This window comes from Lutibacter holmesii (genome assembly GCF_042679665.1).
Taxonomy (GTDB): Bacteria; Bacteroidota; Bacteroidia; order Flavobacteriales; family Flavobacteriaceae; genus Lutibacter; species Lutibacter holmesii.
In genome coordinates, this window is the sequence record NZ_JBHTMV010000001.1 from 57,672 (window position 1) to 115,342 (window position 57,671).

At 31.2% G+C, this 57,671-nt stretch carries 48 protein-coding genes, 3 tRNA genes and 1 riboswitch (2 of these 52 cut by a window edge); of the genes, 32 read left to right on the plus strand and 19 right to left on the minus strand.

Annotation, left to right across the window (positions count from 1 at the left end):
- From ACFQ5N_RS00240 to cobA, 8 genes are all read right to left on the minus strand, one after another.
- Nucleotides 1-909 carry the 5' portion of an alginate export family protein gene (locus ACFQ5N_RS00240; RefSeq protein ID WP_386806760.1) on the minus strand. Its footprint begins 357 nt before the window's first position, so the window shows 909 of its 1,266 coding nt (coding positions 1-909); its start codon is at nt 907-909; its stop codon lies beyond the left edge, outside the window.
- A gap of 30 nt (nt 910-939) precedes the next feature.
- A complete protein-coding gene (locus ACFQ5N_RS00245) occupies nt 940-1,770 on the minus strand; it encodes an ABC transporter ATP-binding protein (RefSeq protein ID WP_386806762.1) in 831 nt (276 codons plus the stop codon).
- 32 nt (nt 1,771-1,802) lie between these two features.
- Nucleotides 1,803-2,639: an ABC transporter ATP-binding protein gene (locus ACFQ5N_RS00250; protein ID WP_386806764.1), complete on the minus strand. Its 837-nt coding sequence runs from the start codon at nt 2,637-2,639 to the stop codon at nt 1,803-1,805.
- An 18-nt stretch (nt 2,640-2,657) separates the two neighbouring features.
- Nucleotides 2,658-3,749: an ABC transporter permease gene (locus ACFQ5N_RS00255; protein ID WP_386806766.1), complete on the minus strand. Its 1,092-nt coding sequence runs from the start codon at nt 3,747-3,749 to the stop codon at nt 2,658-2,660.
- Nucleotides 3,750-3,831: 82 nt separating this feature from the next.
- The gene (locus ACFQ5N_RS00260; RefSeq protein ID WP_386806769.1) at nt 3,832-5,208 is read right to left on the minus strand and encodes a CmpA/NrtA family ABC transporter substrate-binding protein; all 1,377 of its coding nucleotides are present in this window, start codon (nt 5,206-5,208) and stop codon (nt 3,832-3,834) included.
- A 240-nt stretch (nt 5,209-5,448) separates the two neighbouring features.
- Complete coding sequence (locus ACFQ5N_RS00265; protein ID WP_386806771.1) at nt 5,449-6,087, minus strand: Crp/Fnr family transcriptional regulator; 639 nt, start codon at nt 6,085-6,087, stop codon at nt 5,449-5,451.
- 87 nt (nt 6,088-6,174) lie between these two features.
- On the minus strand, nt 6,175-7,593 hold the full coding sequence (locus tag ACFQ5N_RS00270; RefSeq protein ID WP_386806773.1) for an MFS transporter: 1,419 nt from the start codon (nt 7,591-7,593) through the stop codon (nt 6,175-6,177).
- 167 nt (nt 7,594-7,760) lie between these two features.
- Complete coding sequence (gene cobA, locus ACFQ5N_RS00275; RefSeq protein WP_386806775.1) at nt 7,761-8,537, minus strand: uroporphyrinogen-III C-methyltransferase; 777 nt, start codon at nt 8,535-8,537, stop codon at nt 7,761-7,763.
- A 123-nt stretch (nt 8,538-8,660) separates the two neighbouring features.
- Here cobA and nirB point away from each other — a divergent pair, with 123 nt between their 5' ends.
- The 10 genes from nirB (at nt 8,661) to ACFQ5N_RS00325 (ending at nt 20,676) form a co-directional block, all read left to right on the plus strand.
- A complete protein-coding gene (nirB, locus tag ACFQ5N_RS00280) occupies nt 8,661-11,171 on the plus strand; it encodes a nitrite reductase large subunit NirB (RefSeq protein ID WP_386806776.1) in 2,511 nt (836 codons plus the stop codon).
- Between the two features lie 21 nt (nt 11,172-11,192).
- Nucleotides 11,193-11,570 (plus strand): nitrite reductase small subunit NirD, encoded by a 378-nt coding sequence (nirD, locus tag ACFQ5N_RS00285; RefSeq protein ID WP_386806777.1) that lies wholly within the window; start codon nt 11,193-11,195, stop codon nt 11,568-11,570.
- A gap of 24 nt (nt 11,571-11,594) precedes the next feature.
- A complete protein-coding gene (locus tag ACFQ5N_RS00290) occupies nt 11,595-12,179 on the plus strand; it encodes a DUF4202 domain-containing protein (protein ID WP_386806779.1) in 585 nt (194 codons plus the stop codon).
- A gap of 20 nt (nt 12,180-12,199) precedes the next feature.
- Nucleotides 12,200-14,011, plus strand: coding sequence for a sensor histidine kinase (locus tag ACFQ5N_RS00295; RefSeq protein WP_386806780.1), 1,812 nt, complete (start codon nt 12,200-12,202; stop codon nt 14,009-14,011).
- An 83-nt stretch (nt 14,012-14,094) separates the two neighbouring features.
- Nucleotides 14,095-14,197, plus strand: a riboswitch (SAM riboswitch).
- Nucleotides 14,198-14,254: 57 nt separating this feature from the next.
- Nucleotides 14,255-15,256, plus strand: a complete 1,002-nt coding sequence (locus ACFQ5N_RS00300) for a homocysteine S-methyltransferase family protein (RefSeq protein WP_386806782.1) — start codon at nt 14,255-14,257, stop codon at nt 15,254-15,256.
- 45 nt (nt 15,257-15,301) lie between these two features.
- Nucleotides 15,302-17,980: a methionine synthase gene (metH, locus tag ACFQ5N_RS00305; protein ID WP_386806784.1), complete on the plus strand. Its 2,679-nt coding sequence runs from the start codon at nt 15,302-15,304 to the stop codon at nt 17,978-17,980.
- Between the two features lie 143 nt (nt 17,981-18,123).
- Nucleotides 18,124-19,080 carry a methylenetetrahydrofolate reductase [NAD(P)H] gene (gene metF / locus ACFQ5N_RS00310; RefSeq protein ID WP_386806785.1) on the plus strand — a complete coding sequence of 319 codons (957 nt, stop codon included), beginning with the start codon at nt 18,124-18,126 and terminating at the stop codon, nt 19,078-19,080.
- 126 nt (nt 19,081-19,206) lie between these two features.
- Complete coding sequence (gene trxA, locus ACFQ5N_RS00315) at nt 19,207-19,524, plus strand: thioredoxin (protein WP_386806787.1); 318 nt, start codon at nt 19,207-19,209, stop codon at nt 19,522-19,524.
- 91 nt (nt 19,525-19,615) lie between these two features.
- On the plus strand, nt 19,616-20,539 hold the full coding sequence (locus tag ACFQ5N_RS00320; protein WP_386806788.1) for a DUF58 domain-containing protein: 924 nt from the start codon (nt 19,616-19,618) through the stop codon (nt 20,537-20,539).
- A gap of 63 nt (nt 20,540-20,602) precedes the next feature.
- Nucleotides 20,603-20,676: transfer RNA gene (locus ACFQ5N_RS00325), tRNA-Asp, on the plus strand.
- A gap of 203 nt (nt 20,677-20,879) precedes the next feature.
- Here ACFQ5N_RS00325 and ACFQ5N_RS00330 read toward each other — a convergent pair.
- A complete protein-coding gene (locus ACFQ5N_RS00330) occupies nt 20,880-23,708 on the minus strand; it encodes a T9SS type A sorting domain-containing protein (protein WP_386806789.1) in 2,829 nt (942 codons plus the stop codon).
- A 278-nt stretch (nt 23,709-23,986) separates the two neighbouring features.
- On the opposite strand from ACFQ5N_RS00330, the gene ACFQ5N_RS00335 reads away from it, so the two are divergent.
- Nucleotides 23,987-24,060 (plus strand) — tRNA-Asp (locus ACFQ5N_RS00335).
- Nucleotides 24,061-24,218: 158 nt separating this feature from the next.
- Here the strand turns inward: ACFQ5N_RS00335 and ACFQ5N_RS00340 are convergent.
- The 3 genes from ACFQ5N_RS00340 to ACFQ5N_RS00350 form a co-directional block, all read right to left on the minus strand.
- Nucleotides 24,219-25,220, minus strand: coding sequence for a DUF6515 family protein (locus ACFQ5N_RS00340; protein ID WP_386806790.1), 1,002 nt, complete (start codon nt 25,218-25,220; stop codon nt 24,219-24,221).
- 28 nt (nt 25,221-25,248) lie between these two features.
- Entirely contained in the window at nt 25,249-25,974 is a 726-nt protein-coding gene (locus tag ACFQ5N_RS00345; RefSeq protein WP_386806791.1) for a DUF2092 domain-containing protein, read from the minus strand.
- A gap of 300 nt (nt 25,975-26,274) precedes the next feature.
- Nucleotides 26,275-26,424, minus strand: a complete 150-nt coding sequence (locus tag ACFQ5N_RS00350; protein ID WP_386806792.1) for a hypothetical protein — start codon at nt 26,422-26,424, stop codon at nt 26,275-26,277.
- 299 nt (nt 26,425-26,723) lie between these two features.
- Here ACFQ5N_RS00350 and rfbA point away from each other — a divergent pair, with 299 nt between their 5' ends.
- From rfbA to ACFQ5N_RS00385, 7 genes are read left to right on the plus strand one after another with little or no spacing between them, the layout of a single operon-like run.
- Nucleotides 26,724-27,602 carry a glucose-1-phosphate thymidylyltransferase RfbA gene (rfbA, locus tag ACFQ5N_RS00355; RefSeq protein ID WP_386806793.1) on the plus strand — a complete coding sequence of 293 codons (879 nt, stop codon included), beginning with the start codon at nt 26,724-26,726 and terminating at the stop codon, nt 27,600-27,602.
- Between the two features lie 5 nt (nt 27,603-27,607).
- Entirely contained in the window at nt 27,608-28,159 is a 552-nt protein-coding gene (rfbC, locus tag ACFQ5N_RS00360) for a dTDP-4-dehydrorhamnose 3,5-epimerase (RefSeq protein WP_386806795.1), read from the plus strand.
- 15 nt (nt 28,160-28,174) lie between these two features.
- A complete protein-coding gene (gene rfbD / locus ACFQ5N_RS00365; protein WP_386806796.1) occupies nt 28,175-29,035 on the plus strand; it encodes a dTDP-4-dehydrorhamnose reductase in 861 nt (286 codons plus the stop codon).
- A gap of 11 nt (nt 29,036-29,046) precedes the next feature.
- Nucleotides 29,047-30,060 carry a dTDP-glucose 4,6-dehydratase gene (gene rfbB, locus ACFQ5N_RS00370; protein ID WP_386806797.1) on the plus strand — a complete coding sequence of 338 codons (1,014 nt, stop codon included), beginning with the start codon at nt 29,047-29,049 and terminating at the stop codon, nt 30,058-30,060.
- Nucleotides 30,061-30,087: 27 nt separating this feature from the next.
- The gene (locus tag ACFQ5N_RS00375) at nt 30,088-31,371 is read left to right on the plus strand and encodes a nucleotide sugar dehydrogenase (RefSeq protein WP_386806798.1); all 1,284 of its coding nucleotides are present in this window, start codon (nt 30,088-30,090) and stop codon (nt 31,369-31,371) included.
- Between the two features lie 28 nt (nt 31,372-31,399).
- A complete protein-coding gene (locus ACFQ5N_RS00380) occupies nt 31,400-32,368 on the plus strand; it encodes a Gfo/Idh/MocA family protein (RefSeq protein ID WP_386806799.1) in 969 nt (322 codons plus the stop codon).
- A gap of 28 nt (nt 32,369-32,396) precedes the next feature.
- Nucleotides 32,397-33,398 carry a mannose-1-phosphate guanylyltransferase gene (locus ACFQ5N_RS00385; RefSeq protein ID WP_386806800.1) on the plus strand — a complete coding sequence of 334 codons (1,002 nt, stop codon included), beginning with the start codon at nt 32,397-32,399 and terminating at the stop codon, nt 33,396-33,398.
- A gap of 29 nt (nt 33,399-33,427) precedes the next feature.
- Here the strand turns inward: ACFQ5N_RS00385 and ACFQ5N_RS00390 are convergent, their stop codons facing one another.
- On the minus strand, nt 33,428-34,198 hold the full coding sequence (locus ACFQ5N_RS00390; protein WP_386806801.1) for a M48 family metalloprotease: 771 nt from the start codon (nt 34,196-34,198) through the stop codon (nt 33,428-33,430).
- 221 nt (nt 34,199-34,419) lie between these two features.
- Here ACFQ5N_RS00390 and ACFQ5N_RS00395 point away from each other — a divergent pair, with 221 nt between their 5' ends.
- Nucleotides 34,420-34,731: a rhodanese-like domain-containing protein gene (locus ACFQ5N_RS00395; protein ID WP_386806802.1), complete on the plus strand. Its 312-nt coding sequence runs from the start codon at nt 34,420-34,422 to the stop codon at nt 34,729-34,731.
- Between the two features lie 59 nt (nt 34,732-34,790).
- Here ACFQ5N_RS00395 and ACFQ5N_RS00400 read toward each other — a convergent pair whose 3' ends face one another.
- Both ACFQ5N_RS00400 and alaS read right to left on the minus strand, forming a co-directional pair.
- Nucleotides 34,791-35,735, minus strand: a complete 945-nt coding sequence (locus ACFQ5N_RS00400; RefSeq protein WP_386806803.1) for a GSCFA domain-containing protein — start codon at nt 35,733-35,735, stop codon at nt 34,791-34,793.
- 73 nt (nt 35,736-35,808) lie between these two features.
- The gene (gene alaS / locus ACFQ5N_RS00405) at nt 35,809-38,424 is read right to left on the minus strand and encodes an alanine--tRNA ligase (RefSeq protein ID WP_386806804.1); all 2,616 of its coding nucleotides are present in this window, start codon (nt 38,422-38,424) and stop codon (nt 35,809-35,811) included.
- 133 nt (nt 38,425-38,557) lie between these two features.
- Here alaS and ACFQ5N_RS00410 point away from each other — a divergent pair, with 133 nt between their 5' ends.
- The 5 genes from ACFQ5N_RS00410 (at nt 38,558) to ACFQ5N_RS00430 (ending at nt 41,798) form a co-directional block, all read left to right on the plus strand.
- Complete coding sequence (locus ACFQ5N_RS00410; protein WP_386806805.1) at nt 38,558-39,529, plus strand: M23 family metallopeptidase; 972 nt, start codon at nt 38,558-38,560, stop codon at nt 39,527-39,529.
- Nucleotides 39,529-39,861 carry a MerR family transcriptional regulator gene (locus tag ACFQ5N_RS00415; protein WP_386806807.1) on the plus strand — a complete coding sequence of 111 codons (333 nt, stop codon included), beginning with the start codon at nt 39,529-39,531 and terminating at the stop codon, nt 39,859-39,861. The genes ACFQ5N_RS00410 and ACFQ5N_RS00415 overlap by 1 nt, the downstream gene beginning before the upstream one ends.
- A gap of 81 nt (nt 39,862-39,942) precedes the next feature.
- Nucleotides 39,943-40,536, plus strand: coding sequence for a LemA family protein (locus ACFQ5N_RS00420; protein WP_386806808.1), 594 nt, complete (start codon nt 39,943-39,945; stop codon nt 40,534-40,536).
- An 8-nt stretch (nt 40,537-40,544) separates the two neighbouring features.
- Entirely contained in the window at nt 40,545-40,982 is a 438-nt protein-coding gene (locus ACFQ5N_RS00425) for a TPM domain-containing protein (RefSeq protein ID WP_386806809.1), read from the plus strand.
- 9 nt (nt 40,983-40,991) lie between these two features.
- A complete protein-coding gene (locus ACFQ5N_RS00430; protein WP_386806810.1) occupies nt 40,992-41,798 on the plus strand; it encodes a TPM domain-containing protein in 807 nt (268 codons plus the stop codon).
- Nucleotides 41,799-41,924: 126 nt separating this feature from the next.
- On the opposite strand, the gene ACFQ5N_RS00435 is transcribed toward ACFQ5N_RS00430, so the two are convergent.
- Nucleotides 41,925-43,166, minus strand: coding sequence for an OmpP1/FadL family transporter (locus ACFQ5N_RS00435; RefSeq protein WP_386806811.1), 1,242 nt, complete (start codon nt 43,164-43,166; stop codon nt 41,925-41,927).
- Between the two features lie 3 nt (nt 43,167-43,169).
- Entirely contained in the window at nt 43,170-44,483 is a 1,314-nt protein-coding gene (locus tag ACFQ5N_RS00440) for a DUF4270 family protein (protein WP_386806812.1), read from the minus strand.
- Between the two features lie 307 nt (nt 44,484-44,790).
- Here ACFQ5N_RS00440 and ACFQ5N_RS00445 point away from each other — a divergent pair, with 307 nt between their 5' ends.
- The 4 genes from ACFQ5N_RS00445 (at nt 44,791) to ACFQ5N_RS00460 (ending at nt 47,946) form a co-directional block, all read left to right on the plus strand.
- Nucleotides 44,791-45,780 carry a Kelch repeat-containing protein gene (locus ACFQ5N_RS00445; RefSeq protein ID WP_386806813.1) on the plus strand — a complete coding sequence of 330 codons (990 nt, stop codon included), beginning with the start codon at nt 44,791-44,793 and terminating at the stop codon, nt 45,778-45,780.
- A gap of 85 nt (nt 45,781-45,865) precedes the next feature.
- The gene (locus tag ACFQ5N_RS00450) at nt 45,866-46,165 is read left to right on the plus strand and encodes a DUF4907 domain-containing protein (RefSeq protein WP_386806814.1); all 300 of its coding nucleotides are present in this window, start codon (nt 45,866-45,868) and stop codon (nt 46,163-46,165) included.
- Between the two features lie 24 nt (nt 46,166-46,189).
- Complete coding sequence (locus ACFQ5N_RS00455) at nt 46,190-47,236, plus strand: sensor histidine kinase (protein ID WP_386806815.1); 1,047 nt, start codon at nt 46,190-46,192, stop codon at nt 47,234-47,236.
- Nucleotides 47,236-47,946, plus strand: coding sequence for a LytR/AlgR family response regulator transcription factor (locus ACFQ5N_RS00460; protein WP_386806816.1), 711 nt, complete (start codon nt 47,236-47,238; stop codon nt 47,944-47,946). The genes ACFQ5N_RS00455 and ACFQ5N_RS00460 overlap by 1 nt, the downstream gene beginning before the upstream one ends.
- Before the next feature lie 2 nt (nt 47,947-47,948).
- Here the strand turns inward: ACFQ5N_RS00460 and der are convergent, their stop codons facing one another.
- On the minus strand, nt 47,949-49,250 hold the full coding sequence (gene der / locus ACFQ5N_RS00465) for a ribosome biogenesis GTPase Der (RefSeq protein ID WP_386806817.1): 1,302 nt from the start codon (nt 49,248-49,250) through the stop codon (nt 47,949-47,951).
- Nucleotides 49,251-49,367: 117 nt separating this feature from the next.
- Here der and ACFQ5N_RS00470 point away from each other — a divergent pair, with 117 nt between their 5' ends.
- Entirely contained in the window at nt 49,368-49,883 is a 516-nt protein-coding gene (locus ACFQ5N_RS00470) for a GTP-binding protein (protein WP_386806818.1), read from the plus strand.
- A gap of 39 nt (nt 49,884-49,922) precedes the next feature.
- On the opposite strand, the gene era is transcribed toward ACFQ5N_RS00470, so the two are convergent.
- Nucleotides 49,923-50,804: a GTPase Era gene (era, locus tag ACFQ5N_RS00475; protein ID WP_386806819.1), complete on the minus strand. Its 882-nt coding sequence runs from the start codon at nt 50,802-50,804 to the stop codon at nt 49,923-49,925.
- A gap of 367 nt (nt 50,805-51,171) precedes the next feature.
- Between era and ACFQ5N_RS00480 the strand changes: the two genes are divergently transcribed.
- The 3 genes from ACFQ5N_RS00480 to yccS form a co-directional block, all read left to right on the plus strand.
- A tRNA-Met gene (locus tag ACFQ5N_RS00480) sits at nt 51,172-51,244 on the plus strand.
- A 368-nt stretch (nt 51,245-51,612) separates the two neighbouring features.
- The gene (locus ACFQ5N_RS00485) at nt 51,613-55,527 is read left to right on the plus strand and encodes a sensor histidine kinase (RefSeq protein WP_386806821.1); all 3,915 of its coding nucleotides are present in this window, start codon (nt 51,613-51,615) and stop codon (nt 55,525-55,527) included.
- Nucleotides 55,528-55,648: 121 nt separating this feature from the next.
- Nucleotides 55,649-57,671, plus strand: partial view of a YccS family putative transporter gene (gene yccS, locus ACFQ5N_RS00490; protein WP_386806822.1) — the 5' portion only. It continues 116 nt past the right edge of the window; 2,023 of the gene's 2,139 nt are visible here — the first part of the coding sequence; it begins with the start codon at nt 55,649-55,651; the stop codon falls past the right edge of the window.

Below are 57,671 nucleotides of genomic sequence, written 5' to 3' on the forward strand. Positions count from 1 at the left end.
TGTTCCGTACAATGGGAAAAACGCACCCGTTTCACCTGCGCCACCATCGTTTCCGCTAATAATTTCAGCACCTAATCCAAATTTTACTGCAGATTTTGTTTTTAAAGTAAAATCTAAACTTGCTAAGTAAGCTCCTTTTACGTTTACTTCGCCTTGTCTTTCACCTGTTTGTAGGTATAAATTACTGGCTACGCTTAGTGCTTTTTTACCGTAATTTAAGTGAACTCCAAAAGTTTGTAGGTTGCTAATTCCGTCTTGGTTATTAAAAGCATCATAGTTTTGAAAACCGTTGTTTAGTAATAATAAACTTCCAGAAAAATCACCCCAAGTATTTTTTAAATATCCATATTGCATGGTTTTGTAAGAAAAGAATCCAGTTGTGTTGTACGTGTTGTTTGAAGATTGAAACCCAGTCATGTTATCATAATCTTGGTTGTATGCAAGTCCAAGGTCAAATATGAATTTGTTTTTATTGTAGTTGAAAAGAAGTGCATCGTGGTTTCTACCTTGTTGTGCCCAATCTAATCCACCCATAATTCGTTGGTCGTCATAAGATAAAACTTGTCTACCTAATTTTGTAGACATGTTTTCGCTTAGTTTAATTTTTGCCCAAGCTTGAAAAACTGCAAATGAATTGTTTAGGTCTTTTGGTAGAATTTGTCTGTTTTCTCCCCAAACCAATACATCTTGTAAGCTCATAAAAATTTCATACGCTTCAGCTTTGTATCCAAATTTTAAACGTGCTCTTGTAGAAATTCCAAATCCTGGTTCTGCATCTTTGGCTATTAATGTTCCAAATCCGTGACGGTATTCTGTTCTAGGTCTAAGTTCTCCGTTAATTGAGAATTGTGCTTTACTAGAAATTGTAAATAAAACTAGTAGTGTTAAAAGTGTTAATTTAAGTTTCATGTGATTGTATTAATTGTTAATAGTAGTTTTTTAATGTTCAAGAAAATCAATTAGATGTTTTCTGTATTTGTAATAATCGTTGTGTTCAATAATTGCTTTTCTTGATCTTGGTCTTTCAAAATCAATATCTAAAATATCGCCAATTTTTGCTCGTGGTCCACTAGTCATCATTACAACTCTGTCTGCTAAAAAAATAGCTTCATCAACATCGTGTGTAATCATTACTGCGGTAATTTTTTCTTTGTTCCAAATTTCAATTAAAACATCTTGTAATTCACCTCTGGTTAATGAGTCTAACATACCAAAAGGTTCGTCTAGTAGTAATACTTTTGGTTTTATAGCAAATGCTCTGGCAATTCCTACGCGTTGTTGCATTCCTTGTGAAAGTTCACTTGCTTTTTTATGGAATGATCCGTCAAGACCAACTTTGCTTAAGTAATATTTGCAAATATCTTCACGCTCCTTTTTTGTTGCGTGTGGAAAAACTTGTCGAACGCCAAGCATAACATTTTCTAAAGTTGATAACCAAGGCATTAAGCTTGGTGATTGAAAAATAACACCTCTGTCTGGACCAGGGCCTTTAATTGGGTTGCTTAATACCGAAATGCTTCCGGCTGAAATTGGATTTAAGCCAGCAATCATAGAAAGCATTGTTGTTTTTCCGCAGCCTGAATGACCAATAATAGTCACAAACTCTTCCTTCATAATTTGAAGATTTAAATTTTCAAGTACTACGTAGTCTCCTTTTGGAGTTGGGTATACTTTTTTTAAATCTTTTAAATCAAGCATTACTTTTGAAGTGTATTGAATACCGTTTTCAATAATTATGTCAGATCTTTTATGTTGCGTTTGTAAAGCCATAGTTTTTTGTTTTGTAGCTGAAGCTTGTTGAATTAATCAAAGTATTTTGGTTCTAAATTTGGTAAAGTATATGCTGAGGTTTCAGTTGTTGTTCTTTCTTCACCAATTTCCATTAAGTATTCAATAATTCCATTTCTGGTTTTCTTAAATTCAGGATCATCGTTTAATGATGTTTTATCTCTTGGCCTGTCAATGTTAATTTTAAATTCAGGCCCTAAAGTGGCATTTGGTCCTGGGCGAAGTGGAATAATTCTGTCTGCCATATAAATACCTTCGTCAACATCATTTGTAATTAAAAGTGCTGTTCGTTTGTCTTTATTCCAAATGTTTAAAATTTCATCTTGTAGATTACCTCTTGTAAGGGCGTCTAAAGCTCCTAAAGGTTCGTCCATAATTATCATTTCAGGATCCATAGCTAATGCTCTAGCAATAGAAACTCTTTGGCGCATTCCTCCAGATAATTCTTTAGGTCTTTTATGAATGGCAGGTGTTAAGTTTACCATATCAATATATTCCTTTACTCTGTCTTCTCTAAATTTTTTACTTTCCTTCGGAAATGTTTCTTTTACGGCTACACTTACATTTTGATACACTGTTAGCCAAGGTAGCAGCGAGTAGTTTTGGAAAATTACACCACGTTCGTGACTTGTTCCAATTATTGGTTTTCCTTTAAATAAAACTTCTCCGCTGGTAGGTTGTAAAAGTCCGTTTGTTAAATTTACTAATGTTGTTTTTCCGCTTCCTGAAAATCCTACAATTGCAACAAATTCTCCTTCTTCAATTTGAAGGTTTATGTTTGAAAGTACTTCGGTTGCATTTGCGCCTTTTCCGTAGGTTTTACTTACATTATTTAATTCTAAATAAGCCATAAATAGTTGGTTTTAGGATTAGTCTTTGTTGAAAGACACAAATTTTTGAATGGTTAGCATAATTCTGTCTAATAAAAATCCAATGATTCCAATAACAAACATGGCTACAATAATTTTTGAGTTTGAGTCATTAGCTCCGTTTTGAAATTCTTCCCAAACAAATGAACCTAAACCAGGGCTTTGTGCTAATAATTCAATGGCAATTAATACCATCCAAGCTACAGAAAGTGTTATTCTTAACCCCGTAAATATTAATGGTAATGATGAAGGTAAAATAACTTTAAATACTTTTTGAATAGGACCTAGTTTTAATACTTTTGCAACATTTAAAATATCTTTATCAACGGTAGAAACTCCCATAACTGTGTTTACTAATGTTGCCCACATGGAGCACAATCCAACACTAATAAATGAAATGATAAATGAAGTATCGCTTTCAGAATCTTTGGTTAGGGTTTTTACAATCATAAAAACTAGTAATAGCCAAACTACTGGTGAAACTGGTTTAAATATTTGAATTAACCAGTTGATAGAGCTTCTTAAAGTGTCACTTAATCCAATTACAACTCCAATTGGTACTGCAATAAAAATTGCTAGTAAAAAACCGGCAAACACTGTTTTAATACTGGTAATAATCTGATCTACAAATGATGGTCTACCGGTGTAAGTAATTGGTTTTTCTCCTGCAGCTACGCGTTGTTCGTTTATTGCTGCAGTTTTTTCTTTGAAGGCTTTTTTGTCTGCACTAATAATTTTATGATCTTCAAGTAAAGAGTAGAATGAAGCTTTTACTTGTGAAGGAGAAGGTAGTGTATTTGGTTGACAGCTAACATCACCAGATGCTATACATTCAGCCATTTTATCAGCAGCTTCTTGTCCTTGTTCGTTAAATGCTTTTTCTATTCTGTACTCAGCTTCAGTATTGTATAATGCAGTTGCTCCACCTTGCCAAAGCAAAATAAAAAGAAATATAGAAGCTAGTGGGGCGACAATTTTTTTCAATATTTCAGTTAAATTCTTTTTGGTTTCCTCTCCTCTTGAAAGTCTGATTACTGGTTCTAAAAAACCTAATCCAATAAACCGTACTATTTTTATTAATTTATCACTCATTTTTAAAGTTTTTAAACAAATAATGTTTCATTTTTGTTGTAATTCCTCTATGGTTTTGTATTGCAAGAGGAGAAGAAATTAGTTAGTTTTTGTTTCCAATTTTAAAGCTGTTAATGTAGCCAATTGGGTCTTTTGCATTGTATGATTTTCCGTCAATAAAATCTGTAGTTGCTGGTTTGTAACCGTCGGTAGTTGGAATGTCAGTTGCTGGTATTAACCCTTCAGTAACTAACAGGTCAGCTGCTTTTTTCCAAATATCAGGTCTGTAAATTTCTTTGATTTTAGTATCGTACCATTCTGCTGGTTTTTCTTCAGGAATTTGTCCCCAACGTCTCATTTGAGTTAAAAACCAAACACCATCAGAGTAGAAAGGATATGTTGCGTTGTATCTGTAAAATACGTTGAAATCTGGCATTTCTCTTTTGTCTCCTTTTTCGTATTCAAAAGTTCCTGTCATAGAGTTTGCTAAAACAACTTCATCTGCTCCAACATATTGAGACATTGATAATATTTTAACAGCTTCGTCTCTATTCCCTGGTGTGTCTAACCATTTACCAGCTCTAATTAATGCTTTAGTAACTGCCACGGCTGTATTTGGGTTTTCTTCAACAAATTTCTTTGTCATAACAAAAACTTTTTCAGGGTTGTTTTTCCAAATATCGTAGTTGGTAACAACAGGTACTCCAATTCCTTTAAATACGGCTTGTTGGTTCCAAGGTTCACCTACGCAATATCCATAAATTGTTCCTGCTTCTAACGTTGCTGGCATTTGTGGTGGAGGTGTAACAGATAATAATACTTCAGCATCAATTTGACCTTGAATATTTTCTTTAGTGTATAATCCTGGGTGAATTCCTGCAGCAGCCAACCAATATCTAATTTCATAGTTGTGTGTAGAAACTGGAAATACCATTCCCATTTTAAAGGCTTTTCCGTCTGCTTTGTATCCTTCAATTACTGGTTTTAATGCGTCTGCTTTAATTGGGTGCACTGGTTTTCCATCGTCACCTACCGGAATATTCGGTTTCATCTTACTCCAAACATCATTAGAAACTGTAATTCCATTTCCATTTAAATCCATTGAGAAAGCGGTAACTAATTCAGCTTGTCTTCCAAATCCTGCTCCTGCAGCAATTGGTTGTCCGGCTAACATATGTGAACCATCTAATTGTCCGTCAATTACACGGTCTAAAATGTTTTTCCAGTTAGATTGTGCTTCTACTGAAACAAATAAACCTTCGTCTTCAAAGAAGCCTTTTTCTTTTGCAATGGCTAATGGAGCCATATCTGTAAGTTTTATAAAACCAAAAGTTAATTGAGGTTTTTCAATAGCTAATTTGTTTGTTTTTGTAGCTGCTGCTTCTGGGGCTGCAGTTTCTTTTTTCTTTTCAGAACCACCGCAGGCACCTAACGTAAGTAGGGCAATAACTGCAAGTGTTTTAAATAAAGTTGCTTTCATAATTTTTGATTTTAATTGTTGTTTTAGGTTGTTACGTATAAATACGTAGTTACATTGCAAATATATAAGTATGATGTTTAGCGGGTTATGTTATAAAACGTGTTTTGATGTGTTTTTAAAACAGTTGAAAAACTGCCAAAAAACATATAATAGAGGTAAGTTGTTGATTTGTAGTATTCAAAAAAAATACGTAGACAAATTAATGCGCTACGTATTTTTGAAGTTTGGTTTTGTAATTGTTTAACTATTTATAAAGTAGTTGTGTTCTGAAATTTCTTTTCTTAATTTTTCTAAATCAATAATTTTGATTTTTTTGCCTTGCGTTTGTATGAGGTTGTCTTTTTTTAGAGATGAAAGGTTTCTAATAACTTGTTCTTCGGTAGTGCCAGCAAAATCTGCAATTTCTTTTCTGCTTAACTGAATGTTTATGTAGCCGCTGTTATTTTCTTTAAATTTTCGGTGTATGTAAAGTAAAGTGTCTATTACTTTTTCACGAACCGTCATTTGAGCAATAGTTTTTACTTTGGTTTCAGATTTGTTTAATTCTTCAGCATAAAATAGCATAAATTCATAGGTTAAACTTGGGATATTGCGTAGCATTTTTTGTAATGTTTCGTTTGAAAAGTTACATAAAACTGTATCTTCAATACTTGAGGCGCTAATAGAGTAGTTTTTACTTATAGCAAAACCTCTGTGTCCAATAATTTCTCCATCATTTACAAAACGTAGTATTTGTTCTTTTCCGTAAATACCTGTTTTTAAAACTTTAGCTTTTCCTTTTTGAATAAAGAATAACCCGTTTACTGGTGTACCTTCTAAAATAAAATGTTGCCCTTTTTTGCTTACTAGCGTGTTTTTTTCTTTTGCTAATTCTTGCAATGTCTTAGAAGAAAGGTTTTGTTTGATAATGCAGTTTTGGTTGCTGCATTGTTCACATGAAATTTTAGATTTAAAAACCATAAATGTTTATTCTTCAGTTAAAATTAATACTGGTTCCGTTTTAATTATTAAGGTTTCGGTTTCGTCTTTTGTTGAAAATTTAATGGCAAATGTAACTGCTGAAGCTAGTAAAATAAAGCATCCAATTATAAAATATCCGCTAGAAACGGCTGTTGATGATGCTGCAGATTGTGCAGCTTCTATTATTTCTGTGCTCATTCCTTGATTTGCAGTAATGGCTGTTTTTTCAGCGATAGCAGATTTTGATTTTAATAACATTGCAGCAAAAAAAGCACCAACATTTCCTCCAGCTCCTACAATTCCTGAAATCGAACCTATTGCTTTTTTATTAATAAATGGAACTACTGAAAATGTGGCGCCTTCGGCCATTTGAACGGTTAAACTAAATGCAATTAAAAATGCTATTCCTAAAGATAATGTTGTGATATTTGAAAAAGTTGCCAGCATTACACCTTCTAATGCAAGGATTAATGATAGGAAAATAACACGTCCTCTAAGACCGTATTTATTTCCAAATCTATCTCCAAAAAATCCGCCTAATGTTCTTGCAAAAATATTCATTAGGGCAAAGGATAATACAATGTTTCCTGCTGTTACTCTTTTTAATTGAAAGGTGTTTTGAAGGTAGTCATCCATTGTTCCGTATACGGTTAGTTCAATTCCAAAACTTGAGGCGTACACAAAAAATAGAATCCAAACTCTATAGTCTTTTAATACTTCTAAAAATCTAACTTGGTCTTTTTTTGTAGTTGGCATTTGTCCTTTCTCTTTTAATTCTTTAAAGTTTCCGTTTAAGGTATCTTGTGTGAAAAAGAAATAAACAATTCCCATTAAAAAACAAATTGTTCCTGCAATTATCATTGAATATCTCCAAGCGTCTGCTTGCTCGGCAATTCCAAAACTTACCACAGCGGCTGCAATTATTGGCATTCCTAATCTGTTGGCTCCTCCGCCTAAGTTACCCCATCCGGCTGAAGTTGCATTTGCTGTACCAACAATGCTTGGGGCAAACATAATTGATGTGTGAACTTGAGTAATTACAAAGGAAGCTCCAATAAAACCAATAAATAATCTGCAAATTAAAAATTGAAGTGGCGTTTGTACAAAACCAATTAAAATTACTGGAATTGCGCCTATAATTAAAAGCCAAGTATAGCATAATCGTGGTCCGTATTTGTCGGTTAATTTTCCAATTAATAAACGGGCAAATACTGTTCCTGAAACGGCAAGTATAATAGAGTTCCATTTTTGATCTGGTGTTAATCCTAAATCTTTTACTACATCTGGCATAAATGGTACAATTCCAAACCAAGCAAAAAAGCATAAGAAAAAAGAAATGGAAGTAATCCAAAAAGTTCTTGTAGAAATACTTTTTAGATTTAGTAATTCCATTTTTGTTGATTTTTCAATAGTGTTTGTTTTCATAATTGTTTGGTTTGACTTTACAAACATACGTATTAATACGTAGTTTTAGCGTTAAAATTACGTATTTTAATTATAATTGTGGGAGTCGTAATTATGAGGTGTGTTTTTTTAGAATTATTCTAAATAAACTATAAATTATTAAATTTTATAGTTTTTGGTGTAGTTGTTTAGAATGAAGAGTTTAACACGCGTTGTATTTCTTCATCTAAAAATGAGGTATGTTCAGCTACAACGTCACCAACAACAATAATTCCTGGTGAAGCGTAGTCAATAGTATCAATTACATTTTTGTAATTGTTGATGGTTTCAATTGTTATTTTTTCAGTAGGTAGAGATCCGTTTTGAATAATGGCAAATGGAGTGTATTTATGTCTGAATTGTTTTAGTTCTTCCATGATTAATGAAAAATTACGTAATCCCATTAAAATAACTAAGGTGGCAGAAGATTGCGCTCCTAGTTTTATATCTTTTGAAATGTTTCCGTTTGATGTTGTTCCAGTAATTACCCAAAAACTTTCATTAACGGTTCTTTTTGTTAATGGAATTCCTTGTAAGGCAGGTACGGCTAAAGCACTGCTAATACCTGGTATTATTTCGGTTGGTATGCTGTAAGATTCTATGTGGTCAATTTCTTCGCTTCCTCTTCCAAAAACAAATGAATCTCCACCTTTAAGTCGCACAACATGTCCTAGTTCTATAGCTTTTTCAACTAAAAGGTTGTTTATTTCTTGTTGAGGTAATTTGTGGTTGTTGAATCTTTTTCCTACATAAATACACGGAGTATTTGCTTTTGCGTATTTTAAAATTTCTGGATTTACCAATGCGTCATATAGTATGCAGTCTGCGTTTTTTATAGCATTCACACCTTTTATAGTAATTAAGTCTATATCTCCTGGTCCTGCGCCAACTAGCGTTACTTTTGCGTTGTTGTTTTGATTCTTCATGTGTAGACTTTTTTAAGTTTAAATAGTATAATAATGCAATAATACGTAAAAAAAATAAAAATACGTAGTTATATTACGTAAAAATACGTAGTTTTGTAAATGTAATACTTAAGACGTAAAGATATGAAATCAATTTTAGTAATAGGAAATGGGATGGTTGGTTATAAGTTTTGTGAAAAATTTGTAGCGAAAGAAGCAGCTGAAAATTTTAAAATTACGGTTTTTGGTGAAGAGCCAAGGCCTGCGTATGATAGAGTTCATTTAAGTGAATTTTTTGAAAATGGAGATGCAAAAGCATTGGAAATGGCGCCGCGTTCTTGGTACGAAGAAAATAATATTGAATTGATTACCAATGAGCGAGTTACAGATATTCACAGAACTTCAAAAACAATTACAACTATTAATGATAAAACATTTAGTTATGATTATTTAGTATTAGCCACAGGTTCTTCTGCCTTTGTGCCTCCAATTAAAGGAGTGGAAAAGAAAGGTGTATTTGTGTATCGTACTATTGAGGATTTAGAAGGAATGATGAGTTTTGCAGATGCGCTTAAAAAGAAAAATCCAAATGCAAAAGCGGCTGTTTTAGGTGGTGGTTTATTAGGATTAGAGGCTGGGAAAGCTGTAATGGATATGGGGTTAGAGCCTCATATTGTTGAGTTTGCACCTAAGTTAATGCCAAGACAGTTAGATGCTAGAAGTAGCAAAGTATTACAATTAAAATTAGAGTCTATAGGTTTAAATATTCATTTAAGTAAAGCAACCAATCAAATTTTAGGTGATGAAACTATTACAGGAATGGAGTTTGGTGAAGATGATGTGTTAGATGTAGAAATGTTAGTGGTGTCTGCAGGGATTCGTCCAAGAGATGAATTAGGAAAAACGTGTGGCTTAGAAATGGGTAACCGTGGTGGAATTGTTGTAAATAATAAAATGCAAACTTCAGATGAAGCAATTTATGCTATAGGAGAAGTTGCTTTGTATAATCAAATGATTTATGGTTTGGTGGCTCCTGGATATGATATGGCTGGTGTTGCAGTAGATCAAATTATTGGAAAATCAGAAACATTAATGCCAGTAGATATTGATATGTCTACCAAATTAAAGTTAATTGGTGTTGATGTGGCAAGTTTTGGAGAGCCTTTTATGCCTGCAACAAAAGGAAACTCAATTATTTTTGAAGATAAAACGCAGCATTTATATAAAAGAATCAATGTAAGTTTAGATGGAAAAACGTTATTAGGTGGAATTTTAGTTGGAGATGCTTCAGACTATAATATGCTACATCAAGTATATTTAAATGGAATGCCTATTCCAGAAGATTCTGCACAATTAATATTACCTGCAACAGAAGGTGGTGCTTTTGGTAGTGCTTTAGATTTACCAGACGAGGCTCAAGTTTGTTCTTGTGAAAGTGTTACAAAAGGTGCTATTTGCTCTTCAATTACAGATGGAGGTTGTAATAATTTGGCTGATGTAATTTCAGAAACCAAAGTAACAACAGGCTGCGGAGGTTGTAAGCCAATGGTAGTTGATTTGGTAAATGAAACATTAAAATCACTTGGAAAAGAAGTAAAAGAGACAATTTGTGAGCATTTTGAATATACGCGTCAGGAATTATTTGGAATAATTAAAGTAAAGAAATTAAAAACTTTTGATGAAGCTGTTGATGCTTGTGGAAAAGGTGATGGTTGCGAAATTTGTAAGCCTTTAGTTGCTTCAATTTTTGCCAGTTTGTACAATGATACAGCTAATAAAGAAGAAGTAATTCAAGATTCAAACGATAAGTTTTTAGCAAATATTCAACGTAACGGAACTTATTCTGTAGTGCCAAGAATTCCTGGTGGAGAAATTACACCAGAAAAATTAATTGTAATTGGTGAAGTTGGAAAAAAATACAATTTATATACAAAAATCACCGGAGGTCAGCGAATTGATTTATTTGGTGCGCAGTTAAAAGATTTACCTGCAATTTGGAAAGAACTAATTGATGCTGGTTTTGAAAGTGGACACGCGTATGGAAAATCATTACGAACTGTAAAAAGTTGTGTTGGTTCATCGTGGTGTAGGTATGGTATGGATGATAGTGTTGGTTTTGCCATTGAATTAGAAAGTAGGTATAAAGGTTTGCGTTCTCCGCATAAATTTAAAGGTGGAGTTTCTGCTTGTATTAGAGAATGTGCTGAGGCTCGTGGAAAAGACTTTGGAATTATAGCTGTTGAAGGTGGTTGGAATTTATATGTTGGTGGAAACGGTGGAGCAACTCCTCGTCACGCACAATTATTAGCTGAACAAATAGATAATGAAACGGTTATAAAATATTTAGATAGATTTTTTATGTATTATATAAGAACCGCTGCGCCGTTAATGCGAACTTCAACGTGGTTAGATAAGTTAGAAGGTGGAATTGAGCAGTTGAAAAAAATAGTAATTGATGATAGCTTAAATATTGTAAAAGAATTAGAAACTGAAATGCAAGATTTAGTAGATGCTTACCAATGTGAGTGGAAACAAGCTATTGAAAATGACGATATGGTTTCAAGATTTCAACATTTTGTAAATTCTGAAGCAACAGATGATAATATTGTGTTTGTTCCAATGAGAGAGCAAAAACAACCTTCAGCTTGGAATTAATTTAAACAAAACTAAAAAAAAATGGATACAATTTTAAATAAATATAGCACAGTTAAAGAAAGTGACGTTAAGGTTTGGTTTAAGGCTGCAGAGGTTGATAAATTTGCTAAAAATGGCGGCGCTTGTGTAAAATATAAAGATTTGCAAATTGCAGTTTTTAATTTTGAAAGAAGAAATAAATGGTACGCGTGTCAAAATTTATCTCCTGAGAAAAAAGAAAATGTATTGTCACGTGGTATGATTGGTGATGCTTCCGGAATTCCCAAAGTTGCTTGTCCGTTGCATAAAAAAACATTTTCATTAGAAACGGGTGAAAATTTAAACGGAGATTTGGCTCCAATTGCAACTTATCCTGTGAAAATAGAAGACAACTTTGTGTATATCGGATTTTCTGAATAGATTTGGTTTTTTAATAAACCACTTATGCAGTTAGAAAAATTCAAAAAAGCGATTAAATTATTTAATGAAGCAAATTCATTAGATCCAAACAAGGAATTGTATAATGGAATAGAATTTCCGAAGGAATTACTGTATGCGGTAAGAATGTCTGAGAAATTAAATAAGTTCGCTCCAAATTCATCTGAAGCATTGCAATTAGCGGTTTGTTGTCAGCATATTTGTAGATGGGAAATACCTAGAGATTCTTATGAAATGAACAGAGTTGGGTATTTAACTTGGCGAAAAGATTTGAAAGATTTTCACGCAAAAAAAGCTGGAGATATTTTAAAAGAATGCGGGTATTCTCAAGAAATTATTGATGAGGTTGCATTTTTATTGTTAAAAAAACAATTAAAAAAGAATGCAGATACGCAAACATTAGAAGATGTGGTGTGTTTAGTGTTTTTAGAATTTTATTTTGCTAAATTTTCTGAAAAATATGCCGAAGAAAAGTTGATTGATATTATTCAAAAAACATGGAAAAAAATGTCTGAAAAAGGACATAAAGCAGCTCTGGAATTAGAGCTTTCAGAACCTACTTTAGCTTTAATTACAAAAGCACTTAGTTAAATTAGTGGTCAACTTTTTTTATGAGTGAATCAAATAATGTATCATTAGATAATTCAACCTTTTATAAATTTAGAAGGTTATATTTAATGGCATTTTTGTTAATTGCGGCATCAATATTTGTAGCTCAAATTTTAATTCAAAGGCATTTAAATTCTCAGTTAAACGATTCTCGAATTATCAATATTGCTGGGCGTCAACGTATGTTAAGTCAAAAGTTGGTGAAGGAATCGTTGTTCTTATTAGGCGCTACTAAAAGTGAGCATCTAAAAATAGTTGAGGTTATAAAAAAAAGTAACCAAACGTTTTTAGTGTCGCATCAAAATTTACAAAATGAATTAAGCGAATTGGCTGAGCTAACTAAAAGTAGCCCTGAATTAATAACATTGTTTAAAGAAATTGATTCAGATCATCAGCAAATTGTAAATTCTTGCAAAGCCATTGTTTATTTAATTACTGAAAGTCCTGGTACTGCACCTAAATCACTTCAAAAATACATTTCAAGTTTAAAAGAATCCGAAGGGCCTTTTTTAAATAAAATGAATGAAATTGTATTTAAATACGATGAAATTAGTCAGCAAAAAGTTAGAGAGTTAAAACAGAAAGAATATATTTTACTGGTTATTTCTCTTCTAATTTTATTGTTTGAAATGCTGTTTTTGTTTAAGCCAATTTCAATTCACATAAAAAATGTAATTAGAGATTTAATAGCTACAAGAAAAGAAGCGCAAGATAAAGCTCAAAAAATTGAAGAATTGTATATTGCAAAGGAAGCTTCATTACAAGAATTAAAAGGGCTTAATTATGCATTAGATAATGCAGCGTTGTTTGTAAGTGTTGCTCAAGACGGATCAATAGTTTATATGAGTAAAAAGTTTCAAACGCTATTGGGAATTGATACCGTTAAAGATGAAAAAGCTTATTTAGAAGAATTATTGTTGTTAGATGGAGAAGAGCAGCAAGCTGTAAAAGAGTTGTTAAAAGGTAAAAGAAGATCTATTTGGGTTGGTGAGTTAGAAATGGCAACCAAGAAAAATCAAAGTTTGTGGTTGGAAATGTCTATAATTCCAATGAATCAATTGAGAAATAACCAGCAGGTTTTAATTTTATGTACAGACATAACAAAACGAAAAGAGTCACAAAGTGAAATTGATATTTTAAATGAAGAGCGTTTTACAGAGCAAGTAAATCGTCAAAAAACACAAGCAAGTCAAATTGTTGAGGCGCAAGAAGAGGAGAGAAAGCGAATTGCAAAAGATATTCACGACGGCATTGGGCAAATGTTAACGGCTTTAAAATTTAATATAGAATCTATTAATGCTAAAAATGTTGAAGGAACAGCTGTTAAAGTAAGTAAACTAAAAGAATTGTTAGGGAATTTAATTAAAGAAGTGCGTGCAGTTACGTTTAATTTAACACCTCCTGAGTTGGTTGACTATGGTATTGTGCCTACAATTCAAAAACTAACAGAGCGTTTGGCTAGCTTTACTGGAAAAGAAATTTTCTTTGAAAATAAAACCGATTTTAAAGGTAGGTTTGACTCTTTGGTAGAAACCAATTTATATAGAGTTGTTCAAGAAGCTGTAAATAATTCATTAAAATATGCCGAAGCCAATTATATTTTGGTTTCAATTAGTCATTCCAATCAAGTTTTAAGCATTGTAATTGATGATGATGGGAAAGGTTTTGATGCAGAAAAATTATTAGCCGAAAAGAGTGAAGCCGGAATGGGATTGTTTTTTATGAAAGAACGAATAAGTTATGTGAATGGGCGAATTTTTATCAATTCTTCAAAAAATAATGGAACGCGTATTACAATTAATATAAACTTGTGAAATTCTTGAATATTATAGAACAGTTGTTTGTAATTCAAAAGAATATGCCGTTTATTTGCACAAAGTTCATAAACATACTTAATTAGTTATTAAGAAAGGCTGAGGGAATAGACCTGTTGAAGCCTTAGCAACCCTTTAAAGCTAAAGAAGGTGCTACGTTCTACCATTAAAATGGACAGATAACACCTACTTTTATAGTAATGCCACTTAATAACTTCCGACTGTTTATGTAAAAACAACAAAATGGAAGATATCCGAAATACATTAAAAAATAAAATCCTTGTTCTTGACGGAGCTATGGGAACTATGATTCAACAGTATAAATTTACTGAAGAAGATTATAGAGGTGAAAAATTTAAAGATTTCAATGTTTCAGTAAAAGGAAATAATGATATGCTTTCAATTACCCAACCTGAAGCTATTAAAACCATTCACGGGAAATATTTAGAAGCGGGAGCTGATATTATTGAAACCAATACATTTTCAAGTACAACCATTGCAATGGCTGATTATGAAATGGAAGATTATGTATATGAATTGAATTTTGAATCAGCTAAAATTGCCAAAGAAGTAGCTGATGAATACACGGCCAAAAATCCAAATAAACCTCGTTTTGTTGCTGGTTCAATTGGACCAACAAACCGTACGGCAAGTATGTCTCCAGATGTAAATGACCCAGGTTTTAGAGCGGTAACTTTTGACGATTTAAGAGTTGCATACAAACAGCAAGTTGAAGCGTTAATTGATGGTGGTGTTGATATATTGTTGGTTGAAACTGTTTTTGATACGTTAAATGCAAAAGCAGCCTTATTTGCTATTGAAGAAGTGAAATCTGAAAGAAATATAGATATTCCAATAATGTTAAGTGGAACAATTACAGATGCAAGTGGAAGAACCTTATCTGGTCAAACTGCAGAAGCATTTTTAATTTCAGTTTCACACATTCCTTTATTAACAGTTGGATTTAATTGTGCTTTAGGAGCAAAACAATTAACACCACATTTAGAAGTGTTATCTCAAAAAGCGGAGTTTGGAGTGTCTGCACATCCAAATGCAGGATTACCAAATGCTTTTGGTGAATACGATGAAACTCCAGATCAAATGGCTGGCCAAATAAAAGAATACTTAGAAAAAGGGTTGATAAATATTATTGGTGGATGTTGCGGAACAACTCCAGCACATATAAAAGCAATTGCAGAGGTGGCTGAAGATTTTGAGCCTCGTAAAGTTGATTCAAAAAATTAAATTTTCGTCATTCTGAACTTGATTCAGAATCTCATACTTATTAGAATGAATTCAGAAAAAAAATATTTAAAACTATCAGGACTTGAGCCTTTAGTAATTACTCCAGAAAGTAATTTTATAAATGTTGGAGAACGTACCAATGTTGCCGGTTCTCGTAAGTTTTTACGATTGATAAAAGAAGAGAAATTTGATGAAGCGCTAGCAATTGCTCGTCATCAAGTAGATGGTGGTGCGCAAATTATTGACATAAATATGGACGATGGTTTGCTAGATGGAAAAGAAGCAATGGTTCGTTTTATGAATTTAATTGCTGCTGAACCAGATATTGCTCGTGTGCCTATTATGGTAGATAGCTCTAAGTGGGATATTATTGAAGCTGGTTTACAAGTTGCGCAAGGTAAATGTGTAGTGAATTCTATTAGTTTAAAAGAAGGAGAAGCGCAGTTTATTGAGCATGCCAAAAAAATAAAAATGTACGGTGCAGCTGTTATTGTAATGGCTTTTGATGAAGTTGGGCAAGCTGATAACTATGATAGAAGAATAGAAATAGCAAAACGGTCGTACGATGTTTTGGTTGATAAAGTAGGTTTCCCTTCGGAAGATATAATTTTTGACTTAAATATATTTCCTGTTGCAACCGGAATGGAAGAGCACAGAAGAAATGCGATAGATTTTATTGAAGCTACTCGTTGGGTTCGCGAGAATTTGCCAAACGTTAATGTTAGTGGAGGTGTAAGTAATGTATCTTTTTCTTTTAGAGGAAACAATGCAGTACGTGAGGCAATGCATTCGGTATTTTTATATTATGCAATTAAAGCAGGTATGAATATTGGAATTGTAAATCCTGCCATGTTGGAAGTTTATGATGATATTCCAAAGGATTTATTAGAACATGTTGAAGATGTTATTTTAGATAGAAGAGAAGATGCTACCGAACGTTTATTAGATTTTGCCGAAAGTGTAGTAAGCACATCAAAAGAGCGTAAAGTTGATTTAAGTTGGAGGCAAAAACCATTGCAAGAGCGTATTACACATGCTTTAGTAAAAGGTTTAGATGAATATATTGTTGAAGATGTAGAAGAAGCAAGATTAGAAGCTTCAAAGCCAATAGAAGTTATTGAAGGTAACTTAATGATTGGGATGAATGTTGTTGGAGATTTATTTGGTTCAGGTAAAATGTTTTTACCACAGGTAGTGAAATCTGCTCGTGTTATGAAAAAAGCTGTTGCTTACTTGTTGCCTTTTATTGAATTAGACAAAGGAGGTGATAGTCAGTCAAACGGAAAAATTTTATTGGCAACTGTAAAAGGAGATGTGCACGATATTGGTAAAAATATTGTAGGTGTTGTGTTGGGTTGTAATAATTATGATGTAGTAGATTTAGGAGTAATGGTAGCTCCAGAAAAAATTATTCAAGCAGCAAAAGATGAAAATGTTGATGCTATTGGTTTAAGTGGTTTAATTACACCTAGTTTAGATGAAATGGTGTATTTAGCTAAGGAAATGGAGCGTCAAAATTTTGAAGTCCCTTTATTAATTGGAGGTGCAACAACTTCAAAAGCTCATACCGCCGTTAAAATAGATACGCAATATAAAAATGCTGTAGTTCACGTGCACGATGCATCAAGAGCTGTAACTGTGGTTGGAGATTTATTAAATAAAAGAACCAACCAAAAATATGTTGGCGATATTAAAGCTGATTATGTAAAAGTTCGTGAAGGTTTTGCAAACAGATCAAGTAAAAAAGAATATGTTTCTTTAGCTGATGCTCGTAAAAATAAATTCAACATAGATTGGGAAACGTCAATTATTACAAAACCTAATTTTGAAGGAATTCAGGTTTTTGAAGATTTTGATTTAACTAAATTAGTTGATTATATTGATTGGACACCATTTTTTAGAACTTGGGAATTGGCAGGAAGATATCCTGCAATTTTAAAAGATAAGGTTGTAGGTGAAGAAGCCACTAATTTGTTTAGTGATGCTAAACTGTTATTAGCTCAAATTTTAAATGAAAAACTGTTAACAGCAAAAGCTGTTTTTGGAATTTTCCCTGCAAATGCTATAAATGATGATATTGAAGTTTATGGTGATGCAAGTAGAGATGAGGTAACGGCAAAGTTTGTAACTTTACGTCAGCAATCTAAAAAGAAAGAAGGTATTGCAAATATTGCATTGGCTGATTTTGTTGCGCCAAAAGAAACAGGTGTTGAAGATTATGTGGGCGCTTTTTGTGTATCTACCGGTTTTGGTACAGCTGAATTAGCTGCTGAATATGAAAAAGATCACGATGATTATAATTCCATTATGATTAAAGCATTGGCAGATAGGTTGGCTGAGGCTTTTGCTGAATATTTACATGAAAAAGTACGTAAAGAATATTGGGGATATGCAGCTGAAGAGTTATTTACAAATCAAGATTTAATAAAAGAAGCGTACAAAGGTATTCGTCCGGCGCCAGGTTATCCTGCGTGTCCTGATCATACTGAGAAATTAACTATTTGGGAATTGTTAAGTGTAAAAGAGACTATTGGTGTTGAATTAACAGATAGTTTGGCAATGTGGCCAGCAGCATCGGTTTCTGGGTATTATTTTGGTAATGAAAATTCTAAATATTTTGGTTTAGGAAAAATTACTGAAGAGCAAGTGAAAGACTTTGCAATTAGAAAAAATATGGATTTAGAAACGGCTAAAAAGTGGTTAAATCCTAATTTAGCTGATTAATTAAAATTGGTCACTAAGCAAAATTGAAGCGAAAAAGCCAAAAGTTGCGTTAGCGATAGGAGTGACATCCTTTTTTGAAGCGAAGCGTAGAAAAAGATATAACGGATAGCGCGACCTGAAAGGGAACGCCCAAAGAAATAGAAATGAAAGTAACAGATCATATTAAGCAGGCAAACGGTAAAACATTATTTTCGTTTGAAATTGTACCGCCTCAAAAAGGACAAAATATTCAGGATTTATATAATAATGTAGATCCGTTAATGGAGTTTAAACCACCTTTTATAGATGTTACAACTTCTAGAGAAGAATATGTGTATATTAAGAAAGAGAACGGGTTGTTGGAGCAAAAAATGACACGTATGCGTCCTGGTACCGTAGGTATTTGTGCTGCTTTAAAATATAAATATGATGTAGATGCTATTCCGCATGTATTGTGTGGTGGTTTTACAAAAGAAGAAACAGAGTACGTATTGGTTGATTGTCATTATTTAGGTTTAGACAATATTGTGGCTTTGCGTGGAGATTCTATGAAACATGAACCTTATTTTAAGGCTACTGAAGGAGGGCACAATTTTGCATCAGAATTGGTTACCCAAATTAAAGAGTTGAATGAAGGTAAATATTTGCATAATATTATTGAAACAAATAATAAACCTGATTTTTGTATTGGTGTAGCAGGATACCCAGAAAAGCATTTAGAAGCACCTAGTTTAGAGGCAGATTTACGCAGGTTAAAACAAAAAGTTGATGCGGGTGCAGATTATGTGGTAACGCAAATGTTTTTTGACAACGCAAAATATTTTGAATTTGTAGAAAAGGCAAGAAGTATTGGAATTACAGTGCCAATTATACCAGGTATAAAACCGGTAGCAGTAAAAAGACATCAACAAATTTTGCCTCAAGTTTTTAGGTTAGATATGCCAGAAGCTTTAATTTCATCTATTGAAAGTTGTTCAAATAATAAGCAAGTTCGTCAGGTTGGAATAGAATGGGCAATTCAACAATCAAAAGAATTGATTGAAAAAGGTGCGCCGGTTGTACATTTTTATTCAATGGGAAAATCAGATAATATTAAAGCAATTGCAAAAGAAGTTTTTTAATTTCTGATAAAAATCAGTTTTTTTAATAGTTTTATAAAGAAAAGTAATAAATGTTGAATTGTATTGGTGAAATAATTATGTATTTTTGCCAAGAATAAATTGAGTAATTAATTAAAAAAATATATTATGGCATTAGAAGTAACAGATGCAACTTTTGAAGAGATAGTTTTAAAATCTGATAAGCCAGTAATGGTTGATTTTTGGGCAGCTTGGTGTGGACCTTGTAGAATGGTTGCTCCTATAATGGATCAATTAACTGAAGAGTTTGAAGGAAAAGCAGTTATAGCAAAAGTAGACGTTGATGCAAATCAAGAATTTGCAGCTAAATACGGAGTTAGAAATATTCCAACAGTATTAGTGTTTAAAGATGGAGAGCAAGTTGAAAAACAAGTAGGTGTAGCTCCAAAAGCAACTTATGCACAAAAAATTGAAGCACATTTATAAAATGTAATTCAAAATAATTATAGAAGGCTCGACAATTTTGTCGAGCCTTTTCTATTTATACACTATATTTACTTTTGAAAAGAAAATAGTTATGGAGAATTTAAACGTAAAACATCTTTCAGAACTAAACAGCCTTGAATTGTTAGCGAATCAAGTTGTTGAAGGATTTATTACGGGTATGCATAAAAGTCCGTTTCACGGCTTTTCAGTTGAATTTGCTGAACATAGATTATATAATGAAGGTGAAAGTACTAGGCATATTGATTGGAAGTTATTTGCTAAAACAAAGAAGTTATTTGTTAAGAATTATGAAGAAGAAACAAATTTACGTTGTTATTTGATAGTAGATAATTCAGCATCAATGCATTATCCAATTATAAAAAACTCCACATTAGATAATTTGTCAAAAATTGATTTTTCGGTGGTTGCATCGGCAGCACTAATGGAAATACTAAAACGACAGCGAGATGCTGTAGGGTTGAGTATTTATAGCAATGCTGTTGATTATTATGCGCCTGCAAAAGGAAGCGATAGACACAGAAGAATGTTATTGGCTAAATTAGAAGAACTGTTAAAAACAAACTCAAAGGAAGTTACAGGAACTTATAAGGTATTGCACGAAATATCAGAAAAGGTGCATAAAAGATCTCTTATTTTTTTATTTACAGATATGTTTCAGGCTGATAAAAATGAAGCTGAATTGTTTGAAGCCCTGCAACACTTAAAATATAACAATCATGAGGTAGTTTTGTTTCATACTTTTGATGGAAAACTTGAATATAATTTTGATTTTGAAAATACACCAAAGAAATTTGTAGATGTTGAAACTGGAGATGAAATTAATCTATACGCCTCTTCTGTCCAGGAAAAGTATACGGCTGAAGTTCAAAAATATTTTAATGAGTTGAAATTGAAGTGTATGCAATACAAAATTGATTATGTACCAGTAGATATTCATAAAGGATTTGATCAAGTACTAACTTCATATTTAACAAGTAGAAAAAAAAGATTGTAATTTTTTTTAAAAAGCTTTGTAGTTATAAAAAACCCGCTTATATTTGCATCCGCTAAGAGCAACGGTCTGGTAGTTCAGCTGGTTAGAATACCTGCCTGTCACGCAGGGGGTCGCGGGTTCGAGTCCCGTCCAGACCGCAAAAAGCATCTCATTTGAGATGCTTTTTTTATTTTATATAACTCTTGGATTTCAATTTTAAAGCAGTCAATAAGATTAATGTGTTGGTTTAGTTTAACATTTGAAATTAATACTACATCTAGAATAAAATAAGAATTTTATAACTTATGAACCCAATACTTTTAACAAGGTATGGGAGTTACTGAAGTTTGGAATGAGATACTTATATTTTTAGAAATTTTAAGGTTTTATAATTTCCAGATTCATGCATTATTAATATTATATAAATTCCATTTTCTTTTGGTAGTTGGTTACTTGTTAATTCTGTAATATAAGTGGTTTCTGAAATTAAAATATTTTCAGAATGAATAATTCTTCCAAGTAAATCTGTAATAGTTAGTTTATTTTTTCCTACCATTTTTGATGGAAATACAATGTTTAATTTTTTGTTGACAGGGTTTGGGAATAAATTAAGAGTCTCAATATTTAATATTGGGTCGTCCACATTTACGTAGTTAGTTTTATTTTTTGAGGTCTTTGCTAAAGAATTGCTTGGTTCACCATAAATAAATATTTCATTTATGGAAGCAAAAACATTATCGTACATAGAAAAGCGCAAATATCGGGTTGAAAGAGCTACATTATGTATGTTCCAGGTATTGAAATTATTGCAAGGGTCAACAAAAAGAGTTGTCCAATTTGTTCCATCTCTATATGCTACGTTAAAGTTGTATGAGTTATGCATATCATGTAAATTTATTTTTGATATGTTGTAAGTCTCTTGTAAATCTACAATTACGTGATAAGCAGTATCGCTCATAGTATAATTTGGTTTCCATGATATACTTGTTGGTTGTTCTAAAGATTCTGTATATAAATGTTGCTCATCAAATAAAAATGACGGAGAATTTACACTGCCGCCTTCAACAAGATCTGTAATCATATTTGAAGTTATTATTAAATGTTCTTTACCAACAATTTCTTCTATTTCAAAAGCATTAAAAATTGGAGAACCATATATAATTATTTCATTTACTGCTGCATATGGGCTCTTTATCATAGCTAAGCGCAAGTAGCGTGTTGTAATATTTGTAATATGTTTTGTCCAGGAATTATAGGTGTCTAAGGGATCAACAAATAGTGTAGTCCAGTTTAGTGGTTCGCCGTATTCAACTATAAAATCTTGTGTATTGTTCATGTCATGAAGGTTAATTTCAGAAATAGAATATTCTTTACCTAAATCTATGATGGTATAATATGGGGCATTTTCATTGGTGTAATACGGTTTCCAAGAGTTGCTAGTTGCCTCTTTACCTGTTTCAATATCAATATTTTGTTCATCAAAAAGTAGTAATGGAGAATTTATACTGCCTCCTTTAACCAAATCAGAAACCATATCAGGACTTATTATAATTTGATTATCTGTAGTTATTTCAGCTAGGTGTCCGTAAATAAATATTTCATTTACAGCAGCATATACATTGTCATACATAGAAAATCGAAGATATCTTGTTGTGATATCTGTTTCATTTTTACTCCAGGTGTTATAAGTGTCACAGGGATCAATAAATAACTTGAACCAATTTGAATCTTTTACATATTCAATAGTAAAATTAAAGGCTGCTTCCATATCATGTAAATCTATCTCAGAAATATAATATTCAGCACCTAAATCTAAAACTGCATGGTAGGATGTATTATTCATTTTTGTAGCTGGCTTCCACGAAGAACTAGTTGGGTGAGCATTAGTTTCAATGTCTGTTTCTTGTTCATCGAATAAAAATAACGGTGAATTAATACTTCCTTCGCTAACTAAATCGGTAATCATATCAGCGGTAATTGTAATTTGTTTTGAAGCTGTTTCAAAATACTCTGGACCGCCAGGTGCACCCATATTTTGATAGGTAATTGGGTTGGAGCTAGTAAGCGAATAGTCATTATTATTGGGGTCTGTAAATTCTATTTCCTGGATGTTTTCTAGGTTGTTGTTTGTTACTGTGATATTATTAGAATTACCAGATTCATTTAGGAAAAAAGTAATATCAGTGTCATAGCTATTGTTTTTAGCAGTTATATAATTATTTTGATTGTAATTTTTAATAATTTGATTTCCGCTAATATTTTTAAAATAATTTTGATTGAAATTAAGTGGTGTTAATGTGTCACTTACTGTGCGGTCATCAATAAAAATCCCTGTTGTGGAAGCAATGTAGTTGTTGGTAAACGTAGAATTACCTCTTCCAAGTGCTATAATACCATTAGATGGGGCATTTATAAGTATATTATTATAAGCATTTACAACACTATTATCTCCTATTTGAAGTATGTTAGTGTGAGCATAAAGATTTTCTAAACCAGCATTTAAAAGTGTATTATTAAAAATTTCTACGTCTTCTACCATATTTGCAATTTGTATAGATTCTCTTAGAGTATTCCGTACAATATTGTTGTAAATTTTCACATGTTTAAATATCATACCAGGTGTTTTAGTTTCACCTAAATACATTCCTTCAGAAACATTTTCAATAAAGCAATCGTGAATTACTAGGTTCTCAAATATTGGGTATGGATATGGAGGGTTACCGTTAAAATCTTTTTTAGCATAAATACCAAAAAAGCCATCGTGGCTTATTTTTATAAATTCGGCTTCACAATTAGAACTTAATTCAGTAAAAGCTAGTCCGCATTCATCTGCAGCTAATTTAAAACCATATTTGTAATTAGAGTGACCAGCACCACTAATTTTAATATAGTTACAGTTTTCAAAAACTATTGCTCCCCAGCTATAGTTATTTAGGTTTTCAATTTTAACTTGTCCACCTTTATTGATAATTACAATTGGTTCATTTTCATTTCCATTTATTAATTCAAATTTTATGGGTTTTGTTCTGGCTGATGAAATAAAGATGGTGTCTCCGCCATTAATTGCGTTACCAAGTATTTCTTCATTTATTTTATAAGGATCGTTGTCATTAATTATGAAGTTTTGATTTTGTGAATTTGCCAATAGACAAATTAATAGGGTGAAAATAAATAAGTAGTTCTTTTTCATAATAGGGGTTATTATAAATATTAAGAATTAGTAATTTAATAATTTTTTATAAATAATACGTATTTATCTTATAATTAAGTTTTAGTAAAAGGTCTGTGGTAGTTTCACATAAAATGTAAAGCTATATTAATAATGGTTAGTTAGTTATTCAAAGTTTGTTGCAATAGTTTTTCTTAATTTTAATATTATAAGTTTTAGGGATAATGGTTTAAATTTATTTTGAAAATAATAGTGTTAGTTTCATTGAATTTTATATATTTGCATCCGCTAAGAGCAACGGTCTGGTAGTTCAGCTGGTTAGAATACCTGCCTGTCACGCAGGGGGTCGCGGGTTCGAGTCCCGTCCAGACCGCAAAAAGCATCTCAATTGAGATGCTTTTTTTATTTATAACATTAAATGTTGTGTTTTGGAGCTTTTTTATTTGTAGGTCTACCAAAACTTTAATAAAAAGAAAAGCCAGAGAATAAAATTCTCTGGCTTTTTTAAAATTGTTAGTGTTATATAGAAGTTTATTTATCTTCTGTTACTTCAACTATTTCATACATATTCTTTCCATCTACTTCAATAGGTTGGTAATAAGTGTCACCAAATTGAACATAAGTAATATCTCCAATTTTTACTTCTTCACCTCCTTCAGGTAAATTTGGAACAATTGTACCGGCTGTTGCAGGAACTACTGTATAGCCTTCATCAGATTTTGAATAAAATGCACCTGCGTAATAATAGTTATTGGTTGTTTCATTTACGGCGACCTTCTCGGTTTCCTTAGGTAGTGTTTGTACCGTTGCGCCAACTGGAGCTTGCACTACGGTATAGCCTCCATTTGATGAAACATAGTAAACACCTGAGTCGTAATGGTATTTTTGATTTTCAATACTTATAATAATTGCTGTAGTTGCTAAAGTAGCTACAAAGTAACCCCACGGGTGCCAAACAGGTCCCCAATAGAAAGGACGGTAAGGGTGGTAATAATAAGGTCTATGACAGTAATAACGGTGTCCACCATACACATGCGGTGGTCTTGTATAGCGTCTTGGGCTAGCATTTACTCTTGTGTTATTTCTGTTTATGTTTATATTTTTACTATTGTCAATATTTATATTTCGTTTGCTATTGTCAATTTTGTTACCGCTATTTTTAATATTATTGGTCTTTTTATTTGTATTGCGGTTGTTGGTAATTTTATTATTATTTGTGGTTCTATTTGTAGTTCTGTTAGTTGTACCTCTATTTACAGTTTTTTTACTTGTAGAAGGGCGAGAAATTGTTTTATTGTGCCCACCGTTTATAGATCTGTTATTTGAAATTCTAGATGTTGATTGTCTAGATGTTGTAGGTCTAGAAGTTGTAGGTCTATGCGTAGTTGTTGGTCTAGACATTGTTCTTCCACCTCCTCCTCGAGAAACGGAATGCCCCATTCTTTGGGCGTTAACTCCAAAAGGAATTACTACCATTAATGAGAACAAAAAGATGATTGACTTTATATTTGTTAAGATATTATTTGGTATCATAATTATATAATTGAATTTTCAAGTTAGTTTATTTTTTCTTAGCAAGTATTTTTATTTCTTTGGCGCTTTCTGGTGGTGTAAATTCAAAAATAGATTCAGGAATTTTTGGGTTTGCCTGCCAATTGTTAAAGGTGCCTTGGTATTGTAAATTATTATTGTTTTTATAAATAATTAAATATCTTTTTGGTAATCTATAAGCATTATTTGAAATCCAATACTGCACAATCATTTTATCATTTTCAGCTTTAATATGGAAGCAGTCTTCATTTTCAATTTTATTTTGTCCTATGTACTGAATGCTATCAAAGTCACTTAATAAGTCATCTGTAAATGCTGGGTAGAAAAAATCTGCTGCAGGAAATTGAATACCATAATCAAAATGAAGAGTATCAATAGCAGCAATTGTATTGTCTGGTGCATCAATTATACCGTAGTTGTTTTCAGTATATGAATAGTAAGCAATTTGTTCTCCATTGTACCAAAATCCTTTTTTACCTTTGCTTCCTTCAATACGTGATAACATTTTATTAGGTCCTGAAAAAATAACTGTAGCTTTTAAGTTATTTGTTACTAAGCCAAAATCTGGATCTTCTTTATCATAAGAGCTAGATAGTTCAAAAGAACAAGATTCTAATTCTCCAATAACATCATTCATATGATCTAAAATAAGAATGGCAGTTGGGTCAATTTTTTTTGTTTGAGCAGTAATACATACAGAAAATATCAATGCAAAAAATAAAGAGTAATTTTTCATTTAATTTTATATTTATTAATTTAATTAGAGTTCAATTTTTTTGAATTGGAATCACTTTTATAAAGCTTATAAAAATCGAGTAGCAATTTAAAAGTGTCACAATAACAAATTTACTAAAAAACTATGAATTAATTACTTTTAATTAATGGATTGCGCGTTATTAGTAGTTAAAAGTAAAATTGATTAAAATTTGTGTATTTTAATTAGTTGCAAAAATGCAAAAAGCACCATTTTAACTTTCGTTAAAAATAGTGCTTCATAGCTATGTTATTGGGGTAAATGTAATTTAAATATTGTTTTTTAATTACTATAGTTTTTTACAAATTCATCAAATGGCATAGGCTTTAAATTTCTAGCTTCGTAATGAGCTAAATATGTTTGGTAATTTCTTTTAGCAAATTTTATAATTGCATCTGAGGAGCAATACTCATAAATAGATCTTGATTTCATAATGGGAAAATTTGGGGTTAAGTATTATTTATAGTAATAAATGCGTTTTAAATTCACTTTAAAATTATCAAATAGTAGCCATATTAAAAAATTAAACTACCTTTTACATTGCTTATTTAGTTATTTGTATGGTAAACACTTTTATTTTGAGGGATAAACCCTACCGGTAAGTGTTTAGGCTGTTTTTTTGTCTTAAAAGAATGTTATATTATTTAAGAAAAGATAGAATCAGTAAGTATAAAAATAGAAAATAGATATTAATTGGTTATTTTCGCGTAGCGTTTTAAATGAAACATTATATGAAAGGAATCATTTTAGCTGGTGGATCTGGATCACGGTTGTATCCAATCACCAAAGGAACTTCAAAGCAATTGTTAGCTGTGTATGATAAGCCTATGATTTATTATCCTCTTTCAGTTTTAATGTTGTCTGGAATAACAGAGATTTTAATAATTTCTACTCCTGAAGATTTGCCAAATTTTAAAAAATTATTGGGAACAGGAAAAGAAATTGGAATGCAATTTTCTTATAAAGAACAACCTTCACCTGATGGTTTAGCACAAGCTTTTATTTTAGGTGAAGATTTTATAGGAGATGATGATGTTTGTTTGATTTTAGGAGATAATATTTTTTACGGAGCAGGTATTGAAACTTTATTAAGTGATGCCGTGAAAACCGTTTGTGAAGATAAAAAAGCTGCTATTTTTGGATATTATGTTCAAGATCCAAAAAGATATGGAGTGGTTGAATTTGATGAAAATAGAAATGTATTGAGTATTGAAGAAAAACCTAAATCTCCAAAAAGTAATTATGCTGTTGTAGGTTTATATTTTTACCCAAATAATGTAATTAATCTAGCCAAAACAATTGAGCCAAGTGATAGAGGTGAATTAGAAATTACAACGGTAAATCAAACGTATCTTTCAAAAAATCTTTTAAAAACAAAACTAATGGGGCGCGGTTACGCTTGGTTAGATACGGGTACGCAAGACTCTTTGTTAGAGGCTTCCAATTTTATCCAAACTATTGAAAAAAGGCAAGGATTAAAAGTTGCTTGTATTGAAGAAATTGCTTTTGAAAAAGGATATATTTCAAAAAGTGAATTGTCAAAATTAGCTAAAGAGTATCAAAATAATGAATATGGTGCTTATTTAAATAGAATAGTAAACTCAAAATAAAAGTATTGAAATTTATAAAAACTAGTATACCAGATATTATTTTATGTAAACCAACTGTATTAAATGATGCACGCGGTTATTTTTTTGAAACATTTAGAAAAGATGAATTAGAACACTTTTTGGCCGAAAAAATAGATTTTTGTCAGGATAATGAATCAAAATCTGTAAAAGGTGTTTTACGCGGATTACATTATCAATTACCTCCTTTTGCTCAAACAAAAATGGTACGTGTAATTAAAGGTTCTGTGTTAGATATTGCCGTTGATATTCGAAAAAGTTCTCCAACATTTGGCAAGTATGTTGCAATTGAATTAAGTGAAGAAAATAAGTATCAATTATTTATTCCGCCTGGTTTTGCACACGGTTATGTAGTATTGTCTGAGGAAGCTATTTTTAGTTATAAAGTTGATAATTATTATGATAAAGCTTCTGAAAGAGGTATTTTGTTTTCTGATGATTTTTTGCAAATAGATTGGGAATTTCCATTAAATGAAATAATTATTTCAGAAAAAGATAAGGTTCAACCTACTATTCAAAATGCAGATTTGTTCCAATAATTTTAATTGAAGAAAATGAATGTTTTAGTTACAGGTGCAAATGGTCAATTGGGTTTAGAGATTTCTAATCTAAGAAATCAGTTTTCACAGTATCAGTTTTTTTTAACAGATGTAGCCGAATTAAACATTACTAATTTTAAGGCTATTGAAAATTATGTTGTTGAGCATAAAATTAATGTGCTTATAAATTGTGCGGCTTTTACAAACGTTGATGGAGCTGAAGATGCAACTGAGATAGCTGATGAAATTAATAATATTGCTGTAAGAAATTTAGGTAAAATAGCTAAAAAACATCATTTAAAACTTGTTCATATTTCAACAGATTATGTTTTTGATGGGATTTCTGAAAATTCATATACCGAAACTGATGACACAAATCCACAGAATGTTTACGGAATTACAAAATTAAAAGGTGAACAAGCACTAAGAGATTTGCAATTAGAGAACTCTATAATTATTAGAACTTCTTGGTTGTATTCAGCTTTTGGAACTAATTTTGTAAAAACAATTTTAAAATTAAGTGGGGAGAAAGAAGAAATAAAAGTTGTTAATGATCAAGTAGGTTCGCCTACCTATGCAAAAGATTTAGCAATTGCAATTTTACAAATAGTGCCTAAAATTAAGAGCAATGTTATTGAAACCTTTCATTATTCAAATAACGGAAGTTGTAGTTGGTTTGGGTTTGCACAAGCAATAGTTGAACTATCAAAACACAATTGTAAGGTGCATCCTGTTTCGTCATCACAATTTAAAACAAAAGCAAAAAGGCCTAATTATAGTTTGTTAAATACATCAAAAATTCAACAAAAATTTGCTGTTGAAATTCCAAACTGGAAAGATTCTTTAAAAGAATGTATGAATAGTGTTCAAGTATAAAACAGAAGATTATGAAATCAATATTAGTTACAGGAGGAGCAGGTTTTATAGGAGCAAACCTAGTGGAGCATTTAATAAAAACTCATGAGAATTGTAAAATTGTTGTAATTGATGCTTTAACTTATGCTGGTGATGTCCATAATTTAAATGCAGTTAAAAACACAAAAAATTTCACATTTGTACACGGAAACATTTGCGATAGAGGTTTAATAGAACGTGTTTTTCAACATTATTTAATTACAGATGTTGTCCATTTAGCAGCCGAGTCGCATGTTGATAATTCTATAAGTCACCCAGATGTTTTTATAGAAACTAATGTTAAAGGCACATTTACATTACTAGATGTAGCATATAAATATTGGATGGAAAAACCGTTTGTTTTTAAATCAGGTTTTGAATCTAGTCGTTTTTTACACGTTTCAACCGACGAGGTTTACGGTACTTTGGGTGAAACAGGTTTATTTATTGAAGAAACTCCATACGCTCCAAATTCACCTTATAGCGCTTCAAAAGCTAGTAGTGATTTAATTGTTAGAAGCTACCATCATACTTATGGAATGAACACTGTTATTACAAATTGTTCTAATAATTATGGTCCAATGCAACATGACGAGAAATTAATTCCAACTGTAATACGAAAAGCTTTAGCCGGAGAACATATTCCAATTTACGGTGATGGAAAAAATATAAGAGATTGGTTGTTTGTATTAGATCATTGCAAAGGAATTGAAGCTGCCTTTTTTAAAGGGAAAAGTGGTGAAGTTTATAATGTTGGTGGGGGAAATGAGCGAAATAATAACTATATTGCAAACAAAATTTGTGAAATTTTAGACACTTTAGCGCCTTTAGAAAATAAAAGCTATAAAAGCCTAATAAGTTATGTTGAAGATAGGGCAGGACATGATTTTAGATATGCTATTGATGCCACTAAAATTGAAACTAATTTAGGATGGAAAGCGGATGAGAATTTTGAATCAGGTATTTTAAAAACAATACAATGGTATTTGAAAAAATATCAAAAGTAGCGCCTAATTAACTAGGCTAATATTTTAATGAAAGAGAACATAAAAATAGCAATTATAGGATTAGGTTATGTAGGTTTACCTTTGGCAAGATTATTTGCTACAAAATACCCTGTAATTGGATTTGATATAAATACAACTAGAGTTGTAGAATTAAAAAATGGAATTGATAGCACGTTAGAAGTTGAAAATGAAACTCTTCAAAAAGTGTTAGTTGAGCGTTCTAGTACTAAAAACGGATTGTATTGTACAACTAAAGTTGAAGAAATTACAAGTTGTAATTATTATATTGTTACCGTTCCTACGCCAGTTGATAAAAATAACAAACCAGATTTAACACCATTGTTAAAAGCAAGTGAAACTGTAGCCAATGTTCTTAAAAAGGGTGATATTGTTGTTTTTGAATCTACGGTATTTCCGGGTGCTACAGAAGAAGTTTGTGTGCCAATTCTAGAGAAATTATCGGGTTTAACATTTAATGTTGATTTTTTTGTAGGATATTCACCAGAGCGTATCAATCCAGGAGATAAAGAACATACAGTTGAGAAAATTTTAAAAATTACATCGGGTTCAACTATTGAAACAGGTGAAAAAGTAAATAGCTTATATGCTTCTGTAATTTTGGCGGGCACGCATTTGGCACCTACAATTAAAGTAGCAGAAGCTGCAAAAGTTATTGAAAATTCACAAAGAGATATAAATATTGCTTTTGTGAATGAACTTGCTAAAATTTTTAATTTGTTAGATATTAACACGCAAGATGTTTTGGCTGCGGCTGCCACAAAATGGAATTTCTTACCATTTAAACCAGGGTTAGTAGGCGGACATTGTATTGGTGTTGATCCGTATTATTTAGCTCAAAAAGCACAAGAGGTTGGGTATACACCTGAAATTATTTTAGCAGGTAGAAGAATGAATGATAGTATGGGAGCTTATGTAGCTTCTGCAGTGGTGAAACTTTTAATTAAGAATGATTTTCAAATTAAAAATGCCAAAGTTTTGGTGTTAGGAATTACATTTAAAGAAAATTGCCCTGATGTTAGAAATACGCGTGTTGTTGATGTAATTCAAAACCTAAAAGAATTTGAAACAGAAGTAACAGTTTTTGATCCTTGGGCAAATCCTTCTGAAGTAAAAAGAACGTATAAAACTGAAATTTTTAACGAAATTCCTAATGAAAAATTTGATGCTATTGTACTAGCAGTAGCACATCGTGAATTTTTAACAATTGATTTTAGGTCATATTTAAATACGAACGGAATTATTTATGATGTAAAAGGAGTTTTAGATTGTGAAGTTCAAGGTAAATTGTAACTGATTGAAAAAAATATTAAAATAGAAAATGAAAAATTTCGCATTAATTGGAGCTTCAGGTTACATTGCTCCCCGACATATGAAAGCGATCAAAGAAACCAATAATAATTTATTGGCGGCTCTAGATAAGTTTGATAGTGTTGGTATTATTGATAGTTATTTTCCAAATGCCGATTTTTTTACAGAGTTTGAACGTTTTGATCGCCATATTTCAAAATTAAATTTTGAGAAAAGTCAACAACTAGATTATGTAAGTATTTGTACTCCAAACTATTTACATGATGCACATATTAGATTTGCATTACGACAAGGTGCAGACGCTATATGCGAAAAACCGTTAGTGCTAAATCCGTGGAATATTGATGCGCTTTCTAAAATAGAACAAGAAACAGGCAATAAAATTTTTAATATTTTGCAATTAAGAGTACATCCAAGTATAATTGCATTAAAACAAAAAATTGAAAACGGGCCAAAAGATAAAGTTTATGATGTAGATTTAACTTATCTAACATCTCGTGGTCACTGGTATTATACATCTTGGAAAGGAGATGTTTCAAAATCTGGTGGAATTGCTACCAATATTGGAGTTCACTTTTTTGATATGCTTTCTTGGATTTTTGGAGACTTAAAAAAGAATGATGTGCATATAAACACACACGATCGGTCTGCCGGATATTTAGAATTTGAAAGAGCAAGAGTGCGTTGGTTTTTATCAATTAACTATGACGTTTTACCTGAAGAAATTAAATTGAAAGGACAGCGTACATTTAGATCAATTACTATTGAAGGTGAAGAATTAGAGTTTAGTGGTGGTTTTACAGATTTGCACACTATTTCTTATAGTGAAATATTAAAAGGGAATGGCTATGGTATTGAAGCGCCAAGGCAAGCAATTGAAATAGTGCACCAAGTAAGGCATGCTGAGCCTTTAGGAGCAAAAGGAAATTACCATCCGTTTGTAAAAAAGCCTTTGGCAAAGCATCCTTTTGAAAAATAAAATGAAGTTAAATTAAAAAGAATAAGATATGAGCAAAGTTATAAATGTTATTTTAACAGGTGGCGTAGGAAGTAGATTATGGCCACTTTCAAGAAAAAGTCAACCAAAACAGTATTTAGAAATTTTTGAAGACAAATCATTGTTTCAAATGACGGTTGAACGAAATAGCATATTAACTGATGACGTAATGGTTGTTGGAAATGTAGATAATTGTCATTTAAGTAAGGCTGTTCTTAATAAATCTGGATTAGATTATATTGATATTGTTGAATCTACACCAAGAAATACTGCAGCAGCAATTGCTTTTGCTTGTTTCGCAGCAGACCCTGATGATGTTTTAATTGTAACACCATCAGATCACGTGATTGAAGGTGATGCTTCATATAAAGCAGCTATTGAATTGGCTGTAAATAAAGCCAATGAAGGAGCTATTGTAACTTTCGGAATTGTGCCTACTAAGCCAGAAACTGGTTATGGTTATATTGAATATGCAAATAATGATGAGGTAATTTCTTTCCGTGAAAAACCAAATGAGTCAACAGCAAAAGAATTTATTTCAAAAGGAAACTTTCTTTGGAATAGTGGCATGTTTTGTTTTAAAGCTGGTGTAATGCTTGATGAGTTAAAGGATTTTACGCCTGAAGTATATGAGAAATCTAAAATTGCTTGGGATCAAAATAAAGAAGGTAAATTAGATTTAGCCTTGTCTATGGATATTCCAAGTATAAGTATTGATTATGCTGTGATGGAAAGAAGCCAAAAAATTAAAGTAATTCCAACACAATTTAATTGGTCTGATTTAGGTTCTTTTGATTCAGTTTATGATTATTTAATTTCAAAAGGACACACAACAGATGCAGATGGAAATATGGTAATTGGAACTGATAACTTTACAGCCTTTTTAGGATTGCAAAACACTATTTTTGTGTCAACACCAACCGCAAATCTAATTTTACATAAGGAACATGCTCAAAAAGTAAAAGATGTATATGTTAAATTAGAGTCAGAAAATTCAGACTTGTTAAATTAATATATGTAGAAAGAAGTAATTGAAAGTTATTATTGTTTATAGCTTTCAATTGCTTCTTTAATTTTTTCAATTCTATTTTCAGGATCAGGATGCGTACTTAATCTCTCTGGTGTTTTATTTGGTCCTGCTGCAGCTTTTAAAATTTCCATTACGCCAATTAAAGCGTTAGGATTATAGCCGGCATCTATCATTATTTTCACGCCTAAATAATCGCTTTCCAATTCATCATCTCTTCCATAACTTAAATTTAATACGTTTGCAATAGCTGCAACTCCTTCAGCAGTACTTGGGTCAAAACCAACAGCAACACCGTTTAAAAGACCTTTTGTTAATTCTTGTTTAGACATTCTTTCTGCAGAATGTCTTCCAACAACGTGGCCAATTTCATGGCCTAAAACGCCCGCTAATTGGTCTTCGTTTTCAAGTTTTGAAAACAAAGCGTAGGTAATAAATATTTGTCCGCCAGGTAAAGCAAACGCATTAATAGTTTGTGTGTCTTTTAATAAATGAAAATCAAATTGATAAGGTGTTTGAGCTGCAATACTACTATTTACTAATTTGTTTCCAACCATATCAACAAATTCTTGATACTTTTTGTCTGGATGTAATCCTCCGTGTTGTTGCGCCATATACGGAGTGCTTTGTAAACCTATAGCAATTTCTTTTTCAGGACTTATAGAAATATGTTGTTTTTTTCCAGTATAAGTATTCACTTCACTTTTTGAATAATATTGAAAAACGGTAAATAAAATTATACCCAATCCTATAAGTAATTTTACCTTTCTGTTTCCTCTTCTCATTGTTAGTTAATTTTAAGTGCTAAATATACAATTCAAGTTTTAATATTCATATAAAAGCTTGTTTATGCATAGTGAATAATACGTTGTTTTTTTAATTATGAAGCTATTTTTACATTAATAGTAACTGTACTAAATAAAGTTCAATGGATTTTTTAGTAACAGGTGTTACCAAATTTAGCATTTAATCTCTTATATTTGCTCAAAATTTTAAAAGAAAGAAAATGAGTTTTTTTGGTTTATTTGGAGGAGGTAACAGCGGAGAGTCAATTGAAGAGTATTTGAAAGAAGGTGCAGTTGTAATAGATGTACGAACAGCTGATGAGTTTGCTGGAGGCCATGTAAATGGTTCTAAAAATATTGTGTTAAACACTATTCCAACTAAGATTGCTGAAATTAAGGCAATGAATAAAAAAGTAATTGCTGTATGTAGAAGTGGAGCAAGAAGCGGACAAGCAACGTCCTTTTTAAGTCAAAACGGGATTGACGTTATAAATGGAGGTCCTTGGCAAAATGTAGCAAAATTTGTGAATTAACAAATGAGACTATAAAACAAAAAAGAGAAGCATTTGCTTCTCTTTTTTGTTTTATAGAATTAAAATTGAATTTGATAGTGTTCAAACAATTTGTTTTTTTTCAGTTTTAAATTGTTTAAAAATTGTTGGTGCTGTTTTGATGCTGGATTAAACGGTTTATGTGCCAATCCTTTTTGTACAGTTTCAACATCTTTCATGACCAAAGCGGTGTTTTCATTTATCCAAGCCTTTTTAAACTGTTCCCAAATATAGTCTACAGCTATTTCATTTGGGTGAATCATATCTTTGGCGTAAAACCTATAATCACGTAAATCATCTAACATAATTTCAAAAGAAGGGAAATAATAAAGTTGATTTTTAATATCTGTTATCTCATGAATTGCAGTTAGTAAATGTGCTTTACTTTGTGCATTTTCAACAAAACCATCACTTAAATGTCTTACAGGGCTAACGGTAAATATAATAGTTACGTTTGAATTTATACTTTTTATAAGTGTTGAAATATTATCTAAAGAAGCTGTTATTTCTTGTGTTGAAAGTAATTCTTTTAAGAATTTTTTCTGCGGAACTTTATGACAATTACCAACAATAGTATCGTTTTCAATAAAACGATAAACCCAAGCGGTTCCTAGTGTAATTACAATGTGTGATGCTTCACTTAATTGCTTATGCGTTGTTGAAATTTCATTATTTAAATTTAGAAGCAATTCATTTTTTTCAATGGCACTAATATCAGAATGTGCGTCAAAACAATGCCAACGTTCATTTAATTGAAATATATCAGACTCCGTATACTCTTTTAAATTTATAGCATTGGTAATTAAACGTTCAATAGCTATAGGATTGAACAAAATACCGAATGGATTGCTGCCAGTATTGAATTTAAAATAGGCGAGCTTTTTACTTATATTTTCAGAAAAACAAGAGCCAAACAACAATATTTTTGAGTCATAATCAATTTGATTACGTTCAGGTTTTAGTTGTAGGTTGGTTCTAAAATTCATAATAAAAAGTCACTTCTAAAACTTAATGCTATGCGTACTAAAAATACATATAGCATTAAGTAATTGAAAGTTATTAAGCTATATAAGTTTTGGCTTTTTCCAAAGCTTCAGTAATACCTTCAGGGTTTTTTCCTCCTGCAGTTGCAAAATGTGGTTGGCCACCGCCACCACCTTGAATTAATTTTCCTAATTCTCTTACAACTTGCCCAGCATTTAATTGTTTTTCAGCAACTAAGTTTTTTGAAATATAACAAGTTAAAAATGCTTTGCCGTTGGTTTCAGATCCAATGATTAAAAATAAATTTTCAATTTTATTTCCTAGGTCATTTGCTAAATCTTTAATACTGTTTTGATCTAGCTCTAGTTTTTTTGCTAAAAAGTTTACACCATTAATTTGTTCTGTTTCATTTAATAAACTTGCGGCAGCATTTTTAGCTTTTTCTTTTAACAGTTGCTCTATTTGTTTTTTTAGTTTAGCATTATCTTCAATTAAATTTAAAACTTGATCAGCAGGGTTTTTAGAGTTTTTTACCAATTCTTTAATTTGGAAAAGAGTTCTGTTATTTTCAGAAAATTCGGTTTTCATAGCATCACCAGTAATGGCTTCTATTCTTCTAATTCCTGAAGCAATGGCACTTTCAGATTGAATTCTAAAATACCAAAGGTCACCTGTATTTTGAGCGTGCGTACCTCCACACAGTTCAACAGATTGTCCAAATTGAATTGCTCTAACAGTATCTCCGTATTTTTCACCAAATAATGCCATAGCACCTTTTTCTTTTGCAGTTTCAATAGGAATGTTTCTAAACTCTTGCAATGGTAATTTGTTTTCAATTCTACCATTTACAAAATCTTCAACATAGGTAAGTTCATCAACAGTTAACTTGGCAAAATGTGAAAAATCAAAGCGTAAATGTTTTGAATGCACTGCAGATCCTTTTTGTTCTACATGTTCACCTAAAACTTCTCTTAAAGCTTGGTGTAATAAGTGAGTTGCAGTATGGTTACAAGCTGTTCTAAAGCGTTGTTTTTCATCTACGGAAACGTTGAAAGTTCCTGTTAATTCTTTAGGAATTGATTTTGTTATATGGATAATTAAATTGTTTTCTTTTTTAGTGTCAACAATATAAACCGTACTTCCATCTTGTTTTTCTAAATAACCTTTATCTCCAACTTGTCCACCACCTTCAGGGTAAAAAGGAGTCATATTAAAAACAAGTTGATACATATCTCCATCTTTTTTAGAAGATACTTTTCTATATCTAGTAATTTTAACTTTAGCAGTTAGTGTATCATAACCAATAAACTCTTCTTCATCATCATTTTCATCAATAATTACCCAATCATCAGTTTCAACAACTGAAGCAGCTCTTGATCTGGCTTTTTGTTTTTTAAGTTCCGTTTCAAACTCTTCCTCATTAAGGGTCATTTCTTTTTCAGAAAGAATTAATGCGGTTAAATCTATTGGAAAACCGTAGGTGTCAAATAATTCAAAAGCTTTTTTACCTGAAACAATTGTTCCTTGCGTATTTTTTATAATACCATCTAATAAAACAAGTCCTTGATCTAAAGTTCTTAAAAAAGAGTTTTCTTCTTCTTTTATTACATTGGTAATTAGTTGTCTTTGGGTTTTTAATTCAGGGAAATAATCACCCATTTGCTTTGTAAGTACAGCAACCAATTTGTAAATAAAAGGTTCTTTGGTATTTAAAAAAGTAAATCCATAACGAACCGCTCTTCTTAAAATTCTTCTAATTACATAACCAGCACCTGTATTTGAAGGTAGTTGCCCGTCTGCAATTGCAAAAGCCACTGCACGAACGTGATCTGAGATTACACGAATTGCAATATCAATTTCTTCCGTTTCACCGTAATCATTTCCTGTGATGGTTTCAACTTCTTTAATTAACGGAATAAAAACATCTGTATCATAATTTGATTGTACGTTTTGTAAAACCATACATAAACGCTCAAATCCCATTCCTGTGTCTACGTGTTGCGCAGGTAATTTTTCTAATGTTCCATTTGCTTTTCGGTTAAACTCCATAAATACAAGATTCCAAATTTCCACAACTTGTGGATGATCCATATTTACAAGGCTTTTACCTGAAACCAATTTTTTTTCTTCAGCCGAACGAATATCTACGTGAATTTCAGAACAAGGTCCGCAAGGTCCTTGTGCACCCATTTCCCAAAAATTATCTTTTTTATTACCGCTAATTATACGGTCTTCATCAATTAGTTCTTTCCAATAATCGTGTGCTTCTTGGTCATATTCTAAACCATCTTCTTTAGCGCCTTCAAAAACAGAAACATATAAACAATCTTTGTCTATTTTGTACACTTCAGTTAACAATTCCCACGCCCAATGAATGGCATCTTTTTTAAAGTAATCACCAAAACTCCAGTTTCCTAGCATTTCAAACATGGTGTGGTGGTAGGTGTCTTTACCAACTTCTTCTAAATCATTATGTTTTCCTGAAACACGCAAGCATTTCTGAGAGTCAGAAACACGTTTATTTACAACCTTTTTTTGTCCTAAAAAGAATTCTTTAAAAGGTACCATTCCGGCGTTGGTAAACATTAAAGTAGGATCGTTTTTTAAAACCATTGGCGATGATGGTACAATGGTATGTTTTTTTGATGCAAAAAAATCTAAAAATTGTTGGCGTATTTGTTGTGATTTCATTCGTTAATTATATGCTAAATAAATAGGCGTTTTATCACCTTTGTAAAACATTTTGTAATTTTGTTAATTGTACATCGCAATATTAATAAATAAGAGCGCGTTTCAACATACAAAAATAAGATAATTTAAATAGATGGCGAAGGTAAAATATTATTACGATTCAGATACACTTTCATATCAAAAGATACAACGTAAAAAGAGCACTAAATTTAAGCGTGTTTTGTTTACTTTTTTAGCAGCATTTATTTTTATGCTTACTGGTTTTGTGGTGTTTACACCGTTTTTTGAATCGCCAAAAGAGAAAGAATTAAAGCGAGAGTTGGAGTTTGTGAAATTGAATGAGGAATTGCACAATAAAAAAATTGAGCAGTTAGAAAAGGTTTTAAAAGAAATTCAAGAACGCGATAACAATATTTACCGTTTATATTTTGAAGTAAATCCTATTCCTGAAGAACAAAGAAAAGCCGGATTTGGTGGCGTAAACAGGTATAAGGCTTTGGAAGGTTTTGATAATTCAGAAATGATTATTGATGTTACCAGAAATATGGATATTTTGTCTAAGCAATTGTATGTGCAATCTAAATCTTTAGATGAGATTGTGAAATTAGCTGAAAATAAAGAAGAATTATTGGCGGCAATGCCAGCAATTCAACCTGTAAAAAAAGAAGATTTAACTAGAATGGCTTCTGGTTATGGTTGGAGAACAGATCCATTTACAAAGGCACGAAAAAAACATTGGGGAATGGATTTTACCGCTCCAAGAGGAACGCCAATTTATGCTACAGGTGATGGAGTTGTAGTTAGAGCCGATCAAGGTGCTTCAGGTTATGGAAAACATGTTAGAATTGATCACGGTTTTGGCTTTATTACTTTATATGCGCATATGAGTAAATACAATGTTAGAAAAGGAAAAAAAGTAAAAAGAGGTGATTTAATTGGTTTTGTTGGAAATACCGGAAGGTCTCAAGCACCTCATTTACATTACGAAGTAATAAAAAATGGTAGAAAAGTAAACCCAATTGATTTTTATTACGGAAATTTATCTCCTGAAGAATTTGAAGCAATGCAAAAAGCGGCGCAAATTGAAGGACAATCTCTTGATTAATGTATATAGATTTACCCGAAAAAAGATATTATAAAATTGGCGAAGTTGCCAAAGCATTTGGTTTAAATACATCCCATATTCGTTTTTGGGAAAAGGAATTTGATATATTAAAACCTAAAAAAAATAAAAAAGGAAATAGGTTATTTACGCATCAAGATCTTCAAAACTTAAAGTTAATTTATCATTTGGTAAAAGAAAAAGGATTTACTTTAGAGGGTGCTAAATTAAAAATGAAAGAGAATCCACAATCGGTTAAAAACAATCATGAAATTATCACAAGATTAGAAAGTATTAAAGCCGAATTGATAAATATTAAAAATCAATTATCATAAATAGTTTAGTTGCATTGTAACAATATTGGCAACTTAACAACTAATTAAATAGAATAATAATCAATCTTAAAACGTAAAAAAATGAAAAAGTGGTTAATTCCTGTAATAATTATAGCAGTACTTGTATTTGTTGGGTACAAATCAGTAAAAAGTTTTTATAATACTTCAGTAAATTTAGAAGAAAATGCAAAAACAGCGTGGTCAAATGTTGAAAGTGCCTACCAAAGAAGAGCAGATTTAATTCCTAACTTAGTTTCAACGGTTAAAGGATATGCAGCTCATGAGAAAGAAACATTAGAAGGAGTAATTAAAGCAAGAGCAGCAGCAACGCAAACAACAATTGATCCAACAAATATTACTCCAGAAAATATGGCTGCTTTTCAAAAAGCACAAGAAGGTTTATCAGGAGCATTATCACGTTTATTAGTAACAGTAGAAAAGTATCCTGATTTGAAAGCAAATCAGAATTTCTTAGAATTACAAAGTCAGTTAGAAGGAACTGAAAATAGAATTAATGTAGAAAGAAATAGATACAACGGAGAGGTTAATTTATTTAACAAGCATATTAAAGTGTTTCCAAATAATATTATAAATAATTTTTTCGGAAACTTTGAAGAAATGACTCGTTTTGAAGCTGCTGAAGGAAGTGAAGTTGCACCAACAGTTCAATTTTAGATAAATAGATGTCAAAAGTTGAAGATTTCTTAACGGCTGAACAAGAGCAGAATTTAATTCAGGCTATTAAAATAGCTGAGAAAAACACTTCAGGTGAAATTCGTGTTCATATTGAAAAAGCAACTGAGTTACCGGCAATGGAAAGAGCATTAGAGGTTTTTCAAATGCTTAAAATGGACAGTACGCAATTGCGAAATGGTGTATTGTTTTATATTGCTGTTGAAAGTAAAAAGTTTGCAATAATTGGAGATGAAGGTATCAACAACGTAGTTCCTGCTAATTTTTGGGATGAAGAAAAAGAATTGGTTCTTTCACATTTTAAAAAAGGAGCCTTTTCTAAAGGTTTAGAACTTGCTATTGTTGAAGTAGGAAAAAATTTAAAACAATTTTTTCCATATATGTCTAATGATACCAATGAATTATCTGACGAAATTTCAAAAGGATAAATGATAACAATGCACATACCATATAAAAAATACATTTCAATTGTAATTGCAGTGTTATTTATTCAGGTTGCTTTTGGGCAGTTTGAAATTCCGCAAAAACCAAAGCTTCAAACAAGTGTTTATGATAATGCTAAGGTATTGTCTAGCACTGAAAAAGCTACTTTAGAGCAGAAGTTAATAAAATATTCAGACTCTACATCTACACAAATTGTATTAATTACAATTGAAAGCTTAAAAGGTGAGAATATAAATATTTTAGCTGCTAATTGGGGACATTCGTGGGGAATTGGTCAAGAAAAGGAAGACAATGGTATTGTTATTTTATTGGCTAAAGATGATCGAAAAATAGCAATTCAAGCTGGTTACGGAATTGAACACTTATTAACAGATGCACTTTCAAAAAGAATTATAGAAAGGGTTATAATTCCTGAGTTTAGAAAAGGCGGTTATTATGCTGGATTAGACAAAGGAACGTATGCTATTTTTGAAGTGTTGAATGGCTCTTATAAAAACAATCAACCGGCAAAAGGTGATTCATCTGGAATTCCTTTTGGAGTTATTGTATTCATTATTTTTATAGTATTAATGCTTGTTTTTTCTAAAAAGAACAAAGGCGGCGGTAATAACCGAGGAAATAGAAGTGGAACAGGTTCTTTATTAGATGCTATAATTTTAAGCAATATGGGAAGAGGCGGCTTCGGCGGCGGAGGTAGTTTTGGCGGCGGAAGCTCAGGAGGTAGTTTTGGTGGCGGTGGCTTCGGTGGCGGCTTTGGCGGCGGTGGTTTCGGCGGCGGCGGTGCTAGTGGAGGCTGGTAATTTAAAAGATTATTGATAACATAAAAAACGTCTATGCAATTTAAGCCTAGACGTTTTTTTATGTGAACCCTTTTAAAGTTGTTTTTTAACTTATTTGAAAGGGTTGAATTAAAAAAAAATAAGGGGTTAATATATTTTTCGTTTTGTAAACCAATTATCAAATAAACTTACATTTATACTCATTTTATGAAAATTATCTATTACTAAATTGTTGTTTAGCGTTCCTTCTTTTCCGTATGAGTAACTTAAATTTAAAGTAGAACCTTTGTTAGACATAGGGAATCCAATTCCGGCAGAAATACCATAGCTATCAATTTTTGAGTCAGAATAGTTTAAATATCCAGAATCATAATTAATTCCCATTCTATAAATTATTTTTCTATAATATTTTAACGAATTAGTTTCACGTTTGTATTCAATACCTAAACCATATACGCTTTGATCTCTATAGGTAAAATTAGAATCTGAAGTATAAGAATTACTCCAATATTTTTTATGAAAGTCTAAGTTAAACGTTAATTTTCTTACTTGTGTTGAAATACCAAATCCTATTTTTAAAGGAAGTTCAAAATCATCTAAATCATTGTCAGTTTCATCAATTATAGTTGTGGTTCCAATACTTGTAAATGTTTTGGTACCTTCAATATCTTGTGAACCACTTAATGATGAAGGAACATTTATAATACCACCAATTGTTGTATTTGTACCAAATAAATTGTTGAATTTGTACTGAAAACCACCTTTTATACCAAGACCAGTATATTTTTTAGTTTCATCTAAATAAATTTGTGTGGTTAAATAATCTATAGTTCTTTCTTGATTTATTGATCCAAAATAAACGCGCATTTCAAGTCCAAGAGATAGGTTTTTAGTAGCCTTAAAACCGTGCCCCCAAAATAGTTCATTTATACCTCCAGATCCTTCAATATTTGTGTAATATAAGTTGGTGTTTCCTTCTACAGGCTCCGTAATATCTATGTTGTAACTGGTTTTAGTTTGTGGAACCAATCCAAAGCTCATTTTCCATCGGTCACTTACTGAAAAACCTAACGCAATATGCGTAAAGTTGAAGTCGTAATTTGTTTGAGAATTGTCGTTATCTACTTTAATTGAAAGGGTATTATTTATTCCAATTTCGTATAAAAAAGCAGTTGGACTTAACGATGTTAATGAAGCAGGATTTATTTTGTTTAATAAAAGTTTGTTTGAATATGCAATTCCTGTATTTGCCAATCCGGCTGAACCTCCAAAATAACTTGTATTTTCTTTTCCTATACCAAATAAAGAATATGGCGAGTCTACATCACTTTGAGCAAATGTGGTTAGACTGAAAAAGCTAAATAGTACAATTAAGCGTTGAAATTTCATATATTAATAAGTTAAATAAGTTAAAAGGAGTTTCATCTTGTAATCTGAATTTTCTGGGCTTTCAGGATCGTGTATTAGCAAACGATTTATTGTACTTGAATTGCTTGGGAACTCAAATCTTAATGCATAATCTAACGTGTAGCTACTAGTTAGAATTTCTTCTACAAAAGAGCTTGCATCAACACTATAATAAATGCTAGAGTTAAATTCGTCTTCTTCTGAATTGAATTTTGCGTAGATATTGCTTCCACTTAAGGATGTAAGCTGTTTTATTGTTCTGTTCTTGTCATCAACAACATAAACAGCTAAAGAGTCTATTAAGTCAATATTGTCATAGCTGGAATGGTCTGGAAATATTTTTATCCAAGCACCAAGTGTGGTTCCATCATTTTCAAGATCATTTAAAGTAGCTAGTGTTGGCATTTCTACCCGCATACTTACTCCGGTTCCAGATTGGATATAAGTTTTATTGTTGGTATCTGTACTTGGCAGTATGTCTTCACTATCGTTTAAGTTATTTAAAACGGTATTTGTTTTATCACTAGTTATATTGTTAAAAATGTAATTACCACCTTGCACAAGTAAATCAAGGTAATGGTCGTTGTCCTCAGAGTTGTCATCATCAGCTAAGGTGTAATACATTCTAATGGTAGTTGATCCTGTACTGGTTTTAAACCCTAATACGGTATTTGTATCTGTGTCTGACTTAATGGTAATTCCTCTAAATTCTTTTATTAAATCGTCGTATTCAGTTATTTCATTATCTACAATTTTATTGAAAATGTTTTCACCAAAAGCATAGTTTAAAGAAATGTTTATAGAATCTTTTTTGTTTGGATATGGCGTGAAAGATTGTTCACCTAAAATGTCTTCACTATATTCTAAACTAGAAGTGTTGTAAAAATAGTCATCGTCATCATTAGGCTCAAAAACTTCTGTTATTTCGTGAACTTTATAATTTTGAACCAACGTGGTGTCTCCATAATAATAACGATCGTAGTGCATAATTAAAGCAATAGAATCAAAAACAGCATCATCATCTAAACTAAAAGTAGTACTATAAACGCTAAAATAGTTTTGTGCTGTTAAATCTCCAAAGTCATCATCTTGTAACGCGCCAACTAAAATTCTAGATGTACCCGAGGTAATTAAAGAGTCAGAAATAATTGTTGAAGTTTTTAGCGTTAGCGTATCAACTTCAAAAACCAATGTATTGGAATCAATAAAGTCTTGCCCAACCTCGTAACTTGTATTTTCTTCGTTACAAGCTACTAAGAACCCAAAACCAATAAGTATAATTAATAAATAATGCTTCATTCTTGTTTTTTGAGCGAAAATATTTCAATCAGTTCATTTCAAAATCATAAAATAGATAAGTGATTAAAAAGTATCTATAAAGACGTTAATAAAATGTTAAATAGCTAATAATCAGCTATTTTAAGTGTTTGTAGATGATTTATGCGTCTCTGTAGGTAAAAGTGACCAATTCGTCTATTTTATGGTTTAAACATTAAATTGCTGAATATTTTTGTGCTACAGTTTTGGCGAATTAGTGAGGCGTATTTACTAAGGGTTTGAATGATAAGTGATTAATAAATTGATAAAAAAAACAACAAAAAAAATTATGAGGATTAACAATATTTATTTAAAATCTTTAATGGTATTCATTCTGTTTGTTAGTGCAGTTAGTTGTAGTGACGATGACGATACAGATTACGGAAATTGGGTTGAAAGTTCGTCTTTTGATGGAGATGCAAGAGGGAATTCGGTATCATTTGTAATTGGAGATAAAGGATATCTTGTTTCAGGTTATGACGGAGATGATTATTTAAGTGATTTATGGGAATACAATAGTGAAGGTGATTACTGGGTACAAAAAGCAGATTTTCCTGGTATAGCTAGAAGCGGTGCTGTTGGTTTTGCAATTAACGGAATTGGTTACTTTGGAACTGGATATGATGGTGATGATAAATTAAATGATTTTTGGAGTTATAATCCAGCAACTGATACTTGGGAGCAAAAAGCAGACTTTATAGGTACTGAACGTTATGGTGCTATAGGTTTTGCTGTTTCAGGAAAAGGTTATGTTGGTACTGGTTATGACGGAAGTGAATTGAAAGATTTTTATCAATATGATCCTACAAGTGATACTTGGGTGCAATCAGTTGGATTTGGTGGTGATAAGCGTAAAGATGCTGCAGTGTTTGTAATTGGAAACAATGCTTATATGGGATCAGGTTTACACAATGGAGCGTATGAAAATGACTTTTATGTGTTTAATGGAGATACTGAAGTTTGGACACGTTTAACAGATTTAGATGATGACGATTCAGATTATTCAGTAATGTTTTCAAGTGGTGTTGGATTTACAATAGATGGTATGGGGTATTTTGCAACAGGTGCATCTTCAGGAGTTTCAACTTACTTATGGGAATATGATCCTGCAACAGATACTTGGGATCAAGGAGAATACTTTGAAGGTTCAGCAAGACAAGATGCAGTTGCATTTAGTTTTTCAGATAAAGCATTTGTTTTAATGGGTAGAAGTGGAAGTTATTATTTTGATGATAACTGGGAATTTAGACCTTATGAAGAAGCAGATGAAGACGATTAATCATATTGTTTAGATAGATTAAAGTTTGGTTTAGTTTTAAAAGAGTTAGTACGTGTATTAACTCTTTTAATTATTTTATAAAATAATGAAGAAAGTTAAAATTTTAAAATATGTTTTGTTGTGTTTGCTGTTTTTAAATTGCACAACTGAAAAACCCGTGTATACCATAAAAGTTTTTGAAATTGAACAAGGTTACGGCTATTCTATTTTTGAAAAAGAAAAATTAATTATTAGACAACAATACATACCAGCAATAAGCAACTTAAAACACTTTAAAAGTGAAAAAGATGCCTACACAGTAGCTAAGCTAGTTATAGAAAAGTTAAAACAGCATAAAATTCCAAGTATATCTATTGATGAGCTTAAAAATAGTATAAGTTTGTAATTAAAATGAATTGAAGAAATTAAATTGAAAAAATCACTAAAAAATATAAACCCAATTATATTGCATGTATTATGCTGGGCAGTTTTTATTTTAATAAATATTTCAGCATTTTACAACCGTTTTTTAGAATTTCCAGATGTTTTATTTTATGCTAAAATTTGTGTTGAAGTAGTACTTTTTTACTTGAATTTTAGTGTGTTGGTTCCAAAATTATTATTAAATAATAAAATTTTGGAATACGTTTTTACTGCATTTATTGTTGTTTTTTTATCCGTTTTTTTAATTGATTATTATATTGAACCAAAAATTCCTGGTCCGCCAGCTCGTTTTGAAGTGCCAAGAATGATTGTTGATCAAGGAATTAGACCTGAAAAAGGCCCGTTTAATCCGTTTAGTATTTTTGCAAGTATGTTATTGCTGGCTGTAGGTACTTGTATTCGCCTGGTGATGGAATGGTATAAAAACGAGAAAATTAAAAAAGAAATTGAACTGCAACGTGTGCATACTGAAATTTCTTTTTTAAAAGCACAATTAAATCCACATTTTTTATTCAATTCGTTAAATAGTATTTATTCATTGGCCAATAAAAAATCTGATGACACTAAAGAAGCTATTATAACGCTAGCTGAATTAATGCGTTATATGATTTATGAAACCGATAAAGAGTTGGTACCTTTACAAGATGAATTAAATTATATTAAAAACTATATTTCGTTACAAAATTTAAGACTGAAAGATTCCAGTGGTGTTCGTGTGAATATTTATGGAAGAATAGAACATAAAATAGAGCCTTTATTGTTAATTTCTTTTATTGAAAACGCTTTTAAATACGGAACAGATTTTAATGGGAAAACAGATATTAGAATACGAATTGAAGTTAAAAATGATAACTTAGATTTTGAAGTGTCTAATTATGTTTCAATTCATAAAAAGGATTCTCAAAATTCGGGTGTTGGGTTAAAAAATGTAGTGAACAGGTTAAATCTTCAGTATCCAAAATCACACACACTTACTTTTACTGAAGAAAATAAGCAGTACAAAGTAAAATTATTATTAAAACTAAAAGTATAATGATACGTTGTTTAATTATTGATGATGAGCCTTTAGCGGTTGAATTATTAGAAGATTTTGTTTCTAAAGTTCCATTTTTAAATTTGGTTAAAAGTTGTTCAAGTGCATTTGAAGCAATTTCAGTAATTCAAGATGGAACTATAGATTTAATTTTTTCAGACATTGAAATGCCCGATTTTACAGGTATTGAATTTATAAAATCTATTAAAAATAAACCCTTGTTTATTTTTACAACAGCTTATTCACATTATGCCGTAGAAGGTTTTAATTTAAATGCGGTAGATTATTTAGTAAAACCAATTCCTTTTCATAGGTTTTTAACTGCGGTTAATAGAGCGCAAGAATTATTTGAATTAAAAGCAGAACCTGAAACAGCTGTGCAAACTTTAACAGCGCAATCTTCCGATTTTATTTTTGTAAAGTCAGAGTATGAAAATTTAAAGGTAAATTTAAATACCATTCGTTATATAGAAGGTTTAAAAGACTACATTAAAATTTATACTGATGATCCTAAGCCAATTTTAACATTGAACAGTTTAAAGGCTTTTGAAGAAAAATTACCACCAAATTTTATTCGTGTACATAGATCTTTTATTGTTTCATTAAACCATATAAACTCTGTACAGCGCAATAGAATTATTATTGATAAAGTGTACATTCCTATAGGACAAAACTATAAAGATGATTTTATAAAGCGAATTGAAAACTAAGTTTACTTTTGTCTAAAGTAAATTATAATTGGAACTCCTTTAAAGTCGTATAATTCGCGCAGTTTATTTTCAACAAAACGTTTGTAAGGCTCTCTTATATATTGCGGTAAATTACAGAAAAACACAAATTGAGGTGTTGGTGTTGGTAATTGCATGCAGTACTTAATTTTCACAAACTTACCTTTGTAAGCTGGTGGTGTATACGTTTTTACAATTTCTAACATTGCTTCATTTAACTTGCTTGTAGCAATACGTTTTTTTCTATTTTCAAATACTTCAACAGCAGTTTCAATAGCTTTAAAAATACGTTGTTTAGTTAATACGCTGGTAAAAATAATTGGCACATCAGTAAAAGGAGCAATTTCTTTACGTACTTGTGCTTCAAAATCACGCATAGTATTGGTTTCTTTTTCAACCAAATCCCATTTGTTTACTAAAATAACTATCCCTTTTTTGTTTTTTTCAGCAAGCCAAAATATGTTTTCGTCTTGACCTTCAAAACCACGCGTAGCATCTACAACTAAAATAGCAACATCACAATGTTCAATAGAGCGTACTGCTCGCATTACAGAGTAAAATTCTAAATCTTCTTTTACTTTTGATTTTTTTCTAATTCCGGCAGTATCAACCAAATTAAATTCAAAACCAAAACGGTTGTATTTGGTATCAATAGAGTCTCTAGTTGTACCAGCAATATTGGTTACAATATTTCGGTCAACACCAATTAAAGCATTGATGAAAGATGATTTACCGGCATTAGGACGACCAACAACAGCAAACCTAGGTAGTTTATCTTCAATAACTACATCATTCTCTAAATCTTGCACTACAGCGTCTAATAAGTCACCTGTACCGCTACCATTAATTGATGAAATGGTGAAAAATTCTCCCAATCCTAAATTGTAAAATTCTAAAGCATCATCTTCACGCATAGAGTTATCTACTTTGTTAACCACCATAAAAATTGGTTTTTTAACTTTGCGTAAAAGGTTTGCAACTTCAGTATCCATAGGTGTAATACCATCTTCAACATCAACTACAAAAACAATAACATCAGCTTCATCAATAGCTAAGTCAACTTGTTTTCTAATTTCTTCTTCAAAAATATCGTCAGAACCAACGGCGTAACCTCCTGTATCAATAACAGAGAATTCTTTCCCATTCCAATCACTCTTACCGTAATGTCTATCACGTGTAACTCCACTTACCGAATCAACAATGGCATCTCTTCGTTGAACTAAACGATTAAATAAAGTTGATTTTCCAACATTTGGTCTTCCTACAATGGCTACAATATTACTCATTGGTGTTTTTTAATTTTTTGCAAAAGTACAATATTTTAATTTGACAACCGATGCTTGCTGAATCCAAATTTTATAATTTGTTTAAAAATAGTATATTACAAATCGAAAACAAGCCATATGGAAGCTAAGAAGAACAGTAATATACATTTAAGGCCTAGATTTAAAATGGATTTTAATGAAAGCCAACAAGAAATTATCTCAAAATTTGAAGATAATTTGAAAGATGGCGAATGTAAATATTGCAGTAAAATTGTTGATGGACATATTATTATTGATGTTCCAAAGGACGAAAGTCATTTTTGGTCTCCGCAATTAAATATTGAAGTAGAGAAAATTAAAGGTAAAGAAACTGTGGTAAAAGGTTTGTTTGGCCCTAAGCCACAAGTTTGGACAATGTTTATGTTTTTTCATTTTGCTGTAGCCGTTGCTTTTATTGGTTTTTCAATAACAGCGTATGTACAATGGTCTATAAAAACAGATTATAGCTTGGCACTTTATATGGTAATTGGCTTGCCAGTTTTATGGTTTGTTATGTATTTTTTAGGACGTTGGGGAAAAAGTATTGGACATCAACAAATGGACGAGTTATACCATTTTATGATGAAAACTTTGGATAAACAGCCTAAAAATTAAAACGTATTTTTCAAACTTATGGTTGGTTGGCACAAAAAACTACTCATTGTATCCAAACCTACGAAGTTGGCGTTTGTCACTTCTCCAGTTTTTGTTCACTTTTACATATAATTCTAAATGAATTTTTTTGTCGAAGAATTTTTCTAAATCTTTTCTTGCTTCAATACCAACACGTTTTAAAGCTGCACCTTTATGACCAATAATTATACCTTTTTGAGTGTCGCGTTCAACCATAATAACCGAACGAATTTTTATAATTTTTTCACTTTCTAAAAACTCTTCAGTTTCTATTTCAACTGAATAAGGAATTTCTTTTTTATAATGCATTAATATTTTTTCACGAATAGCTTCGTTTATGAAAAAACGTTCAGGTTTATCAGTTAACTGATCTTTTGGGTAAAAAGGAGGTGATTCTGGCAATAATTCTATAATTCTATCAAAAACACCCTGTACATTAAAGCCTTCAAGAGCCGAAACCAAAGTAACTTCAGCATTTGGTACTTTTTCTCTCCAATACAATAATTTTTCTTCTACCTGATCTTGTGTTGAAGTGTCAATTTTATTAATTAATAATAAAACAGGTGTTTTAGAGTTTTTAATTTTATTAAAAAACGTTTCATCTTTTAACTCTTTCTCACCAATTTCAACCATATATATGAGCACGTCAGCGTCATCAAAAGCGGATTTTACAAAATCCATCATAGATGCTTGTAACTCATAGGCTGGTTTTAAAATACCTGGCGTATCAGAAAAAACAATTTGAAACTCATCACCATTTACAATTCCTAAAATACGATGACGTGTTGTTTGCGCTTTAGATGTAATTATTGATAATCTTTCACCTACCAATGCATTCATTAATGTTGATTTACCAACGTTAGGGTTTCCAATAATGTTTACAAAACCTGCTTTGTGTGCCATAAAAAGTTGTTATAAAACGGCAAAGTTAGTTGAATTGCACGTGATGTCCATAGTTTTTATAGAAAAGTTAATGCTTTTAAAGCGTTACTTATAAATGTATTTGGTTGTTTTTTAGTTTTTGAATTGGAATAATTGGGGTAATTGAATAGAACAAAAGGTTATTTTTAATTGTTTTACTAAGGTTTTTAAAATTTATTTAGAAATATTTATGAGAAAGATGAATGTTGGTGGAAGTGTATGTATTTGGGGTTCATAAGGTTACTTTGTGTTTTGTGTGTTCCTAAGTTTTTTTAGAATAAAAAAGTTTAATTATTACAATTTATATGCTTGTTTTATTGCAATTAAGTTGTATATTTGCAATCCAAATCGCGGGGTAGAGCAGTAGGTAGCTCGTCGGGCTCATAACCCGAAGGTCGCTGGTTCGAGTCCAGTCCCCGCTACTAAGCAAGCTTCACAGAAATGTGAAGCTTTTTTGTTTTAGATACATAACTGCTCTTTAAAAAGGAATACAACTATTATATGAATTAACTTGGGGTGTCTCGTAGTTTCTTTACAAACAAAAGCATTAATTTAAATAGGATTTTTATCTTTTTTTAAGGTGAAGTTCTAGTGTTGAATAAAATTTTTGTGTTGTTTCATTTCTTGTGTGTTTATAAGGTGGTAACGCGTTGTTTTAGTAGTTAGGTGTTCATTTTCATTTCTTTACAAGGGGTGGTTTCTTGTAATAAAATGGTGTTTTTTTAATTTTTCGCTTTAAATAATTAAATATTTTCTAACTTTATTGATTATTACAAACCCCAATTAGTGAATGAAGTTTTTTAACTTAACCCCACATACTTTTTTGTTGGTTGTATTGTCTTTATTTGTTTTTTCAAATACAATGTATGCACAGTATAGCTCCCCAAAATTTGATCAACTTACTATTGAAGATGGTTTATCACAAAGCTCTGTTTTTTCAATTCTTGAAGATAGTAGAGGTTTTATGTGGTTTGGTACTCGTGCGGGTGGGTTAAATAAATATGATGGTTATTCATTCACCGTTTATAAGCATAATGATAATGATTCATTAAGTATAAGTGATAACGAAATAAGGGCACTTCAAGAAGATTTAGACGGAAATATTTGGGTAGGTACACGTAATAATGGAATTAATAAATTTGATTATGACACAGGTGAATTTCATAAATATTTAAATAATAAAACCGATTCATTATCACTGCCAAGTAATTTAATTCATTGTATTTATACTGATGTGTATAATGAGATGTGGATTGGTACAGATAAAGGATTAGTTTATTACAGCAAGGAACTTGATAAGTTTTTAACCTATGAAAAAGATGATTTAAGCCAAACAGCTGTTAAAACAATTATAACTTCATCTGTAGATAGTTTGGCTTGGGTTGGAACAAAAACAGGTTTATACTTATTAGATGTAAAAAACCACAAAACCTTAAAGCATTTTAAACATGATAAAAATAATAAAATTAGTTTAACTAAAGACTATGTTTCAGCACTGCAAATAGATAAAAAAGGAAGACTGTGGATTGGTTTATACGATGGAGGTTTAAACAGATTAGATAATATTAATAGTGGTGTTTTTAAAAAATATCAGCATAAAAAAAGTGATAAAAAGAGTTTAGCAAGTGATGTTATAAGGAAAATTCATGTTGGAAAGGATGGTACAATTTGGATTGCTACTAAATCTGGATTAGATGAATTGGTGCCTAGTGAGCAAGACAAAGCAAAACCACTTTTTATACATCATAAAAAAGATCATGAGGATGAAAGGAGTATCTCAGCAAATTCATTGTATTCATTTTATGAAGATAGTAAAGGTGATTATTGGATTGGAACATATACTGATGGTGTAAACTATATTTATAATGGACCAGTAAAGTTTGAAAATTACAGTACATACGACAACAATTTTAAAGGGATTAATAATAATGTAATAAATGTGTTTTTTATAAATGGTGCTGAAACTTGGATAGGTACTAAAGGAGGAGGCTTAAATTTATACAATAAAAACACAGGCAAATACAACTATTTTAAATACAATAAGAATAATCCAAAAGGTGTTTTAAGTGATAATATAAAATCAATTCTTATAGATAGTGATAGCCTTTTTTGGGTTGGAGCTAGTAGAGGTTTAAGCTTGTTTAATAAAGAAAAGAATGAATTTACACCAATTATAAAGGATATTGATGCTATTAGTCTTGAAGAGGGAATGTCCGGAGAATTATGGATAGGTACCAATAAAGAGTTAATTAAACTTAATAAATCTAATTTAAGCTTTAAAAGGTATACATCTAATCAAAATAATTCTAAGTCGTTGAGTAGTAATAATGTGAATAAAGTTTTTAAAGACTCAAAAGGAAGAATATGGATTGCTACAAAAACGGGCTTAAATAAATATAATAGAGCCGAAGATAATTTTACTCAATATACAAACGATTATGTAGATACATCAAGTATTAGCCATTCAAATGTAACTTCAATTTGTGAAGATATAAACGGAAATATTTGGTTTGGTACTTATGACGGTTTAAATAAATATGATGAAAATAAAGGTAACTTTATTCATTATGGTGAATTGAATGGATTACCAGGGAATGTAATTAGTAATATTTTATCTGATGATAAAGGTAATTTATGGATTACAAGTAATGATATACTAGCCGTATTTAATCCTGAAGAAGATAATAATGGCACTTGTATTAGAAATTACGACAAAAGAGATGGGCTTCAAAAAGGCGAATTTCGTTTAAATGCCGCTTATAAAAGTATATCTGGAGACATGTATTTGGGAGGAAATAACGGGTATAATAAATTTAATCCGTCACATGTTGTAGATAATGTAAATATTCCAAAAGTAGCGATTACCGATTTTAAATTATTTAATAAGTCAATTGTTGAAAACGAGGAGGATAAAGAGTTAGTCTTACAGTTTAGAAACTCTAAATCCATTTGCTTAAATTACAAACAATCTGTATTTACCATTAGTTTTGTGGCGCTTAGTTATAGTTCTCCTTCAAAAAATCAATTTGCACATAAAATGGAAGGTTTTGATGCAGATTGGAATTATATTGGAAACAAAAGAGAAGCCACTTATACAAATTTACCTGCAGGAGATTATGTTTTTAGAGTTGAAGCTTCTAACAACGACGGTGTTTGGAACAAAGAAGGAGCACAATTAAAAATCACCATATTGCCACCTTGGTGGGAAACCTTATGGTTTAAAGCTTTCATTTTATTGTTATTAATTGCAATTATAGTTGGAGGTTATTTTTATAAGATAAACGAATTAAAAAGGCAAAAGGAAGTTTTAGGAGAAAAAGTCCTAGAACGTACTTCAGAACTGCAAAAGGCAAATACAAAGTTAGAAGACAGTAATGAAGAAATTTTAATTCAAAAAGAGTCTATTCTTCTGCAAAATAAAGAACTTGAAAACCAGAAATGTAAAATAGAGAAAGCTTATAATAATATTGAAACCTTAAGTAAAATAGGGAAAGAAATTACTATGAGTTTATCTGTTGAAGAAATCGTTGAAATAGCTTACCAAAGTCTTCAATTAATGATGAATGTTCCTGTTTTTTCTATAGGAATTTATGATGAACAAAAGAATGAACTTGTTTTTAAAGGTACCAAACAGTTAGGAGAAACAATTCCAGAATACTCTTATAAATTAGAAGATTTAGCTAGAATTTCGGTATGGTGCTTTAGAAATCAATGCGAGGTTCTTATTAACGATTTTGAAAAAGAGCATCATAAATTTGTAAGTGAAATAAAGGATCCTTTAGGAGGAAAGCTGCCAAGTTCATTAATATGTATTCCATTAAATGTAAAAGGGAAAAAAATTGGTGTTATTTCGGTTCAATCGCATAAAAAACATTTATATACAGTTTATCATCAAAATATAATTCAAAATATAGGAATATATACAGCAATTGCCTTAGATAATGCAGAGGCTTATGATAAAATTGAAAACCAAGCACTTAGTTTAATTGAACAAAAGACAGCTTTGGAAGAAACCAATGCTACTAAAGATAAGTTTTATTCAATTTTAGCACATGATTTAAAAAATCCGCTAGGAGCTATGGTTGGGTTTTTAGAGATTTTGAAAGTGAATTTTTCAGAGTATAGTGATGAGAAAAGAATTAGTTTAATAGACTACGCATTTAAATCGGCAACTTCTATTAAAGACTTAATAAATAATCTGTTGCAATGGTCGCAAGCTCAAAAAGGAACTATGCCTTTTAACCCTGAAATGGTTGATTTACGGGCTGTTGTTGACGCAGAGATTTCTCTTTTAACAAGTATGGCCGAGAATAAAGAAATTGAACTGCAACTTTCTTTTAAACCAAAAGAAATAGTGTTACGCGCCGATAAAAATATGTTGAGTACGGTAATGCGTAATATTGTATCAAATGCAATAAAATTTTCATTTCATAAAAGCAATATAAAAATTGATATTGAAGATATTGGTGAAGAAATAAAGTTTCAAGTTATTGATAGCGGTGTGGGAATACCTAAGTCGTTTGTAGATAAATTATTTAGGATAGATCTTAATTATAAAAGAGAAGGAACAGCTAAAGAAAAAGGTACAGGTATGGGCTTAGCTTTGTGTAAAGAATTTGTAGATGTTCACAAAGGGGAAATTTGGGCTGAAAGTGAAGAAGGTAAAGGTTGTACAATATCATTTATAATCCCTAAAAACTTATAAGTAATTCAACCATTAAAGTTTGAATCTACGTTTTTTGAAATTCAACTTTGTAAAGGTTTACTAAATTGAATTGTGTACTTTTGTAGCCCAATTTTAATGTGATACCTAACTTTTATTAAAAATGAAGCAACTTTCTTTTTACCTAAAAAAACTACCGTGGTATACTTCATTTAGAACAAGTTTTTTAAGCAATCCAAATAGATTATTGGCTTTTAAAGCAACATTAGTAATTGGAATTTTAGTTATTTCAATGGTGAGTTTAGGGTTGCCTTTTTATGCAGTAACTTTAGGTTTAGGTGCTTTAGCAGGTGCTCTTTCTGAAACTGATGATCATCCAAACGGGCGTTTTAAATCTATGATTTTGAAGGTTATTAGTTTTGCAATTTCAAGTTTTTCAGTTGAGTTATTGCAACCATATCCAATTTTGTTAGGTGTGGGGCTTGGGCTATCTACCATTATTTTTATTGTTGTAGGCGGTTTTAGTGAGCGTTATAGAGGAGTAACATTTGGTGCGTTGTTAGTTGGTATTTATACAATGATTGGAGCTCAAATTAGCCCAAATTGGTACATTCAGCCAATTTTACTAATATCAGGAGCTTTTATTTACGGAATGTTCTCTTACATATTATTGCGTTTAAAACCTTACAGTCTTTTAGAAGAACAATTGGCCAGAGGTTTTTCTGCACTTTCACTGTATTTAAATGAGAAATCAAAACTTTTTCCTAGTAATAAAGATACCGAAAAAGAAATAAGAGCAAGGTTATCACTACTTAATGTACAAACTGTTGAAGCGTTAGATAGGTGTAAAGAAGTTTTAAATAGTTATGGAGAATCACTTAGTAATCAAGAGCCACTAAAGCCTTATTTATATTATTTTATGGTTTTACAAAGTTTACATGAGCGTGCCGCATCTAGCCATGAACGTTATGACTTGTTAAGTAATAACCCTTCAAGCAGTGATTTAATAGGAGGAATAAGGCAACTATTACATGAACTCTCACACGCAACTCAAAATTTTGCAGAAAGCTTACTTACTGGTGTTGCTTACAGGCATCCAATTGCTCTAGGTTGGTTAACAAAAACTATTAATAATTCACTTGAAAATAACAAGTTAAATACGCCAATTGTACTAAAATTGCTTATTCTTAATTTAACACAGTCTCATGAAACTTTAAAAAGTATTCAAGAAAATTATGATACCGATTTATTACCTCAATTAGATAAAAATAAGCGTAGTTATTTTGAGAGATTGAAGTTGTTGTTAAACTTTAATCATCCTAGAATGCAGTATGCAATACGGTTAAGTATTTCTTTTTTAATTGGCTATGCGGTGTATATGTATTTGCAAATAGAGAAAGGTGAGTGGATAATTTTAACTATCTTATTTGTGTTGCAACCTAGTTATAGTGAAACTAGAAAGCGACTGTTACAAAGAATTTTAGGAACATTTTCAGGGGTTATTTTGGGTGTTTTACTTATCAAGTTATTTTCTTTTTCAGGGCAAATTGTTTTAATGTTGGCTTCTGCGTATTTGTTTTTGTTTTGGATGAAACGCAAATATTCAATAGGTATTATTTTTATGACCATTTTTGTACTGTGTGCATTTAATATTATTGCTAATAAAGGAGTTGATGTAATGATTCCTCGTTTAATTGATACGTTAATTGGTGCATTTATTACATTTTTGGTAGTGCGGTTTTTATGGCCTAATTGGCAATACAAGAAATTACCTAATTTGTTAAGTGAAGTAATTCTTAAAAATACAGCGTATTTAAAAGCTATTTTAAATGAATATAAATTTCCTGTAAATAATGATTTAAATTATAGAATTGCAAGGCGAGAAGCACACCGAGCAGATAATGCTTTGGTAATGGCTTGGCAAAATATGCAGTTAGATCCTAAAAAACATCAAAAACTTAAAAATACGGCCTTTACATTAACCTATTTAAATCACGCACTACTTTCATACTTATCTGCATTAGGAGCGCATAGAAATCAAAAAGGAAACCAAACATTAAACGTATTGGTATTTGAAAATCATATTTTAAAAGCGCTAGATGAAGCTTTTAGTTGGTTGTCTACTCAAAACAATAGCGAAATTAAAACTATTGAAAATAGCTTAGAAGAAATTAGTACACAATTGC

Coding starts and splice junctions, on each gene's coding strand:
- ACFQ5N_RS00245 (WP_386806762.1), bottom strand. CDS start 1,770: ATGGCTTTACAAACGCAACATAAAAGATCTGACATAATTATTGAAAAC.
- ACFQ5N_RS00250 (WP_386806764.1), bottom strand. CDS start 2,639: ATGGCTTATTTAGAATTAAATAATGTAAGTAAAACCTACGGAAAAGGC.
- ACFQ5N_RS00255 (WP_386806766.1), bottom strand. CDS start 3,749: ATGAGTGATAAATTAATAAAAATAGTACGGTTTATTGGATTAGGTTTT.
- ACFQ5N_RS00260 (WP_386806769.1), bottom strand. CDS start 5,208: ATGAAAGCAACTTTATTTAAAACACTTGCAGTTATTGCCCTACTTACG.
- ACFQ5N_RS00270 (WP_386806773.1), bottom strand. CDS start 7,593: ATGAAAACAAACACTATTGAAAAATCAACAAAAATGGAATTACTAAAT.
- cobA (WP_386806775.1), bottom strand. CDS start 8,537: ATGAAGAATCAAAACAACAACGCAAAAGTAACGCTAGTTGGCGCAGGA.
- nirB (WP_386806776.1), top strand. CDS start 8,661: ATGAAATCAATTTTAGTAATAGGAAATGGGATGGTTGGTTATAAGTTT.
- nirD (WP_386806777.1), top strand. CDS start 11,193: ATGGATACAATTTTAAATAAATATAGCACAGTTAAAGAAAGTGACGTT.
- ACFQ5N_RS00290 (WP_386806779.1), top strand. CDS start 11,595: ATGCAGTTAGAAAAATTCAAAAAAGCGATTAAATTATTTAATGAAGCA.
- ACFQ5N_RS00295 (WP_386806780.1), top strand. CDS start 12,200: ATGAGTGAATCAAATAATGTATCATTAGATAATTCAACCTTTTATAAA.
- ACFQ5N_RS00300 (WP_386806782.1), top strand. CDS start 14,255: ATGGAAGATATCCGAAATACATTAAAAAATAAAATCCTTGTTCTTGAC.
- metH (WP_386806784.1), top strand. CDS start 15,302: ATGAATTCAGAAAAAAAATATTTAAAACTATCAGGACTTGAGCCTTTA.
- metF (WP_386806785.1), top strand. CDS start 18,124: ATGAAAGTAACAGATCATATTAAGCAGGCAAACGGTAAAACATTATTT.
- trxA (WP_386806787.1), top strand. CDS start 19,207: ATGGCATTAGAAGTAACAGATGCAACTTTTGAAGAGATAGTTTTAAAA.
- ACFQ5N_RS00320 (WP_386806788.1), top strand. CDS start 19,616: ATGGAGAATTTAAACGTAAAACATCTTTCAGAACTAAACAGCCTTGAA.
- ACFQ5N_RS00330 (WP_386806789.1), bottom strand. CDS start 23,708: ATGAAAAAGAACTACTTATTTATTTTCACCCTATTAATTTGTCTATTG.
- ACFQ5N_RS00340 (WP_386806790.1), bottom strand. CDS start 25,220: ATGATACCAAATAATATCTTAACAAATATAAAGTCAATCATCTTTTTG.
- ACFQ5N_RS00345 (WP_386806791.1), bottom strand. CDS start 25,974: ATGAAAAATTACTCTTTATTTTTTGCATTGATATTTTCTGTATGTATT.
- ACFQ5N_RS00350 (WP_386806792.1), bottom strand. CDS start 26,424: ATGAAATCAAGATCTATTTATGAGTATTGCTCCTCAGATGCAATTATA.
- rfbA (WP_386806793.1), top strand. CDS start 26,724: ATGAAAGGAATCATTTTAGCTGGTGGATCTGGATCACGGTTGTATCCA.
- rfbD (WP_386806796.1), top strand. CDS start 28,175: ATGAATGTTTTAGTTACAGGTGCAAATGGTCAATTGGGTTTAGAGATT.
- rfbB (WP_386806797.1), top strand. CDS start 29,047: ATGAAATCAATATTAGTTACAGGAGGAGCAGGTTTTATAGGAGCAAAC.
- ACFQ5N_RS00375 (WP_386806798.1), top strand. CDS start 30,088: ATGAAAGAGAACATAAAAATAGCAATTATAGGATTAGGTTATGTAGGT.
- ACFQ5N_RS00380 (WP_386806799.1), top strand. CDS start 31,400: ATGAAAAATTTCGCATTAATTGGAGCTTCAGGTTACATTGCTCCCCGA.
- ACFQ5N_RS00385 (WP_386806800.1), top strand. CDS start 32,397: ATGAGCAAAGTTATAAATGTTATTTTAACAGGTGGCGTAGGAAGTAGA.
- ACFQ5N_RS00390 (WP_386806801.1), bottom strand. CDS start 34,198: ATGAGAAGAGGAAACAGAAAGGTAAAATTACTTATAGGATTGGGTATA.
- ACFQ5N_RS00395 (WP_386806802.1), top strand. CDS start 34,420: ATGAGTTTTTTTGGTTTATTTGGAGGAGGTAACAGCGGAGAGTCAATT.
- ACFQ5N_RS00400 (WP_386806803.1), bottom strand. CDS start 35,735: ATGAATTTTAGAACCAACCTACAACTAAAACCTGAACGTAATCAAATT.
- alaS (WP_386806804.1), bottom strand. CDS start 38,424: ATGAAATCACAACAAATACGCCAACAATTTTTAGATTTTTTTGCATCA.
- ACFQ5N_RS00410 (WP_386806805.1), top strand. CDS start 38,558: ATGGCGAAGGTAAAATATTATTACGATTCAGATACACTTTCATATCAA.
- ACFQ5N_RS00415 (WP_386806807.1), top strand. CDS start 39,529: ATGTATATAGATTTACCCGAAAAAAGATATTATAAAATTGGCGAAGTT.
- ACFQ5N_RS00420 (WP_386806808.1), top strand. CDS start 39,943: ATGAAAAAGTGGTTAATTCCTGTAATAATTATAGCAGTACTTGTATTT.
- ACFQ5N_RS00425 (WP_386806809.1), top strand. CDS start 40,545: ATGTCAAAAGTTGAAGATTTCTTAACGGCTGAACAAGAGCAGAATTTA.
- ACFQ5N_RS00430 (WP_386806810.1), top strand. CDS start 40,992: ATGCACATACCATATAAAAAATACATTTCAATTGTAATTGCAGTGTTA.
- ACFQ5N_RS00435 (WP_386806811.1), bottom strand. CDS start 43,166: ATGAAATTTCAACGCTTAATTGTACTATTTAGCTTTTTCAGTCTAACC.
- ACFQ5N_RS00440 (WP_386806812.1), bottom strand. CDS start 44,483: ATGAAGCATTATTTATTAATTATACTTATTGGTTTTGGGTTCTTAGTA.
- ACFQ5N_RS00445 (WP_386806813.1), top strand. CDS start 44,791: ATGAGGATTAACAATATTTATTTAAAATCTTTAATGGTATTCATTCTG.
- ACFQ5N_RS00450 (WP_386806814.1), top strand. CDS start 45,866: ATGAAGAAAGTTAAAATTTTAAAATATGTTTTGTTGTGTTTGCTGTTT.
- ACFQ5N_RS00460 (WP_386806816.1), top strand. CDS start 47,236: ATGATACGTTGTTTAATTATTGATGATGAGCCTTTAGCGGTTGAATTA.
- der (WP_386806817.1), bottom strand. CDS start 49,250: ATGAGTAATATTGTAGCCATTGTAGGAAGACCAAATGTTGGAAAATCA.
- ACFQ5N_RS00470 (WP_386806818.1), top strand. CDS start 49,368: ATGGAAGCTAAGAAGAACAGTAATATACATTTAAGGCCTAGATTTAAA.
- era (WP_386806819.1), bottom strand. CDS start 50,804: ATGGCACACAAAGCAGGTTTTGTAAACATTATTGGAAACCCTAACGTT.
- ACFQ5N_RS00485 (WP_386806821.1), top strand. CDS start 51,613: ATGAAGTTTTTTAACTTAACCCCACATACTTTTTTGTTGGTTGTATTG.